Consider the following 57,671-nt stretch of genomic DNA (forward strand, 5'->3'; position numbering starts at 1 on the left):
AACCCCTTAATATAGGATGTGTTTCCTGTCCTTCCTTGACCGTTACATTGGTTACTTGAAACTTGCCATCATCAAAATGGCCATGGTGTGTTATCCATTGTTGGCCAAATACCTTGGCGGGCCATTCCCCGTTAAATACTGTTAGGGAAGAATCTTTCTTATACATAAACGCATGGGTAGCCGTTCTAAATCCCATTATAGGTTTTCCAGATTCTACATAATCAGTAATATAGGTGCGCTCTTCTTTAGGCAGGTTCCTGAATCTTGTAAATATGACCATTAAATCCGCATTTTTCAATGCTTCCAAACCTGCAATATGATCGGTTCTGTTAGGGTCTATAAAACCAAGGCTGTCCAGCGCATATAAAACAGTGACTTTGGCACCTAGCTCACGCTTTGCCAATTTGGCCAGCATTGGCATGGATTCTTCAGAACGGTATTCTTCGTCGCCGGTTACAAAAACAATATGGGGAGGTGGCGCAGTCCCGTCGTCCAATTTTTGTTTCTCTTTCTTGTTCTCTCCACAGGCCAATATGGAGGCAATGGCGACCATTGTAAAAACTATTTTATCAAATATGTGTTTCATAGGTGGTAATTGGTCTATTTTTTATTGCATGGGATGTTCTTTCAATAATTCTTCTGGGGTATAAAAAGCTTCTCGGGTCTTAGTTGCTTCCCTAATTTTTTGTACTTGTTCCTTATTTATGACCGAAGCTTTATTGCCAAATGAATTTCTTACATAGGTCAGTACCGCTGCAATTTCCTCATCGGTCAATAATCCCTTGAACGCCATCATGGGTACTTGCCCGTCATAATGGTTGCCCATAATATCCATTGGTCCATAAAGTCCATGCAGGACAAGTTTAATTAGTCTGTCCTGGTCGCCTAAAACCCATTGTTGGCCAACTAAGGTGGGGTATCCGGCTTTTTGGAGTCCACTGCCGCTTTCTTGATGACAGGTTATGCAATACCCTTCTGTCTCATAAATTTTTTTCCCTTTAATGAATATTTTTAAATCTTCATCCTTTAGGTGTGATGCCAAAATTTTTTCATCTGCTTTCTCCAAAAAGTTTCCGGTCAACCTTGTTTCCGCAAAATTGAAAGAATCCAACATCCACTCGTCCAACGGGTGTTGTCTTGCTATATCAAGTATTTCTATACCTTCTGCTTGTGGCAACCATGATGCCGCGGTAATTGCTTCAAGTCTCACCCTGCCATGAACATCGGAGGCTGCCTGCATCAATATTTCCTGTGAATTTTCCACTTGGTGTCCCATATACCTAACTACCCTGACCACTGCTGCGCGTACCCTATGATCTTTTGATTTGAATAGTTCCAATAGCAGTTCGGCATCTACCTTGTTCATTCCCCATGAAACCCATAACGCCTCTAATCTGTTATGGTCATAATTTGGGTCATCTTCATCTAGGTTTATGACCCACTCTTTGGCAGTTTTAAGGACTTCTTCTGTATTTCTTCCCCTTAGTTCCCTACGGGTACGGTAACGGGTCCTATATTCCGGTAATTTTAAATTTTCAAATAGTTGTGCCAATGATGCACCATTTACCATTGCCGGTTGTACCAATGGTCTAGATGGGTAGGTTATCCTGTATATTCTGCCATGAACATGGTCGCGCAAAGGGTCGCGAGCGTTGTGCTGCATATGGCCTATAAGCACATTGTGCCAATCTACGACATATAATGATCCGTCTGGGGCAAACTCCATTTCCACGGGTCTAAAGTTGGGATCCGTACTTGTAATCAAGTCTTGACGATGTTTGGTTTTGTACCCCGTACCGTCCTCCATCATCTCATGTTGTTTCAGTCCTAAAAATCCTATGGAGTTTGCCAACAGCATATCACCTTGGACATCATCCGGAAAATGTCTGCTTGAAATAAACTCCATACCTGATGTGGGCCTAACCCTATGCTCCTTTTCTATCAATTCTTCTGTCAAGGGCGAAAAGACGCCATATATTGGTTTTAGGGAACTTGGCATCATCCAATTAACTTTTGGGCCCGAAGTATGCAAAAAGAAATCTTGCCCCCATTCATCAAAAGCAATGCCCCAAGGGTTGGGTATGGCTACCTGTAATGTACGTTCCAGTTTTTTACGTTGCGGATTGTATCTGTAAAAACCACCATTGGTGGCGCGTACGGGCCCGTAGGATGTTTCTACATTGGTGTGAAGAAAAATACCTTCAGACATATAGAATGCGCCAGAGGGGTCTGCGCAAAATGCAGAAATGGCATGGTGGGTATCATGATCGTCAAAACCGCTTAAAACAATTTCTATTTTATCTGCTTTATCATCACCATCGGTGTCCGTAAATAACTTGAGGTTGGTGCCTTGACTAACGTATACGCCTTCCGGTGCAAATTCAAAGCCGATCGGCAAATGTAACTGGTCCGCAAATACCGTTTGTTTATCTGCTTTGCCATCCTTATCGGTATCCTCCAGAATTATTATTTTATCATTTGGTTTAAGGTCTCCTGGTTTGTAGTGGGGATAAGAGGGGAGGGTAGCTACCCATAACCTACCTTCGTTATCAAAAGAAATCTGTGCTGGGTTTGCCAAATCTGGAAACTCTTTTTCCGAAGCAAACAGTTCAACTTTGTATCCTTCAGGTACTGTAAGTGTTTCAAGAGCATCCTCACCATACTTGTAATGCACGATATCCTCTTTGTTTCCTAAATTATAATTGGTTTCTACCGGTGGTAGTTTACTTGTTCGTGCATCTGCAGCCTCAATGTCAAAAGATTTATTTTGTACAGAGGACCATATCAAAGTATCCCTTACCGAAGTCAATTCCCTTGTTTTTTGTATTTCAAACGGATAATTGTCCGGACCATATGGGGCATGACGTCTTCCAAAAACGTGAACACCATTGGGAATCTTGAAGTCATTATGCCAATAAAAATTTTTCTCGTTTACTGCTTTATTGACTGCTAACCTATAGTCTTCATTGGTAATCTTTTTGTTTCCAGTGAGTTCATTGGCCAAAAAACAGGCAAACACTTCGTAACCGAATTTATTTAATTGTGATCCATCTATGGTGTAATCTTCTTTTTTTTCCTTAAACCATTTTTTGGACTCCTTAAATACATTGATAAAAGCTACATTCTTCAATGCACAAATTTCTTCCATGGCCTGGGAATATAAATCCAAGTTTTTGTTTTCCTGAATTCCATTGGGTACATCCATATGATCGGAGAGGTCTTCAAAAGCTATAGGGGAAACAATCACCAATTCTGGAGGGGTGGAGCCATTATATGTTTGTTTAAGGGAATGTTCGATAAAAGCATTTAGTTCTGCCTTAAAATTTTCTAAACCTTGGTCCCCCTCAAAAGATTCGTTGAATCCAAAAAAACCTATTACAATATCTGCCTTTAAACGAGCCAGCCATTCATCAGGCGTTTCAAACACGCCTTCGCTTCCAGAATTTTGGGCCAGTTCATTTTGAAATTTATCGGCTCCTGGAAAAGCCCACGGATATACTCTGCCTGAATGGGGCCTAAAGCCCGGGCTATTGCCACCATCGCACATATTTCTTATTAATAAGGAATCCTTAGGATGACGTAAGTGCATTTCTGTTTCAAAACTACCGTAATTCAACATTCGAGAGCCTAAATTATTGCCAATTAAAACGATGGAGGAATGTGGTTCAATTGAAATTAAAGGGTCGTTTTTTTTGGTACAACCTATGGCGAAAAGTAAACAGGAAATGCTAATGGTAAGTTTGAAAAGTTGATCGTATGGTTTGCTTTTCATGGTTTGTTAATTGGTTGAACTAAATTGTTCTTTAAATATAGATATAAAAAAACCACTCGAAAGTGGTTTTTGTAATTTTGAAACTGTTCATTAAAAATTTCTATAATCTCCTTCTAAAAAAGCATTTGCCTCTTCTTCGGCAAATTTTGCCTTTTCACTGTCCCAATGTAATACTTGGTTGGGGAACCTACCCGCAATGACACCTAATAAAATTGTTTCCGTTAAACGTGATGCGTAGGAGAAAGGAGCCGTAGTTTCTCCCGTGCCCAAACAAGCATCAACGAATTGGTGATAATGTTTAGGTCCTTCAGTATCGTAATTACGAATGGGTTTGCCCATATTATTGGCTTTTTCTACTGCTTCTATCTCTGCAGAAATATCCACAAATTTTCCATCCACTATCTTTTTGGGGAGCTGCATGAAATGAGGAAGCAGCAATCTGCCTTTGTCACCTATGAACATAGCTCCTTGATCCGGCAACGTTCCTTCACCGGCGGTTTTGGTTTCCAAAGACATTTTGTCCTCTAAGGTATCATCTCCGCTATCACTATTTTTTGAGACATGTTCAGCGCCTGGCAATAATAAATCTTCATGATCTTCTGGGGCTCCCGGCCCATCATACCAAACCCATGTTAGCGTTTCTGCAGTAAACTTTGTCTGTGGAAACTCATAGGTTACCTTATTTTTTTGAGGGTAGCCAAATCCGTTTGGTTCCCTGCATTCATTCTTTATGGTCCTTGGTACTTGAAGATTCAGGGCATTGTAAGGTGTATCAAAAATATGAACGCCCATATCTCCTAAAGTACCACATCCATAGTCTACCAATTTTCTCCAGTTTCCTGGATGGTAAAAACCTTCTTTATATGGCCTTTGGGCTGAGGTACCCAGCCATAGGTTCCAGTCCAAAGTCTCTGGTACTGGGTCCTCCCCGGTTGGTTCATCGCCATCATACCCCCAATCTTTGGGTGACCATGCTCGTACGGTATGTACTTTTCCGATTATGCCGGACTGAATTAAAAGTGTAGCTAATTTATAATCATAAAATGAGTGTACCTGAATTCCCATTTGGGTTACTAGGCCTTTTTCCGCTGCCAACTTATTCATTGCCCGCGCTTCGGATACGTAATGGGTCAATGGTTTTTGGCAGTAGACCGGTTTGTCCATTTCCATAGCCATCATAGATGCGGGTGCATGGGTGTGATCAGGAGTGGACACTATCACCGCATCTATTTCGTCGCCCATTTCCTTTAACATGATCCTATAGTCAGAATACGTTTTTGCATTGGGGTGCAGCTCCTTAGCAGCAGCCAAGTTGTTGGCATCTACATCGCACAAAGCGGTAACATCTACTTTTTGGTGCGATGATATTGCTTTTAGGTCTTCCGCACCCATATTGCCAACACCTATATGTGCGGTGCGCAAACGTTTTGGTTTGGCCTTTGAGGCTTCATTTTTGCACGACCAAAGTCCTGATGGCAATAATACAAAGGTGGACAATGCAGCTGCATTTTTGATAAAATCTCTTTTGTTCATTGGTAGTTGGTTATAATTTTTTGATTTTAATGTTCCGGAACCAAATTGGACTTGAATGATCCTGTAGTCCTATGAAACCGGTCTTGTATTTTCCGTAATCTTCACTATTTTTCCATTTGTCGGAATGTTTTTTCTCGTACCAAGCATCGTCCCATGGAACAAAAGATACTACTTTTTTGCCGTTCAGCCAGTGTTCTACCTGATTGGGCGTAAAGATTATTTTGGTAGTGTTCCATGTTCCTACTGGGTTAAGGATTTTACCATTTGGATCTGCTGCATGCATGGCATAATCCGACCCTGTTTGTTGTAGAGGTTTCAGCTCCTCTGGTTTGTCCGTATAGCCCAAACTTAGATTGTACGCTGTTAGGTCATGTATGCTTGCATAATTTTCATCATCGATCAATTGGTATTCCGGAGCTACTTCCGGCGGCGAATCATACCCTTCCTTTAAATGGTAAAATATGCCGCTATTTCCTCCTTTTGGAAGTTTCCATTCAAGATAAAGTTCAAAATTATCAAACTCTTCCGCTCCATATATGATATCTGTACCTCCCGTATAATCCTGTTCCTTTCCAAGCTCGATGTCAAAGGTCAATTCTCCGTTCTTAACGATCCACCCCGGTGGCAATTCATCACCATTATAGGCCCGCCAACCTTTTGTAGTCTTACCGTCAAACAAGGGTATCCATTCTTCTTGCGTTTGTTGTACCGTAATTTCTTCTTGACCTTCAGGTTTGTTCTTTTCTGTTTTACAGGATGTGATAAGTAAAATTACAGATAAGATAGTTGGGTACGTTAATTTTTTCATATGTCGCTATTATTTTAACATCGTAGTTGGTAAAAAGCACATTACGGAATGTACAAAAAAAAAGAATGGCGATAAAGGTATTTCCCTATATCGCCATTCTTAAAAGTTGAACAACCTCTATGGGTCGCTGAAAGTTTATCTATGGATCGTCTGTGTCCTATCTGGACCAACGGAGACTATTTTAATGGGTACCTCCAATTCTTTTTCCAAGAACAAAATATAGTCCATTAAATTTTTTGGTAATTGATCCGCAGCGGTCATTTTTGTCAAATCCTCTTTCCAACCATTAACTTCTGTATAAACGGGAGTAACGTTTTCCGCTTCAATATTATATGGAAAATGGTCTATTTGCTCTCCTTTGTAATTGTAGGCGGTACACACTTTAAGTTTATCAAAACCACTAAGCACATCGCCCTTCATCATCATGAGTTCCGTTACGCCATTAATGCGTACCGCATATTTTAGGGCTACTAAGTCTAACCATCCACATCTTCTGGGTCTTCCTGTGGTGGCTCCAAATTCATTTCCTACCCGACCCATGGTCTCACCGTCCTCATCAAACAATTCCGTAGGGAAAGGGCCGCTACCAACCCTAGTAGTATATGCCTTGAAGATTCCTTTTACCTCTCCAATTTGGTTTGGAGCTACGCCCAATCCTGTACATGCTCCGGCAGCCGTTGTATTGGATGAGGTTACAAATGGGTAGGTGCCAAAATCAATATCCAATAAGGATCCCTGTGCACCTTCTGCTAAAATTTTCTTGCCTTGTTTTTGAGCTTGGTACAAATATTCCTCACTATCAATAAAGGTCAAATCCTTTAGCGCTGCTACTGCCTTAAAGAAATCTGCTTCTAATTCTGCTAGGTCATATTGTATATCCACGTCATAGAAGCTAATCATGGCTTCATGTTTATTGGCCAGGTTTCTGTATTTTTCTTTCCAATCATTTAATTCCAAATCACCTACGCGCATACCATTTCTCCCGGTCTTGTCCATATACGTTGGCCCAATACCTTTAAGAGTAGAACCGATTTTTGCCTTACCTTTTGAAGCTTCCGATGCGGCATCCAATAAACGGTGTGTAGGTAGTATTAAATGTGCTTTTCTAGAAATTAGCAACTTGGCATTGATGTCAAGATTGAATTTCTTTAGCGCATCCAATTCCTTTTTAAATATAACAGGGTCAATAACAACCCCGTTTCCTACCACGTTTACTGCATTTTTATGAAAAATTCCAGAGGGTATGGTGTGTAACACGTGCTTTATACCATCAAATTCAAGCGTGTGGCCTGCATTTGGTCCACCTTGAAAACGAGCAATGATATCATAATTTGCGGTTAATACATCTACGATTTTTCCTTTTCCTTCGTCACCCCATTGTAGGCCCAACAATAAATCTACTGCCATTTAATTTTTATATACTAGGTTAGTTATTTTATTTTTTGCCTACCTCTTTGGTGGGCGTATTCTTTGTTCCGTAAAAATATAAGGAGTGTGTGTTGATGGTTATATCAAAAACCTCCTCAATGGTTTTTTTTATAGATTGAATTCTTGGGTCGCAAAATTCCATAACCTCACCGGTATCGGTAAGTATGACATGGTCATGCTGACGGTCAAAATATGATTTTTCATACTGTGCCTGGTTTTTTCCAAATTGGTGTTTGCGTACCAACTTGCAATCTAAGAGAAGTTCAATGGTATTGTATAAAGTAGCCCGGCTAACACGATAGTTCTTGTTCTTCATGTTGATATACAGCGATTCTATATCAAAATGTTCGTCACTTTCATATATTTCCTGAAGTATAGCGTAGCGTTCTGGGGTTTTTCTATGTCCTTTGTCCTCTAAAAAGGTTGTGAAGACATTTTTTACAATTTCTTGATTTTTATCCGAAGACATATTTACTGCATTAATATACAAATGTACAGTTAAATTTTAATTTCCTTTTTCTAAATTCGGGTTACTTTGTCAATACCGTGTATCTCCTTAAGATTATCGGTCAGTTTTTTAAGGATTGACTTGTTCTTGACCACTACGGTAATCTTGCCTTTGAAGGTGCCCCCGTCCGTACTAAAATTAAGGTTTCGCATATTAACATGCATGATATCCGAAATGACTTCCGTAATGTCATTGATAAGGCCTAGGTTATCTATTCCCGTTAATTCAATATCTGCCTGATATTCTTGTTGAGAGGAATCTATCCATTTTGCGGTAATGATCCTATAGGCGTAATTAGACTGAAGCGATATAGCGTTGGGACAGTTCTTTTTGTGTACTTTAATACCTTCGGAAACACTGACAAAACCAAAAACACTATCACCTGGTATAGGATTACAGCACTGGGATAATTTGTATTCCAGTTTTTCCTCTTCCTTGCCAAAAACCAGCATATCATATTTAGACGTAATTTCATCTTTATTGATATCTTCAGGAGCTGGTGTACGTCGCATTCTGTTTTTAAAGAAACTGATAAATGCATTGTTGTAAGAAGATGCAAAATCCTTTAACATGGTGTTGTCTATAGAACCAATACCCACCCTGTAAAATAAATCTAGACTGGTCTTTAATTTGAAATAGGTCACCATTTTGTTGATGGAGTCCTCGTTCAAATTAATTTTTTGGGACTTTAATTTTCTTCTTAATATTTCTTTTCCTTCTTCTGCAACGGATTTTTTCTCTTCCCTTAATACAGATTTTATTTTTGCCCTGGCCCTGGCCGTTGTGGCATAGTCCAACCAGTTTTGGTTGGGCCTGGCCTGTTCTGAAGTTATAATTTCTACTTGGTCGCCACTTTGTAGCGTGGTGTTCAGAGGAACCAATTTTCCGTTAACTTTTGCACCCCTTGTACGCATACCTACCTCGGTATGTATGTTAAAGGAAAAATCTAACGGTGTAGCACCTTTTGGTAAGGATTTTAAATCCCCTTTAGGGGTAAATACAAAAATTTCCTTGGAGTAGAGGTTGAGTTTAAATTCCTCCACAAAATCCACTGCATTTGTATTTGCATTTTCCAAAGCTTCCTGAAGTTTGTTCAACCAGACTTCAATACCTTGTTCTTTTTGGTTGCCATGCTTATATTTAAAATGGGCCGCATATCCTTTTTCTGCAATTTCATGCATGCGCTCACTTCTTATCTGTACTTCAACCCATTTACCCTGAGGTCCCATTACCGTTATATGCAGAGCTTCGTAACCTGTGGACTTTGGAGAGGAAATCCAATCACGAAGACGTACGGGATTAGGTGTAAAGTGGTCCGTAACAATGGAATATATTTTCCAGGCCAAGAATTTTTCATTCTGCGCATCTGACTCATAGATGATTCTTATGGCGAACTTATCATAGATTTCTTCATATGTGACATTTTGCGCCAGCATCTTTCTTCTCATTGAAAAGATAGATTTCATTCTACCTTTTATAATGTAGTTTAAGCCTTCTTTTTTTAATGAGTTGTCTATTGTAGCGGAAAATGCATCTATATACGCCTGTTGTTCCTCCTTGCTTTCCTCAATTTTATCCTTTATGGAATTATATACTTCTGGCTCTGTGTACTTAAGGCTCAGGTCCTCCAGTTCAGTCTTTATATTATAAAGGCCGATCCTGTGGGCCAACGGGGCGTATATGTATAAGGTTTCAGACGCTATTTTAACCTGTTTATGCTCCGGCATGGAGTCCATGGTAAGCATATTATGGTAACGGTCGGCTATCTTAATGATAATAACACGAACATCATCATTTAAGGTCAGCAGCATTTTTCTAAAATTCTCCGCTTGTTGAGAGATGTTCATCTCCTTTTTTAAATGGGCAATTTTAGTAAGCCCATCAACAATACGTGCTACGGTCTCACCGAACATACGGTCTAGGTCGTCCAAAGTATATTCTGTATCCTCAACTACATCGTGTAAAAGGGCAGAGGCAATGGATACGGCATCTAGACCTATCTCGGATGCTACGATCTTAGCAACTGCTATTGGGTGGAAGATATAAGCTTCACCAGATTTTCTTCTTTGGTTTTTGTGCGCGTCAACAGCTACCTCAAAAGCACTTCGTATTAAAGTTTTGTCCTCATCTGTTAAGGTTTGGTAACTAATACGTAAAAGTTCCTTATACTCTTGAGCTATAAGCTTGTTTTCCTTTTCTATCGCTGCCTGTGTCATACTAGATTAAAAATAAGATAATCTTAAATGATGAACAACAAAAATTATGCCTTTAAATTACGTATGCGGTCAATTAACGGTGGGTGGGAATAATGCATAAAAACATAGGCCGGATGAGGGGTCAGGTTGCTCAAACTGTTTTTTGATAATTTCTTTAGGGAAGTTACCAACGGCGTTGCGGCATAAGTGTTCTTTGCATAATCATCTGCTTGGTATTCAAATTTTCGGGAAAAATAATTCATTAACAGCCCCGTAAGTTCTGAAACCGGACTGTATAGTATACCAAAACCAATTAGAGCGGCGTGAAAGCTGGGTCTATCTACACCTATAGCTAAAGATATTTCAGGATTATTAATGAACAATGATAGCAAAAACAGCATTAAGCCGGTAAGTAAAATGGAAGATGCCAAATTGAAAATAATGTGCTTGCGTTTGTAATGGCCCACTTCATGTGCCAAAACGGCAACTATTTCTTCCTCTTCCAAATCATTGATCAATGTGTCATATAGGGTCACTCTTTTTTCCTTGCCAAATCCGGAAAAATAAGCGTTGGCCTTTGTAGACCGTTTTGATCCATTGATAACGAATATGTGCTTAAGGTCAAAACCTACATTGGCCGCATAATGTTCTATTTTCTCTTTAAGGCTACCAGCCTCCAAGGGTTCTTGTTTGTTGAATAAAGGAACAATTAATTTGCTGTAAAATAAATTAACGATTAAGGTAAAAAATGCAATGGCAATCCAGGTGTACCACCAAAAATTTGTGCCTGCGGTCTGAAAAAACCATATAATCAACGCTAAAATACCACCACCAACAATTAAAGTTAGTGCCCATTGCTTTATTTTGTCCAAGATAAAGGTTTTATGTGTTGTTTTGTTGAACCCAAATTTTTCTTCTATGACAAATGTTTGGTAATAGGTAAACGGTATATTGATGATATCACTGCCCAATAAAATAATTCCAAAAAATAGTAAGGCCTGGCCAATAGGGTGGTCTGTACTATTTTGGGCAATTTGGTCTACCCAATTAAATCCTCCAAAAACTATAAACCCAAGTATAAGTGCCAATGAAAAGGTAGAGGTCAAAATTCCAAATCTGTAATTGGTTAGCTTATAAGCTTGGGATTTTTCATATTCCTTAATATTGTAAACATCCTCCAAATCTTTTGGAACAGGGTCTTTGAATTTTTGGGCGTTCAGAAAATTTAATGCAGTGGCCAATAAAAACTCGGCAACCAAAATAATTAGGATACAATAAAAAACGAAGGTGCTATCCATAAAAAATGCTATTGGTTTTTTGTTTAATGGTTAACGGGTTAACGCCCAAGTTTTTGCTGTCTTTTGACCTCAAAGATAAGTATTGCCGCTGATACCGAAACGTTCATGGAGTCTATTTCTCCATCCATTGGTATTATAATATTTTGAGTTGAATTGGAAAGCCATTCCTTGCTAAGTCCATCATGTTCGGTGCCGACCACTATAGCTGTAGGGCCAGTATAGTTTATTGAGGTGTATTCTTTTGATGCGGTCAATGCGGCACAGAAAATGCCAAACCGTTCCTGTTGTAAATAGGAAATAATTTCTTGTGTGCTCCCTGTCTTGATTGTCCTTGAAAATACGCATCCAACGCTTGATCGTATAATGTTGGGATTGTACAGGTCCGTTTTTGGGTTTGCAATAAAAACGGCGTCTAGATTGGCAGCATCTGCCGTTCTTAACAACGCGCCTATATTTCCTGGTTTTTCAGGGGCCTCAGCAACAAGGATAAGCGGATTGGGTTTGTTGAACGCTAAAGTGGACAAAGTATGGTCTTTTCCTTTTGCAATGGCCAAAATACCTTCTGTAGTATCTCTATAAGCTAGTTTTTTATAGATTTCATGACTAACGGAAATTATTTTATTTTCAGGAAAATCTTTTAAAAGGCTATTGCCATCGCTGTTCTCAAAAATATCAGCACAATAAAAAATGGTCGTAATTTCATATTCGGCCTTAATGGCAATGCTCAATTCACGCAGTCCCTCTAATAAAAAGAGTCCTGTCTTTTTGCGTTCCCTAGCCTTATCCTTTAATAAAACAGCCTTTTTGATTAAAGGGTTTTGGGCGCTACTTATATGTTTATGTTCGTGCATTAGGTACAAAAGTAATCTAATCTGTTAAGTAGGCTAAATAATATCGACCAAGAGAATTCAAATTAACCTAAGAAAATATGAAGAAATACATTTTAGGGTGCTTGCTAGTATCATTTGCCTTTTCGTGCAAGGAAGGTCCAAAAAAAGAGGAGATTATAGACACCGCGGCCCAAACAGAAGAACAAATTACCTTAAATACCTATCCGCAAGATTTTTTTAAGGTATTGAATGCACACGGTGGGTTGGATAATTGGAAACAGTATAAAACCTTATATTTTGATTTACCAAAACCCGCTAGTGTAGAAACCCATATAGTTGACCTATACAGAAGGACCGATAAAATCATAGCGGAAACTTACAGTTTAGGTTTTGACGGGAAAGATGTTTGGTTGATGGATGAGGCCGGTTCGTATGAGGGTAAACCTAAGTTTTATCATAATCTAATGTTTTATTTTTATGCCATGCCCTTTGTGCTGGCAGATGAAGGGCTTAATTATGAGGAGATACCTGCATTGGTCGTGGATGGGGTTTCCTATCCGGGATTCCATATTACTTTTAACAACGGTGTGGGTGCCTCATCTAAAGACGAATATTTTCTACACTATGATCCAGAAACTTTTCAAATGAAATGGTTGGGATATACCGTAACCTATTTTAGCGATGCACCATCCAACGAGATCAGCTGGATAGAATATGCAAATTGGAATAAAGTAGGAGAGGTACTTTTACCGAGTGCTATTTCCTGGTATTCTACTGAAAACAATAATGTAAAGGACCGGGTGAATACGGTTAAGTTTGAAAATGCCAAACTGTTAAAAAGCGCTGAGCCAACAACATTTTTTGCCAAACCTTCCAATGCAAAGGTGGTGGATTGATTGTGAATCAAATTATTATTATTATTATTATTATTATTTAGTTAATAAAGGTGTCATTTTTATGGCACCTTAGTTTTTATAACTAACTTGAAATTCTAATAATTTTGAAGCAGATGAACGTATTATTTTTTGGAATAGCCAAGGATATTGTTGGTAGTTCGGAAATCTTGTTTTCTGATGAGGAGGCCAAGCCGGCAACGGTTGCCGCGTTAAAAAAGGATTTGATTAAGAATTATCCGGAGTTTTTAAAATTAAAGACCCTTGCCGTGGCCGTTAATAGTGAATATGCCAATGATGATGTAACTTTGAGCGGCAATGATGAAATTGCAATAATACCACCAGTAAGCGGGGGCTAATGAAAAAAGTAGTAGAAATAGTAGATGTTATAGATACCGCAAAGGTGTATACCGAATTGAACCATGTTGAAAGCGGTGGTATTTGCGTTTTTGTGGGTACGGTTCGTGAATTTACAAACCAAGAACAGGTAATTGCCTTGGAGTTCGAAACCTACAGAGACATGGCCTTAAAGGAAATGGAAAAAATTGCCGATACGGCAATTGAAAAATGGAATCTTAATAAGGTGGTCCTGCGCCATGCAGTGGGGGAGAAAGGAGTGGCAGAGCCTGTAGTAATAGTTGGGGCATCTTCTGCTCATAGGGATGCCTGTTTTGAAGCTTGTAGGTTTTTAATAGATACGCTAAAGGAAACTGTGCCTATTTGGAAAAAGGAGAAATTCAAGAACAAGTCGGTCTGGGTTTCGGCACATCCATAGGTTGTTTTAAAAGGAGTAAGTTTAGAAAGTAGATTAAATGTGTTTGATGTTGAACTTGAATAAGGTAAATGCTAGTAGATAATCATAATAGGACCATTAATTACTTACGATTGGCCGTTACGGACCGATGTAATTTGCGGTGCAATTATTGTATGCCAGAGGAAGGAATCAATTTTGCCAAAAACGACAAATTGTTCACGATAGATGAATTGGTTCGTTTGAGTTCCCTTATGGTTTCACAAGGTATAGACAAGATCCGTATTACCGGGGGAGAGCCTTTTGTACGAAAGGATTTAATGGTTTTGTTACGCAATCTGGCATCCCTTAAAGGTTTAAAAGATATTTCAGTGACCACCAATGCTACCTTAATTGGTCCATATATAGATGAATTGAAAGAATTGGGCATTAAGAATATAAATGTCAGTATGGATGCCATCAATCGCGAAACTTTTGAATGTATTACTCGTCGCAACCATTATGATGTAGTGTATAATAATATGATACGGCTAATTACCGAAGGGTTCAATGTCCGGATAAATTTTATAGCATTGGATGGTCAGAATATAGAGGATATTATTCCTATGTTAGAACTTACCAAACATTATAACGTGTCGGTTCGTTTTTTAGAGGAAATGCCGTTCAATGGTGGTTCCAAGGAATTTCAGTCTATAAAATGGGATTTTAGGGCAATTCTTGCGCATATTAAGGAGGCGCATCCTGGCTATTATAAATTGCAATCCCCTAAAACTTCTACCTCCATTAACTATAAAATCCCCGGTTTTAAGGGAACTTTTGGCGTCATTCCTTCGTTCAGTAGAACGTTTTGTGGCAGTTGTAACAGGTTACGGATTTCCGCTACGGGTGACGTAATCACCTGTCTATATGCAAAAGCAAGTGCCAATTTAAGGGATATCATGCGGGCGGATGATGTTGAAGCGAACATAAAATCCGCAATTTTACAAGCGGTAGGCAGCAGGGCCAAAACAGGTTTTGAGGCGCAAGAAAAGTATAAGGATGTATTCAGTAATTCAATGACTTCTATAGGAGGATGATGGAAAAAAAGTTATCACACATAGACGAATCTGGTAATGCTACCATGGTAGATGTTTCGCTAAAAGATGCATCTGTAAGGCAAGCTGTAGCCTCCGGTACGGTCACATTTCCCCATACAGTGTTCAAATCCTTGACAGACCAGGATTTTGTAGGTAAAAAAGGGAGTATTGTACAAACGGCGGTAATTGCAGGAATTCAAGGGGTAAAAAAAACAGCAGAACTAATTCCGCTATGCCATCAAATAAACCTTTCTAAAATAAATGTGGAAATAGTTCCGGGTGAGCACCAATTTAAAATAACGTGTACCGTAAAATGTAATGAGAAGACCGGTGTGGAAATGGAAGCGTTGACAGGAGTATCCATTGCCGCACTTACCATTTATGATATGTGCAAAGCATTATCACAGGATATCGTCATCGGTACAATTCAACTGGAACAAAAAACTGGAGGTAAGCATGATTTCCAACGTTAAGCTATACGGATTAGTACTTTCTGGGGGTAAAAGTACAAGAATGGGTAATGATAAGGGGTTGATTACATACCACCAGCTCCCACAACGGGAACATTTATATCATTTGTTGAGTAAAGTTTGTGAACGTACCTTTTTAAGTATACGTAGTAATCAGGAAGAAGAAATTTCCCAGCACTTTGAAACGATCATAGATCAAGATGAATATAGGGGCCCTTATAACGGTTTACTGTCTGCCCACGCGGCCTATCCTGAGGTGGCTTGGCTTGTTTTGGCATGTGATCTTCCGTTAATTGATATTAAGGCTCTACAAGAATTGGTTGAAGGTCGCAATACCCAAAAAATAGCAAGTGCATTTGCCAATGTGGATGACCCCTTACCGGAACCATTGTGTGCTATTTGGGAACCGGAATCCTTAGAGCAATCTATTGCCTATCTAAATAATGGAAATGGGTCGTGTCCACGTAAATTTTTAATTAATGCAGATATTCATTTAGTGTTCCCAAGAAATAAGGAAGTGTTGTTAAATGCAAATTCCAAGGAAGATTATTCCCAGGCATTGCAAAAATTGGGATTATGAACGATAATAGATACCTACGACAGACAACTTTAAAAGGTTTTGGTAATGAAGGCCAGCAAAAATTAAGTTCGGCAAAGGTCTTGGTTGTAGGTGCTGGGGGGTTGGGGGTTCCTGTCCTTACCTATTTAAATGCAATGGGCGTTGGTACCTTAGGTATTGTTGATAACGATGTGGTTTCCTTATCAAATTTACACCGTCAAGTCCTATATACGGAAAAAATGGTGGGGCAACCAAAGGTGTTGGCCGCCAAAAACCAATTGCTTGCGCAAAACACCAATACTGAAATCATTGTGCATCAAACTTTTTTAACTGTTTTGAACGCTTTACAAATCATTGGTGATTATGATGTGGTCATTGATGCCACGGATAACTTTCCTACAAGGTACTTAATCAATGATGCATGTGTTATTTTAAACAAACCTTTTGTTTACGGTGCATTACATGGTTTTGAAGGACAGGTAAGTGTATTTAACTATGGGGATGGGCCAACATATCGTTGTTTGTTTCCGGAAATGCCAGGGGCAGATGCCGTACCCAACTGTAATGATTATGGCGTTCTGGGTATAGTACCAGGAATAATTGGTAATCTACAGGCCTTGGAAACCGTTAAGATAATTACTGGAATAGGGGAGGTGCTATCTGGAGTACTATTATTGTTTGACGGATTGTCCCAACGTTTCCAACGTATGAATTTGAGTTTAAACCCCAAGAACAAAAGCCTAATACAGTTGGAAAAAAGTTATGAATTTGAGTGTGAAATTCCTATTGCATCCATAGAGGCCAAGAATTTTCAACAAATATATACGCCTGGCGGTACAGAATTGGTAGATGTAAGAACTATTAAGGAGTTTTCAAGACAATATATAGCTGGGGCAAAACATATTCCTTTGAGTGAGCTTAAGGAAAGGGCAAATGAAATTGATTTGAGAACACCTGTATATATAATATGCCAGTCTGGAGTACGTAGTAAAAAAGCGATCGCTCTACTTCGTGAACTTTTTCCATCCAATGAATTTGTCAATGTTTTGGGTGGAATGAACCATATAGATGTATATGCTCTTACCCATTGATGAATTAGCACTCTTGTGTATCGGGTTTTTTATGATTGCCACATTGTATTCCTCCGTAGGTTTTGGTGGGGGCTCAAGTTATCTAGCATTATTGACCCTTTTCTTATCCAGTTTTTTTGCAATTAGGTCAATAGCCTTGGTGTGTAATTTGGTAGTAGTATCTGGAAGTACCTATTTATATTTTAAAAATGGCCACGCCAAATTAAAGGATTTTCTACCTTTTGTAGTCGCAAGTATACCCTTGGCGTTTTTAGGTGCTTCGTTTCGGTTAAAAGAACATATATTTTTTATCATTTTAGGAAGTGCGCTAATTCTGTCGGCAATTTCTTTGGCGTTACAGACATTTAATTTTAACAATACCGATGAGACCAAGGCATATCCTAATTATCTAAGCTACCTACTTGGATCGGGTATTGGTTTCCTATCTGGATTGGTAGGCATTGGTGGGGGTATTTTCCTGGCCCCGGTACTAAATCATATAAAATGGGACAAAGCCATTAAAATTGCGGCATTGGCCAGTTTTTTCATTCTGGTAAATTCAATTTCCGGTTTGTTTGGGTTAGTGACAAGCAATGCATTATCATTACCTTGGCGCGAGACCATTTGCTTGGTAATAGCTGTTCTTTTAGGGGGGCAGTTGGGTATTCGCATCAGTTTAAAAAAATTATCTGCCAAAGGCATAAAAAGGGTTACGTCATTACTGGTTTTGTTGGTAGGTATTCGTGTGCTATTGGTAAATGGTCTAGGTGTCTTTTAATTTCTTACCTTTTCCTAAGGTAATTTTTATCTTTATGATATGATTTCATTTGATCAGGCCTATACTCATGTATTGGAACATACTTTGGAATTGGGTATTGAAGTGGTTCCACTTATGCAAAGCCTGCAGAGGGTTTTAGCGGAGGATATTTGTGCGGATAGGGATTTTCCACCTTTTGACCGTGCTACAAAGGACGGGATAGCTATTAATTATTCTGACCACATTAATACGGACCATATCTTGCAAATTGAAGGAGTAGCTGCAGCTGGTGCACCACAGCAGGAGTTACGTACTGTGGGTAATTGCGTAGAAGTTATGACCGGAGCGGTGGTGCCCCAAAATACCGATACGGTGATTATGTACGAACACATATCCATAACCGATAACGTAGCGGTAATCAATGAAAAGGTTTCCAAAGGGCAAAATATACATTACAAAGGAAGCGATGAAAAAGCTGGGGCTGTTCTATTGACAATAGGTACTAAGATTACGGCTGCGGAAATAGGGGTAATGGCAACTGTGGGCAAATCATATGTAACGGTAAAGGCAAACCCAAAAATCACTACGATAGCTACAGGTAATGAACTAGTAGAGGTTGATGCCGTACCGTTACCACATCAAATACGGAAATCCAATACCATAACCTTGGAGGCCGCTTTGCAAACAAGGGCTATACCTACTAATTCCCTACATCTTATAGATAATAAGGAGGCACTGTCCAAATCACTTAAAACAGCATTGAAACAAAATGATGTGTTGTTACTGAGTGGGGGTGTTTCTAAAGGAAAATTTGATTTTATCCCTGAGGTAATGGAAACCCTGGGAGTGGAAAAGGTTTTTCATAGGGTTGCTCAAAGACCAGGAAAACCATTTTGGTTCGGTGTGCATAAAGAACTGAAAACGGTCATATTTTCTTTTCCAGGAAACCCGGTTTCCACATTTGCCAATTTTCATGTCTATTTTTTACCTTGGCTTCATAAATGTTGGAATATCCCAGTTGCCAACCAATATATTAAGCTTTCCGGGGAAATACATATTAAGCCACCTTTAACACGTTTTATTCAAGTATGTACAAAAAGAGAAAAAGGGGGTATTTATGCAGTGCCAATTAGTGAAAATGGATCGGGAGATTTGTTAAGCCTATCCAAATCTAACGGATTTATTTGTTTGCAACCAAGAGAGAAAGGGTATGGGTCAGGAGAATTGGTGCCGTTTATTAGTACGAAATAATTAACCATAAATATATACATATGAATACCATCTTAAGAAATATTTTAGCGGTCGTTGCCGGACTTATAGTGGGCAGTATAGTGAATATGGGCATCGTAATGATAAGCGGTTCCGTCATTCCTCCTCCGGAAGGGGGAGATATAACAACAATGGAGGGTTTAAAATCTACCATTCATTTATTTGAACCAAAGCATTTCCTGTTTCCTTTTCTGGCCCATGCGCTAGGTACATTGGTTGGTGCATTTGTTGCGGCCAAACTGGCCGGAAACAGAAAATTGTTGATGGCCTTGATCGTAGGGTTTTGTTTTTTAATTGGAGGAACTATTAATATTTCCATGCTGGGTGGACCTTTGTGGTTTAGTGCTCTGGATTTAATAGTAGCATATATTCCCATGGCTTACCTGGGTTGGATACTCTCGGGAAAAAAATAATGCCGAAGATTTATTTGAGCAATAAAAAAGCCCACATAACATGTGGGCTTTTAATGTTTAAATACTGTCCGTTATTCAGCTTCGTATTTTTCAGAATACCGTTTCCATAGTTTAGTTTGGTGTGTTTCCAGTGAAACCGACCTGCCATCTATGAAGGCGTGGGTAAGTTGGTTACCTGCCATATCCAAGGCATCTCCTTCAGATATGAACAATGTGGCACTTTTGCCATTTTCCAAAGTACCATAAGAAGCATCAATACCTAAAATTTTTGCTGTATTGCCCGTTAATAATTGCACAGCAACTTCTTTATCAAGTCCTTGCTGCACTACCTGGCCTGCATAGAAAGGTAGATTTCTAGTCTGGAAATTTTCCGCATCCGAATTTTGTATGGCCACAAACAGACCCGCATCTACCAACAGTTTTGGAAGTTTATAAGGTAGGTCATAATCATCATCCTCAAATACGGGCAGATTATGAGTGTACTGAACCATGACCGGGATATTATGACTTTTAAGAAAATCGGTAATTTTATAGGCATGGTAACCGCCCATTAATACAATCTCCTTTACTTTATTGTTCTTTAATGTATTGATCGCATCTATAATTTCTTTTTCCCCATCTGCATAGACATATAATTTTTTAGAACCATCAAACGCTCCTTTCATGGCAGCAAATGCCGGATTCATTTCCTTGGCTGTTCCATCTTCATATACAATGGCATTTTGCATGAAGTCCGTTACTTTTTGCACTTGTTTAGGATAGTCCTTGTTAGGTTGGTAACCAGGTTCTTCACCAGCCCACCAGCGTCCTTGTTTAAACGTATTGGGCCAATGTAGATGTATACCGTCATCTACTTTAATAGCGGCATCTTCCCAATTCCAGGCATCAAATTGAACAATGGATGAGGTACCGGATATTAATCCGCCTTCAGGTGCAATCTGTGCCAAAAGTACTCCATTGGGGCGCATACTTTCTACCACTTTAGATTCGGCATTGTACGCAATTAAACTGCGTACATGTGGAATGAGTTCCCCTAACTCGTCCTTGTCATTAGTGGCCCTTACGGCATCAATTTCCACTAACCCCAAGGTTTTTCCAGGAGCAATAAAACCGGGGTAGACGTGTTTTCCGGTTGCATCTATAATTTTTCCTTTACGGGCAATCCTCATCTTGGAGTCGCCTACAAAAGTAATTTTACCATCCTCAAACATGATTAGGGAACTTTCAATGACTTCTCCGTTTCCTAAATGGGCAGTAGCGCCTTCTATAGTTATGGCTTCCGTTTGCTTGGGAGCCGGTGTCTGTTGTGCCGTGGTTTGAAAGAAGATTCCCAAGGCCAGTAGAATATATATATGTTTTTTCATTTTAATGATTTTAAGTTTAGATACTGCTTACTGATGATATGGTTACAGGCTTTCACAGGTAAAATTCTTTTTTATTGATTTTTTTGGACCTTGCATTTTCTTACCGCCCGCTTTTTCCTTGAGCATCATGGTCACCAGTTCATTTCTTTCTTTTTTTATAGCATCTCGCTTTTGCTTGTCCATTTCCAAATCAAAATAAGTAACTCCTTCAATAATCGTTTTTTCTGCTTTGGAATATACGGACAAGGGATTACCGGACCATAGAACCACATCTGCATCCTTGCCTTCTTTAATGCTACCTACGCGATTGTCCAAGTGTAAAAGTTTTGCAGGATTAATGGTTACCATCTTCCAAGCTTCCAATTCTGTCATACCTCCATATTTGATTGTTTTGGCAGCTTCTTGGTTTAATCTTCTCATCATTTCACGATCATCACTATTAATAGCGGTAATTACACCTTGCTTTTGCATAATTGCGGCATTATAGGGAATTGCATCGTTCACCTCATATTTATAAGCCCACCAATCACTAAAGGTACCTGCGCCCACGCCATGTTCGGCCATTTTATCGGCAACTTTATAACCTTCTAGAATATGGGTGAAGGTATTGACCTTGAAACCAAAATGTTCAGCAACCTTCATCATCATATTAATTTCGCTCTGTACATAAGAGTGGCAAGAGATAAAACGTTCCCCATTGATGATTTCTGCCAAGACTTCCATTTCCTCATCATAACGATACGGTACACCGCTTTTCTTTTTTGTATCATATTCCTTGGCACGCTGAAAATAATTCATCAACATTTGTTCTACACCCATACGTGTCTGTGGAAAACGGGAATAACTTTGCCAATTGCTTTGTTTTACGTTTTCACCCAAGGCAAACTTTATAAATTTGGGTGAATTATCATAGATGAGACCGTCTGCCTCTTCACCCCATTTTAATTTTAATATGGCCGATCTGCCACCTATAGGGTTGGCGGAGCCATGAAGTAACTGTAACGAGGTTACACCACCTGCAAGTGAATGATAGATACCCATATGCTCCGGGTCTACTACATCTTCCATTTTAACTTCCGCAGAACTATTTTGACCTGCTTCATTTACTGCCAATGCCGCAATATGGCTATGTTCATCTATTATGCCCGCGGTCAAATGTTTTCCCGTAGCATCAATGACCTTTGCACCACCGGCACTTAAATCTTTCCCAATTTTAGTGATCTTACCATTTTTAATAAGTACATCTGTATTTTCTAGAATGCCTGCATCTTCACTGGTCCAAACCGTTGCGTTCTTGAACAACATTGTTTCCTGTTGAGGTTTAACAGCAAAACCATAACCTACATTGGGAAAAGTTACGGGCATAATTTTTACGGATTCTTCTGCTGGGGAATCTTTATCATTTTTTTCCTCAAAGGATTTTGTCTTGTTGGCCGTAAACTGGGTCTGTGTACCGTTTGGTAATATTAATCTACCGGAAAGATTATCGGTCGTAGGTAGTACGGCACCGGTCATTCTAAACGTATCTTCCTCTTTGGTGGTAAAGGAAACATTTACCCAGTCATTGTCATAGGAAATTTTTGAACTTAACTTTACGGTATCCTGTTTTACTTCAACTTTTGGTTTTGACAGTTCACCCGTAACGGACATAGTATAAGTTTTGCCCTGGACCACCATATCGTAATCTCCACGAATGTCCTTAATATCCATATCATTGATTACATTTTTAGTACCCTGTACCCAATTTTCGTACAATGTGGTGGAAGATTCAAATACATCTCCGGAAGTAATCAAAAAATTGGCCAATGAACCTTTTTTCAAGGATCCTATGATGTTGGATTTCCCTAAGATTTGTGCTGGAACGGTAGTCAGGGCTTCTAATGCCTTTGTTTTTGGCAATCCATATTCAATAGCCTTTGCCAGTTTTTCCTTAAATTTTGCAGGGGACTTTAAATCATGCAATGTTAATGAAAACACAACTCCGTTTTCTGACAGAATTTTGGGGTTGGCAGGTGCTTGGTTCCAATAGCGCATATCACTTAAGGAAACATAGCCTTCTGCATAAGGGTCAGAAACATCATAGGCATCAGGAAAATTTATTGGAATGATATATTTAGCATTGGTCGCCTTTATCTCCGCTATGCGTTCAAATTCGTTTCCACCACCAAGAATGGTGTATTGTATACCATTGGCATCACCAATTTTATCTGCCCGTAAATCATTACCCTTATCCTTTGCCTCAAATATCTGTACCAGACTTTTATTGGCGTTCAATGCTTCTAATGAAAGGTCCGTAGTAGAGGCATTTCCATTGGCATACCAATCGGCATCACTATACATTTGTCGCAATAGGGCCAAGGTTCCCATTAAGGAACCGGGATAAGATTGTCTTTTCAATATACTTTTCTTTAATGAAAAATATTGTGCGGATTCGTCCTCAAGAATTCTGTTGGCATCCGTACCTTCTGAATTAAGTGCAATTAGTACGCCGGTTCCACGTGCTATTCCATCTTGGATATGACTGTTTACCACACCAAAACCAGCTTCACGTAATTCTTTGGCTTTTTTGTCATCATAAGAAAATTTAGCAATTGCCTTATTTTCCGGCATGATATGGTCGTTCCAATAATAACCTTCCCTAGAAGGTTCATATTGGGCAGAGCGACCGCCGCCCGGTTTTCTTTTGGGTTGTTCTACACCAAATTCTGAATATACATCGATAAAAGAAGGGTAAATGGACTTACCCTTGACATCAATGACGACCGTGTTTTTTGGAAGGTTTACGGATGCTGCCGCATTTACAATTTTTCCATGTTGAATAAGTAAGGTTCCTTTTTCGATAATTTCCGTGGGAGAAACATAAATCTTCGCATTCGTAAAAGCAGTGTAATTATTGTTATTTGCTTTTACTCCCGCATTTTCCGGAAAATACTCTTGTGCAAATAAAGATGTGCTACACCAAAAAAGGCATAGGGCCAACGTCAGTTTTTTCATTTTAGTTAGTTTGAATTAGTTGTTTAAAAATACTGGGATTCAATAGCATATGCCGTATTTTTCACTTTTGTTTAACAGTTGTCCAAGCCAAAATTGGAAATCTGTATTTTAATCTTAAATTATTGAACGATGGCTTGGTTTTTATGATTGTAATTACGGATTTTACAACGTGCGAAAATTTATAAAGGATGCTCTTTATGATACGCAATCAATAAAGCTACCACAGCATTGTAACTCTTTATGCCTTGTGCCTGATTATTGGCTTTTAGAAATGTGTTGAATACAGATTTAAACATTGGCTCCAGCGGGTTTTCATAGGAGTTCCAAAAAACCGCCATCTCTTGAAAATTAGTTTTTACGCCTGGGTTTAGTCCTAACAGTAATTCATTGAACACTTCAATGTCACCGTGCCTAACATCGTTTAAACAATATCCTAGTGCATATGCATAAGCGGCATATTGAAAATAGGGGTCTTTATTTTTGGCCGTGACCAAGTATCCTATAAAATTGGTCTCGTTTTCAGCAGAGTATCCCAATTGATGTCCTATTTCGTGACCGGCAACAATAGGAAACCTAAAATTGGGCAGAAGGCGGTTAACTTGTGCCTCATTGGTGAAAGGGTTTAGGTATCCTGCATAACCCATATAGGTCAGCCCGGTACTGAACAAGGATGTTTTAATGCTGGGCGTCGTATAATTTAAGATAGGGTGAAGGGTTGCCAAATTTTCATAACCTTCCAAGGTTTTTTCAAACATTTGCTGATGGGTATAGAGTACATTGACCGCTATTGTTGAGTCTTTGGTAATGTTGATCTGTGCTTGGTTGGTTTTTTCTACTAATTGCTGGGTAAAAGTGACCAACTGTTGGTAATCCTTGGTTTCGGTCAAATTTAAGGATGTAGACAAGGGTTCCCTGTAATAATTTAGTCCCCACATTAAATGAAAGGTAAAATACGCAATTGAAAGTACCATGGCTACATCTCTTAAAAATGCAAGTTTGTGTGTTTTGATATGGGAAAAGTATCGGATTAAATAATAGAGGGCACTAAAAATTAAGGCAAAATATATAATGTCGCCAACGGAAAAAGGTATCCAACCAAATAGGGTCCTGAAGATTTTGGAAACAAACGGATATATACCTTTACTGTAATACATCTCTATCCATTGTGTGTGTTTCCCTAACCATTTTATAATGATTATTTGGGGAATAAGCGAAATGGCTACGGCATCTTTAAACGATATCTTCATTGATTCAAAAATAGCGAAATCCTTTTTCTATCAGTATTTTTGCCATCACTAACTATGAACAAATAATATGAATATTGATCAATTGGAACCAAAATCCGTCTGGAGAAATTTTGCAAATCTGAATGCGGTGCCCAGAGCTTCCAAGAAAGAGGAACAGGTCATTGCCTTTATGATAGATTTTGGCAAACAATTGGGGCTGGAAACCTTCTCGGATGAAATTGGTAACGTGATCATTAGAAAACCCGCTACTTTGGGGTTTGAGAATAGGAAAATGGTTACCCTACAAAGCCATTTGGATATGGTGCATCAGAAAAATACCGATACCCAATTTAATTTTGAAACCCAAGGTATAGAAATGTTCATTGACCAAGAATGGGTAAAAGCCAAGGGAACCACACTAGGAGCGGATAATGGAATGGGCGTTGCCGCTATAATGGCCTTACTGGAGAGCAATACTATTGAACATCCGCCTCTGGAAGCCTTATTTACCATAGATGAGGAAACGGGAATGACCGGAGCGTTTGGATTAAAAGGTGGTGTCCTAAAAGGTGAAATTCTATTAAACCTTGATACGGAAGAAGATGATGAGATAGATATTGGTTGTGCCGGAGGTATAGATGTTACGGCAACCAGAAACTACAATCAAAAATCTAGTGTGCACGGAGATATTGGCTATCAAATTTCTGTTAAAGGTCTTAAGGGTGGACATAGTGGAATGGATATAGTAAAGGGGTTGGGCAACGCCAATAAAATTATGAACCGCCTATTGTACGTAGTTTTGCCTTATAATATGCGTATTGCATATTTAGAAGGAGGAAGTTTACGTAATGCAATACCAAGGGAAAGTACGTGTATTTTAAATATTGGTAAAAAGCCCGTTGGCGACTTTACTGCAAAATTCAATGAAATTTCAAAAGCAATCAAAAACGAGTTACTTGCCCAGGAACCTGAATTGGAAATATCCCTTGCGGAAGTTAAGCCGGCCAAAATGGTCATGGGCCTTGGTGCGCAGGGAAAATTGATAAAAGCATTATATGGAGCAACCAATGGAGTTTACGCCATGAGTGCCACAATAGAAGGATTGGTGGAAACTTCCAATAACATAGCCAAGGTAATGGTCAAGGATGGTGAAATCTTGGTGGGCTGTTTAACGCGTTCATCTGTGGATTCCGCTAAATTGGATTTGGCAAATTCCTTGCGTTCGGTTTTTGAATTGGCTGGATTTGAAGTAGCCTACAGTGGTTCCTACCCTGGTTGGAACCCTAATCCAAATTCACGCATATTGGCTATAGCAAAAGAGACATATACCAATTTATTTCAGCATGAGCCTAGGGTGGTAGCCTGCCATGCAGGTTTGGAATGTGGTATTTTAGGACAGAATTACCCAGAGATTGATATGATTAGTTTTGGGCCTACCATTTTAGGGGCGCATTCCCCAGATGAACGTGTTCATATTGGTTCGGTTCAGAAGTTTTGGAAATTTTTACAGGAAATCTTACGGCGTACCCCATAGATCATAGATAAACCAAAAGAAAATCTTTTAAAGGGTTATTGAAACTTAGGATTTTTATTTCTTAATTCTTCACGTACTAACCGGCCACTTTGGGTAATTGCACTATCTGGCCATTGACCACTGGTACTTGCATTTGGCTGTAATGCTGCAGAATTTTCGTTTTTATCCGCTATAGACCAATTGCACCAGGAAATAGCATTGTCATCTAAAAACTTCCACCAGGTATTGGTTTCTTGTACATCAATAAATCCATCACCCGAATAATCCGTAGTGCCGAACTCCGTAACAAATAAGGCAATATCATTGTCCAGCGCGCTTTGGGCTATATCACGTAAGTCCTGTTTATGCGATGAGGCATAGTAGTGCAATGTGTAGGCTACATTATCATCTTCAATTTCATTGCCTATGACTTCATTTACCTGTTGTGACCAATTTCTGGTACCGCAGATGACAATATTATCCGGATCATATTTTCTTATTTCCGTTATGACCGCTTCATGATATGGCTTAAGAACATTAATCCAAGAAACGTCCAAGGGTTCATTGTACAGTTCATAAATTATATTTGGGCGGGCTCCATATTTCTGTGCTATTTCGGTAAAAAATAGTTTGGCCTCATCTTCATAATCCTCTGCATGATGACTATGCCAATCTACAATAACATAGATTCCATTGGCTATTGCTGCATCTATAATGGTAAAAATTTTGTCTTTTTCGGCTTGTGGATTGGTTATATAGCCTTCAGAATCTTCAATGCCCATTGCAGCCCTTACCACGGTACATTGCCAATCTTCCTTTAACCATGAAACAGTTTCGGGAGTATAGTATTTGCCCATCCATTGACTCCAGAAAAAAGACATGCCTCTTAATTGTACGGCATTTCCATACTCATCCACAATTTTATTACCTTCTACGCGCAATTGTCCATGAAGGGATACAAAAGACTCTTTTTCATTCACCTCATTGGTGCCGGTAGGTGTGGAGGTGGATTGTTCTTGGTTGGAATTTGGCGCGGCTCCAATTTCATTTTTAGAGGCGCATGATAAATTGATGCTTAAAAAAAGAACCAATACAATCGGTAAATGAATTGCTCTATACATATCTGTATAAAGTTACCGATTATATTGGTCTTTGTAAATTTTTATTCTACTACTCCTGTAATCTCAACATCGAACACCAAATCTGCATTTGCAGGGATGGGACCACCACCTTGAGCTCCGTAGCCCAAATGTGAAGGTATGAACAAACGTACTTTATCACCTACGTTCATGGTCAATAAGCCTTCCCTGAAACCAGCAATCAAACGGGATTCCGGTGAATAATCCATAGGAATTGGCATGTAACCACCAGCTTGTTCCCTGTTCCAATCAAAGGTGCCGTATTTTTTGGCAATTTCCACATAATTACTATCAAACAAGGTACCGTCCATTAAGTAACCTGCATACATTACATTTACTTTTTGGCCAACTTTTGGTTTATCTCCAGAACCTTCGTTCAATGTCAAAACCTTTAGACCAGATGCCAATGCCGTTGCTTTTGCTTTTTGTGCTTCTATTTGAGAGGCAAATTCAGCTTTTATTTTTTGTACTTCCGCCAATTTTTCAGCTTTTTCCTTTTCTATGGCCGCTAGTCTTTCCTCTTCGTTGTCAAAATAGTTGGTCATGACCTCTACGGCATCGAACTTACGTGCTTCCTTACCATTTCTGATAATCTCTATAGTATTCATTGTTACGGGTTCTATGGGTTTGTTCCCTGCTCCTACAGGAACATTGGCAATAGAGTCAACAATGTTCAAACCTTCCACCACTTCGCCAAAAACGGAATGCTTGTTGTTCAGCCAAGGTGTTGCCTTATGGGTTATAAAAAATTGACTGCCATTGGTAGAAGGGCCAGAATTGGCCATGGAGAGTATTCCTTTTTTATCATGAACCAGTGAGTCATTGAACTCATCAATAAAACGGTATCCAGGATTGCCTTGCCCGTTTCCTAATGGGTCCCCTCCCTGGATCATAAAATCTTTCATTACTCTATGGAATGTTAAACTGTCATAGAATTTTTTGTTTTTGTACTGCTCACTGACAAACGGATTTTTACCTTCTGCAAGGGAAACAAAATTGGCTACCGTTATAGGTGTTTTTTCCTGCTCTAACCTAACAATGATATCTCCTTTATTGGTTTTTATATCAGCAAAAAGACCATCGCCCAAATCTGCTCTTTTACTAGTATTGCAGCTGGCCATAACTAGCCCAACAACTGCAATTATATACATGTTCTTAATCATAATATTCATTTTAATTTTCCTGTTGTTTTTCTATTTGTAAAATTGTTATTGTAGATTTTATGGGAACATTGCTGCCAATCTTGTTTTCGTCACCATGATAACCAAATGCCAAGGATGATGGAAAAAGAAATGTGGCACGCTCATTTTCCTTTAATAGCTTGACGGCATCCCTAAGGCCTTGAAAAAGTTCCTGTTTATCTACTTTGTAGGTAACTACACCGATGTCTTTTTTAGAATAAATAGTGTCATTGTCCAAGGTTAATACATCATAATTGAAGACTACGATATCATCTGTTTGTGGGGTATAGTCCGTGGTATCGTTAACGGCCAAGTAGGTATACCAAGATCCAGATGAACTATGGGTATAATGTTTTAATGAATCCGCTTTAATAAGTTGCTGGATCTTTATTTCTTCTTTTTCCAATAATTTTCTGCTTCTTTCTATTGAAGCCTTAAAAAAACTGCCGCTTTTTGTCTGTACAGGTTTTCTTGGCTCGGGCCCATTGCAGCTATATACAAGTATTAAAAGTAATGCTAAAAAAACTACTCTCATGACTGTAATTGATTCTGGTATTGTGGTAATAACGAAGTAAAATATTTGATAGTATCTTCAATGGAATCTTCACTCTTTCCTCCAGCGGCATTGGTATGGCCGCCTCCATTAAAGTGTTTTCTTGCAAAATCGTTCACGGAAAAATCACCTACCGACCTAAAAGATATTTTCAATATGCCTTCCTCCTTGTTTTCAATAAAAATTACGGCAAAATTAATGCCGTCCAAGGTTAACCCATAGTTTACAAAACCTTCGGTGTCTCCTTTTTGATAGTTGTACTTATCCAACTCTTCTTGGCTTAAGGTGATATAAGCGGTATGGTACTCTTCCAAAATCACCATGTTTTTCAAGGCACATCCTAGTAAATGTAATCTACTGGGTGAATTGGTGTCGTAAATGCGATGGTGAATTTCTGTGCCTTCTGCACCTCTGTCCATTAAATCCGCGACCACTCTATGCGTATTACTTGTTGTTGCAGCAAATTTAAACGACCCGGTATCGGTCATGATACCGGTATAGATGCAATTGGCCATTTCTGTAGTAATTTGGTCTACGTCGCCCAAAAGTCCTATAAGATGATATACCATTTCACAAGTGGAGCTCATGGTTACATCGGAATACATGATTTTGGCATAATCCGATGGTTCTTGATGGTGGTCAACCATTACGAATGTAGCGGATGATTCTTCCAATAGTTCGCTCATTTGCCCAACACGTCCCAAGTGGTTGAAATCCAATGTGAAGATTACGTCTGCCGCTCCAATACATGATTTGGCTTGGGTATTCTTTTTTTCAAAATTTAGGATTTTATCCGCTCCGGGCATCCATTTTAAAAATTTTGGAGCATCGTTGGGTGAAACGATACTGGCATTATGACCTTTATTAATTACATAATGCCAGAGCGCCAAGGTTGAACCTATGGCATCACCATCCGGATTTTTATGGGGTATAATCGCAATTTTCCTTGGTGTGGAAAGTAACTGTTTAAGGGCGTTTAGGTGCTCTAAATTCATGGCGGCAAAGATACAATTTAATAATATAGGCTTTAAATGGAATCGTTTAATTTTACTTATCCATAAATTTATGACATGAAAAAAACGCTAAGTTATTTAATAGCGGTCTTGATTCTATCTTGCTCTGCACCTAAGCATGGGGTGGTAGACTCCGCACATGAGGTAGATTTCACTTTGGCCTTTGGTTCCTGCAATAAGACAGAACTACCCAATTTATTATGGGACGATATAGTTGATTCTAAGCCTAATGTTTGGATTTGGGGTGGAGATAATATTTATGCGGATACAGATGATATGTCCTTATTGCGTGCAATGTATGATGCCCAACAAGCCGTACCTGGTTATAGCAAACTGGTCAATGTCACAGAGGTTTTGGGCACATGGGACGACCATGATTACGGTTTAAACGATGGGGGCTTAGAATATACCTCTAAAGATAAAAGTCAACAAGAATTTTGGAACTTTATGCGTGTTCCTATGCAAAGTCCGTTAAGAACCCAAAAAGGGGTCTTCCGTACCAAGGATTTTAATATGGATCAGGGCAGCATTAAGATCATTATTTTGGATACCCGATACTTTAGAACCCCTTTGACCCCTGACCATGAAACGAAGAAACGTATTAAACCTAATGAATATGGTATCGGGACTATTTTGGGAGAAGGGCAATGGGTGTGGTTAGAAAATGAACTGCTCCATTCCAAAGCCGATTTTAATATTATCGTAAGCAGTATTCAATTTCTCTCACGGGAGCATGGTTTTGAAACTTGGGGGAACTTTCCCCATGAAGTAGACCGTTTGGAGCAAACTATCGTTAAGTCCAAGGCCAAAGGGGTTGTCCTATTGTCCGGTGATAGACACATATCTGAATTTTCAAGAAAAAGCCTTGACGGAATGGAGTATCCGCTTATAGATTTTACAAGTAGTGGTCTTACCCATACTTATAGAGGTTTTACGGGAGAACCAAACCCTTATAGGGTAGGCAAGGTTATTTTTACGGAAAGTTTTGGTCTTTTAAATTTCAATTTTAAAGCAAAAAAGATTGATTTTCAGATTGTTGGTGACGGTGGAGTGGTGCTCGAGAAAATGGAACAAGTCTTTTGAATAGTTGTCAGTTATGGGGAAAAATGTATTTTTGCGCAAAAATTAAGATATGAGTACGAATAGAACATTTACTATGATTAAGCCAGATGCCGTTGAAAATGGACATATAGGGGCTATATTGGAAAAGATTACCGCTTCTGGATTTAAAATAGTGGCCATGAAATATACGCAACTTAGCTTAAGGGATGCGCAAGAATTTTATGGTATACATAGAGAGCGTCCTTTCTTTGGTGAATTGGTTGAATTTATGACCAGAGGACCAATTGTTGCCGCCATTTTGGAGAAAGAAAATGCAGTGGAAGATTTTAGGGCATTGATAGGTGCAACCAATCCTGCGGAGGCAGCAGAGGGTACCATTCGTAAATTGTTCGCTACGGATATTGCAGAAAATGCGGTCCATGGTTCTGATAGTGATGAGAATGCAGCAATAGAAGGTGCATTTCACTTTTCAGGAAGGGAAATTTACTAAGTATATAAATTGGTTATAAACAAAAGAACCGGCCTATTAGGCCGGTTCTTTTGTTTTAATAAGATTTGATAATGGTTTAAGGTCAAACAATCTTTTACCGTAAGATCAATTTTTTTATAAGTTCTTTTCCCAATTCCTCGTTCATCATGGTAATGATTTTGGATTTTCCCAAACTTAGTTCTTCACGCAGAACGGAAGAGGAGAGCGATATATAAAGTGTTTCGTTCCTGAGTTCAACAGCGGTAGTGTAATTATTTACCCCGTTACCCATTAACCTCACCCATGCATCCTTTGCATTCACCTTATCCATTCCTTTTTCCAATTTGTTTTTCTGGATAAAAGCGGAAAGGGCCTCTTTCATTGATAGGTTATCGTTTTGTCTTTTTGACATTATGGTGTAATGTTTATTGGTTCAAATCTTTGATAATGATAAATAATGCCTTCTTCGTTCCTAACGGAAAAAAAATCTTGGCTAATTGAAAGTAAAGCTTCTCGCCAATGGGTAAGGTCATTATTGTATTCCATAAAAATGGAATCGTTCTGTATAAGGATCTTGAACGCCTCTGCATCATTGGAGGTTACAAAAGAACCATCAAATTTTGGCTGTACTTTTTTACGAAAACCGTTTAAGCTATCTAGCGTAATATAATCTACCATACTGTTAACCTTATATTCCTTTTTTGTGCCATCGGTAAAGCGTACTTCCTTAATTTCCCAATAACCATTTAAGTTTGGAAGGTCCTTGGTATCCACGGCGGTGCTGCAGGAAGTTGCTAGAAACAATGTTAGTAACGCTATATACCGCATGTTTATAATTTAAAGATTTTATAGGACTGATGAATTTTTTTTACCACATCCTCCGTTCGATCAGCATGGGTGTCGCTTATAAAAATCTGGCCAAAATTTTCATTGTTAACCAAAGATATAATATGTGCAACACGATGCTCGTCCAATTTATCGAAAATATCATCCAAAATTAAGATCGGGGCAGTATTACTTTGCGATTTCATAAAATGAAATTGGGCAAATTTAAGGGCGATCAAATATGATTTTTGTTGTCCTTGGCTCCCAAATTTCTTAATAGGATATTCGTTGATCTCAAAGTTAAGGTCGTCCTTGTGTATACCTACGCTCGTATATTGTAGCGCTCTGTCCTTATCCAGGTTTTTTTCCAATAGATCAATTAGTCCATTATCCAAAAGCTTACTGTTATAGGTGAGCCTTACATGTTCGTTGCCACCGGTAATTGCCCTATACTGCTCCTGAAAGATGGGAATAAAAGTTTCTATAAACGCTGTTCTCTTTTCAAAGATAGCGGTACCATACGCGGCAAGTTGCTCGTTATATACTGCTAATGTGTCCTTATTGAAGGTTCTGTTGGCCGCAAAATACTTTAGGAGTGCATTGCGCTGGGACAATATCTTATTATAATTGATCAAGTGTTGAAGATATCCCTTGTCAGATTGTGATATGACCCCGTCCATAAATTTCCTGCGCGTATCACTTCCCTCAACAATGAGGTCACGGTCTGCCGGGGAAATTATGACCAAAGGCAAAAAACCAATATGGTCGGAAAAACGGTCATAGGCTTTGCCATTACGTTTAATTATTTTTTTATTGTTCTTCTTTAAGCTGCAAACGATCTTTTCTTCACGGTCGTCTTTTTCAAATAATCCGTCAATGACGAAAAAATCGGTGCCATGTTTTATATTTTGGGAGGAAACAGGGTTAAAATAACTTTTACCAAAGGATAAATGATAAATGGCATCCAGAATATTGGTTTTGCCAACCCCATTATCACCCACAAAACAATTAATCTTAGCATCGAACACTAATTCTTTTGATTCGAAATTTTTATAATTGATTAATGATAATTGTCTCAGTAACATTAAAATTCTTGAATTTGGGATTTATTAGGCGATAACTACCCTATAATATCCAAAAATAACGAATAAATACACCATTGGATTTCAATAAAAACTTTATTTTTGCGCGACCAATAAAATTAGAGATGGCTACATATAAGAAAAGAGGATACAAACCTGAAACAAAGGCTGAAAAGCAAGAATTCGATGAGCAAGAAAGTACTACCGCAGAAGTATTTAGTTCCTTGGACGAAGGGGCTTCAAGGTCAGAGGAGTGGGTTTCTAGAAACCAAAATTATATATTGGGTGCTATAGGGGTTATTGCAATTAGTGTTTTGGGATATTTGGCCTACAGTCAATTTGTGGTAAAACCAAAGGAGACCAGTGCAGCTAACGAAATGTATTATCCCCAGCAATACTTTGATCAGGCGTTGACCAGTACAACTGCCAAAGATTCATTGTTTACATTGGCTTTGGAAGGTGCAGAAGGTAAGTACGGCTTTAAGGATATTATAGAGGAATATAGTGGTACCCAAGCTGCAAACTTGGCAAACTACGGTGCCGGTATGTCCTATTTGAATATGAACAAATACCAAGAGGCAATCAATTATTTGGAAAACTTCAGTTCCGATGATGCCATATTGGGGGCACTTGCCAAAGGCGGATTGGGTGATGCCTTTATGCAATTGGATCAGCCGGAAGATGCCTTGGGATATTATGAAGCCGCAGTGGCCCATAGTACCAATGATTATACTACCCCAAAATTTCTTTACAAGGCAGGTGTTACCGCTCTTGAAATGGGTGATAAGGACAAAGCTTTGGGCTTTTTCCAAAGAATAAAGGACGAGTATCCAAAATCTGAAAATGCCGGTAGTATCGATGCATTTATAGGAATGGCTAAAAGTGGTGCATAATGGCTACGATCAATAAAAATTTATCAGTTTACGATAAAGCAACAATCCCAAACGCGAAAGGACTTCGGTTTGGGATTGTTGTTTCTGAATGGAATTCCCAAATTACGGAAGGACTTTTTTCGGGTGCCATGGAGGCGTTGTTAGATTGTGGGGCAATGAAAACGGATATTTTACGGTGGAATGTTCCAGGTAGTTTTGAACTTACCTTTGGTGCAAAAAAAATGATCCAAACACAAAAAGTAGACGTGGTTATTGCCATAGGCAGCGTAATACAGGGTGAGACCAAACATTTTGATTTCGTATGTGATGCAACCGCCCAAGGAATTAAGGACCTGAATGTTTTAATGGATGTACCCGTTATTTTCTGTGTACTTACGGATAATAACATACAACAATCCATTGATCGCAGTGGTGGAAAACATGGCAATAAAGGTACTGAGGCTGCCATAGCCGCCATTAAAATGGCTGTTCTAGGAAACTAGGGTTTTTCTGTTTATTTACCTCATTGATTATAGATTAGTCAACAGTCCGTATAGCTGTTAACAAATTTTGGCATTCCTTTAGGGTGCTATTTTTCTATTTTAAGTAACTTTGGTATTATGGGGATGTTGAGTAAAATAACGAGGTTACGAAAAAACAGGCAGTTTGAATATAATCCTAGGTATTACGATAACAAGGATAAAGCCAACCCCTACAAAATAGAACCAAAGTTCGATCAGTTTAGAAGTACCTTACAAACTTCTAGGGGACTTAAAAATAAAATCAATAGTGCACTTGAAGATACCAAAAGAAAGGGTGATCGGAACATTAAAATAAGAATGGCCGTAATTTTGGCGGTTCTCATACTTATTTTTCTCTATATTATTGATTTTGAACTCTCAATTTTCTTTTCTTAATAATGGCCGATATTATTAGATTATTACCAGACCATGTAGCGAACCAAATTGCTGCAGGAGAAGTGGTTCAGCGCCCATCATCCGTAGTCAAGGAGTTGTTGGAGAATGCCATAGATGCAGGCGCCACTGAAATAAAACTTATTATTAAGGATGGGGGTAAGACTTTGATTCAGGTAGTTGATAATGGTAAAGGTATGAGCGGTACGGATGCCAGGTTGAGTTTTGAACGCCATGCCACATCTAAAATCCAGAAGGCAGAGGACTTATTTAATTTGCACACAAAAGGTTTTAGGGGAGAAGCACTCGCTTCTATTGCGGCAATCGCACATGTAGAGATGCTTACCAAGACTGAAGATGATGAAATAGGCACCAAAATTAAAATAGAGGGTTCCAAGGTCGTAGCTCAGGAAGTGGTGGTGGCCCCTAGGGGTACCTCCATGTTGGTTAAAAACTTGTTTTTCAATATTCCCGCCAGACGTAATTTCCTTAAATCCGATCAGGTAGAGTATAGGCATATTACAGACGAGTTTCATAGAATTTCATTGGCGCATCCTCAAGTTGCATTCAGTTTTTACAATAATGGCAGTGATGTTTTTCAATTGCCCGGCAATGATTTTAGAAAGCGTATTGTCCATATATTCGGCAGGAAAACAGACGAAAAGTTAGTGCCTGTAGAAGAGGATACACAGGTGGTAAAAATATCGGGTTATATTCAGAAACCTGAATTTGCCAAAAAGAGTAGGGGAGAACAGTTCTTTTTTGCCAATAATCGCTTTATAAAAAGTCCGTATCTGCACCATGCCATTTTAGGTGCGTTTGAAGGGTTGATACGACCGGGTACGCATCCTGGTTATTTTTTAAATTTAGAGGTTGATCCCGGTACCATAGATATTAATATTCATCCTACTAAAACCGAAGTGAAGTTTGACGATGAGCACACTCTTTACGCTATGCTAAAATCTGCGGTGAAACATAGTTTGGGCCAATTTAACGTTATACCTGCACTTGATTTTGAGCAGGACCAGAATTTGGAAACTCCATATGCATACAAAGGTAAAAAAGTTGGTATTCCACAAGTTGTCGTAGATGCTTCGTTTAATCCGTTTGAAGAGGTCAAAAAATCTAAAGGCAGTACTTCTGGAAATTACACTAAAACAAGTGCCAAGGGTTGGGAAAACCTGTACGCCGGTCTAGAGGTCGCCGTAAATCATCCTAGCAGTAATAATAGTACTTTGGAATTTGAATCTGAAGTTGTGAACAGTAGTATTTTTGAATCTGATAATGAAGTGGCGGACCATGTGACCCACACGTTTCAGTTACGGAAAAAGTATATTATTACCACTATCAAATCCGGTATGGTGGTCATCAACCAAAGCAGGGCTCACCAGCGGGTATTATATGAGAATTTTTTAAAGAACATTACCATAAAGGAAGCGGTAAGCCAACAGTTGTTGTTTCCCTTGACCTTGTCGTTTACACCAAGTGAAATAGAAATATTAGATGAGATAAAGGATAACCTTTGTACAGTTGGTTTTGTATTTGGAGAGGTGTCCAATGAAGGTGTGGAAATTAAGGGTGTTCCTGTACTGGTAGCAGAAAGCGAGGTGCAGATGATCATGGAGCAGCTTATGTCAGATTTTCAGCAGGAAGTTCCAGGAGATAGTTTTTCACAAAGTGATATGTTGGCAAAAACATTGGCCAAAACGCTATCCGTAAAAACGGGAGAAACCTTGGATGAATTTTCACAGCAAAAACTGGTCAATGACTTGTTCGCCTGTAAGGAATCTACCTTGAGCCCGTTTAATAAGAAAGTATATATAATGATTACAGAGAACGATATAGAACGAAAATTTATATAAATGGGTAGATTAACCGAGACCATTAAACATTTGCTAATAATAAACGTACTGTTTTTTATTGCAACGAATATGTACGGAGACCAAATGTACGAGTGGTTTTCGCTGTATTTTCCTAAGAACGACCATTTTCAATTATGGCAAATTGTTACCCACATGTTTATGCATGGTGGGTTTATGCATATTTTATTCAACATCTATGCATTGTATGCATTTGGTTCACCTTTGGAGCGTATGTGGGGTAGAAACAAGTTTTTGTTCTTTTATATCTCAGCAGGACTTGGAGCGGCCTTGATTCATATAGGTGTCAATTATTATTATTACAATGCGGGTATGAACGCCCTTTTGAGTGCAGGGTTGACTGAAAGTAATATTCTGGAAATTATCAATAGTGGGCAGTATAGTACGCAATGGTATGAGATTGCAGGTAAATCTACCATAGATAACTTTTTGGGAGCCTTTAATACTCCAGTAGTCGGAGCTTCTGGGGCCATCTATGGAGTTTTGGTGGCCTTTGGTATGTCTTACCCTAACAGTGAACTATTTTTATTGTTTTTACCAGTACCAATTAAGGCCAAGTTCTTTATTCCGGTTTTAATAGCTTTAGATTTATTTTCTGGGGTAACGGGCTATAGTTTGTTTGGTCAAGGTATTGCACATTTTGCCCACGTAGGTGGGGCATTGTTCGGCTTCCTAATGATGTGGTACTGGAAAAAAAATCAATTTAATAACAATAGGTGGAATTAAATTATGGCACAACCGGATATAAGATATCAATGGAGTAGATTAAACGTAGCTGAAAAGCTTATTGCCATAAATGTACTGGTCTTTGTCGTCAACGGACTTGTACCTTTTTTATTGGGGATTTCTAAAAATAGCATTGTACAATGGTTTGAGCTACCCAATAACTTGATGGATATTGTTTACCAGCCATGGTCCATCATTACCTATTCATTTTTTCATGGAGGCATTGGCCATCTGTTCTGGAACATGTTGCTCATATATTTTGTTGGTAGAATATTCCTTAACCTTTTTGATGCCAAGCGTTTTTTAACGGTATACCTGTTGGGGGTCATTCTAGGAGGGCTTACTTTTGTACTTGGTTACAATATATTTCCTGCTTTTTTTAATACCAATGCATATTTGATAGGGGCTTCTGCGGGGGCCAGTGCGGTTCTTATTTTTATTTGCACCTATTTGCCAAATCAAGAAGTTAGACTCATTTTTTTTAACGTAAAGCTTTGGATGGTAGGTGCCGGAGTGGTTCTCTTGGACCTGATTCAGTTGCCCATAAGTAATTCCGGTGGACATTTAGCACATTTGGGAGGTGCATTTCTAGGATATTTTTATGCCAGTCAGTTATTGAAAGGTACGGATATAGGTTCCGGTTTTTCAAAATTAATGGACAATGTGGTCAACGTGTTCAAGACCACAGGTAAAAAAGCCCCTATGAAAACGGTTTATAAAAACAAGAAGAGAACTTCTAACTTTGGGTCTTCTCAGGATTATGACAAAAAAACGCATCAGAAAAAAATAGATGCCATTTTGGATAAAATCAGTAAGTCCGGATATGAGAGCCTTTCCAAAGCAGAAAAGGATTTTTTATTTAAAGCGGGCAAAGAAAATTAGTATATGCGAATATCTTCAATTTTCGCTAAGATCATGTTTGCTTTAAACATGATTTTTTTCCTCATTCTATTGCTGGCATGTATTGTACCATATACAGCATCAGCAAGTTTGGCTTTTGTAAGTTTGGCCGTACCGGTTTTGGTATTCGTGAATATGCTGTTTTTTCTTTATTGGCTTTTTAAGTTCAATATTAGAATGCTATTATCGCTCTCGGTCCTGATTTATGGATATTTTGCTTTGGATACTTTTGTAGTATTCAATAGCATTGAGGAAGTGGAAGATACTTCTAATACCCTATCCATTATGAGTTTTAATAGTTTAGGGTTTAGGGGAAAGGAAGATGAGTGGAAGAGTACGGCTGGGGATACCATAGTAAAATTTATACAACGAGAGAATCCGGATATTGTTTGTTTTCAAGAGTTCGATTATAGAAAAATACGGTCGCACTTTTTTGAAGAATACCCGTATAAATATGTTGATTTTAATTTTGATGTTGACGAGGATAAGGTAATTCAGGCAATTTATTCAAAACACAAGATCATCAATAAGGAAATAATAGAGTTTCCCGAGTCGTCTAACAGTGCGGTTTATGCAGATGTTATAGTTCAAAAAGATACTATTAGGGTCTATAATTTACATTTAGAATCCTTAAACATAAGACCTTCCAATATTAAGAGGGAACGATCGGATAAATTGTTCGTAAGACTACGAAACTCTTTCTCCAAGCAACAACAGCAATCTACTATTGTGCGCGGCCTTATCAATAAAAGTCCATATCCTATAATTGTCTGCGGAGATTTTAATAATACGCAATTTTCCAATTCGTATTTTACCATAAAGGGTAGTTTAAACGATACTTTTTTGAAAAAGGGAAATGGATATGGCAAAACCATTAATTTTTGGAAATTTCCTTTTAGGATAGATTTTATTCTCGTAGACCCCGTCTATGAAGTACTGTCTCATCATAATTATGAAATAAATCTCTCTGATCATGAGCCTATTATGGCTACGATTAAAATTGGTCACGAATAAAAAGGCAATCTACCGTATCTGCCAGAATATGCAGTAGAAGCGCCAGACCGTAAATTCTAGTTTTTTTAAACGTAAATAACAATATATAAATAGCAATGGCAATATAACTGTGCAACGGATGAAAATCTATACTGCATCTATTTGCCTGAAACATTGGGGTGGCCAAAACGTGATCAAGATCAATAAGTATTCCTGATAAAAGAACAAGCGTAGCCAGTAATCTATTTTCCTTATAAAAATAAAAGGCGATAACTAAGGGTACTATAAAATGTATGCCGTAGTGGGCAATAAATCTAACCATGTGTTTTAGGCAAAATACCTTGCTTCAAATAACTCAGTGCATTTGGACCCAAATTAAATAAGAGGTCCAATATGCTTAAATTAGGGATAAACCCATGCCGATCGCCAAAAACCTGGGTGTAAGGTTCAAAATGTAGATCATGGTCTAATTTGGCATTTACCAAAAACCTAAAGTCTTCGTATAAAGCAGGTTTGTCTTCGTAAGAGCTGGTTGTTTCTGAGGGCATTTGTAATTGAAGGCAATCTAATATTACTTCTATAGTCTTTAAGTTAAAATCCATCAACAAATCAAAAGGCTGGGTGTATAGCGGTCTTATCTCATCTTCATAGAATTCAAAAAAAGGAGAGGTTCTATAAGCTGTTTCCAATGTTCTCCAATGTTGGCGTTGCCAAGGATAGGTGTGGTCCAATGCCACGGACTTATAGCGTTGTCTTCCAAATTCTTTCCCTACATGAACAATTGGTATGCTTAAAATATGTTTTCCGCGATCCGTAGAAATATATGTCCTGTTCCTAAAAGTCTGCTTTTGGTAATTATCCTCTAGTTCCCAGCAGATACTTTCATTTGCGATAAAACTAAATGTATGGATATTGGGAAAATATGTAGGATGAATTAGTTTCATCTTCATTATATATTTTTAATTACGTCAAAGTATATTTATAATGATCAAGTAGTTACTTTACAGTCGCCTAAACTACTTATTTATACCTATTTTGATTTTTTTCGTTTCCAGAACCAATTTCCAACAAAATAAACGCCTAAAAGAATCAAGAAATATTTGAAATAGGATTGTGGTTGTCCTTCACCGTTAACGGTGGTGAATATGCGGTCCCATCTAGGTTTCCATTTCCATATTTTATTCGGGTTTCCATTTGCATCGACAAAATTATCAAAGCTCATCCAAATGAAGATAGGGGTGCCTACAATATGGTTTTCAGGTACATAGCCCCAAGCCCTACTGTCTTCTGAATGGTCCCTATTATCACCCATCATCCAATAATAATCTTGCTGAAAGGTATAGGTGTCTGTTGGTGTGCCGTTAATACTAATCTGATTTCCTGCAACGGATATTTCGTTGCCTTCATACTCCCTTATTATTTTTTTATAGAGCGGTAATACTTTTAAATTTAAATCTACAGTAGCACCTTTTTTAGGAATATAAATTGGTCCCATTTGACTATAGTTCCAGGGATAGTCCGTACTCTGTGGAAATAAATTGGTTCCTCTTTTACCTTTTGGCTGGACATTTTGAACCACAGAATCTATGCTAGAATCTGACTTAAGTGCCCTTACCATATCAGCGGTCAAGGGGATGGTTCGTTCCCGATCCGTTACTTCTTTCAAGGATAGTCTATAATTGGAAATTACATTGGCCGGTATCCCTGAACTACCGGTATATAATTCTATTTGCCCATTGGCGGATTGATTAAAGCCTACCACATAACCTTGTAACCCATTGACCTGCTCTTGATTTATGGGTCCTGAAATGTACTTACGGGTAAAACTGGTTATACCTTTTTGCAACAGTAATCTGGAAGAAACTCCTTTAGCACTATAAATGGTATAATCAAACTGTGGTTTGGCACTTCCAGGTAATTCCAATTGTTTGCCATCTATAAATACATAGCCATTACGTACTTCCAACGAATCCCCTGGGAGTCCTACACAACGTTTTACATAATTTGATTTTTTATCAATTGGTTTTTTTACCCCTTTTTCTTTTTTAAAGAATACACGGACCGTATCTGCCGGCCAACTGAATACTACAATATCATTACGGTCTACCTTGGTAAAACCGGGCAGCCTAAAATAGGGTAGTTGTGGTTTTTTTAAATATGAAGGTGTTCCCAATATGGGCAAGGTGTCATGCACCATAGGTGCTGCAACCGTTGTCATTGGTGTTCTTGCCCCATAATGAAACTTACTTACAAAAAGGAAATCACCAATGCGCAATGTACGCTCCAACGAGCCCGTAGGTATTACGTAGGGCTGTATAAAATAAGTGTGAACCAATGTAGCGGCCACAATAGCAAATAGTATGGAACTTATCCATTCTCCCGTTGCTGTCTTAGGTTGTAAGCTGCGATCTTGAATATAGGATACTTCCAAGGAATAGTTTACGTAATAAATATAGAAACCAAGGGTACCTATTACTATCCATGTCTCCAACGTACTGTTTCTTCCAAAACTTCTAATGGTCTCCACCCAAATTACCGGGAACATCAATAGATTGATAATAGGTATGAAAAGCAAAATAACCCACCACTTAGGTCTTTTGATAATTTGCATCAACACTATTGCATTATATACGGGAACTGCTGCCTCCCAAGCTTTTCTTCCTGCTTTGACGTAAAGTTTCCAAGTGCCTAAAAAATGTATGACTTGAACAATTAAAATAAAAATTATCCACTGGGTTGCATTCATATGTTTTGTTTTTATGATCAAGACCCACTGCTAACCACAGTGTAAGGCATCAATGATCCATCAGTCTTTACAACTATCTATTGTTACGTTTTTTAACCAAGGTTTAACACATCGCGCATGGAAAATACACCTTTTTTGCCAACAATCCATTCCGCAGCGGTTACTGCACCAAGCGCAAATCCTTCCCTGTTATGGGCAGTATGCTTTATCTCAATGCTATCTATGTTATTAGTATAATCTATAGTATGTGTACCCGGTGTTTGGCCAATTCTTTTTGCCGTTATCGGTATTGTACCTTGGGTATCCTCGTCTAACTTCCATTGCCCATAGTCAGAATTTTCAATAATACCTTCTGCCAAAGTTATGGCTGTACCACTTGGGGCATCTAATTTTTGAGTGTGATGGATTTCCTCAATGGAAACTTTATACTCGGGGAGGTTTTGCATCATTTTTGCCAAATAGTTATTCAGTTCAAAAAAAATGTTCACCCCTAAACTAAAGTTAGATGCATAAATGAATGCACCATTGTTCTTATTGCAAAGTGACACTGCATCATCATAGCGATCCAACCATCCTGTAGTACCGGATATGACTGGGATATTATTGTTCAAACAGGTGCTAATATTGTTATAGGCGGCATTGGGCATGCTAAAATCTATTGCCACATCCATGGCGCCAAAATCAATTTGACCTGTATTTTCATCAATTCTTGCCGCAATTTCATGACCACGAGATAAAGCTATCTGCTCTATCATCTTGCCCATTTTCCCATATCCAAAAAGTGCGATTCTCATTCTTAAAATTTTATAATTAGGGCCATACCGTAATTTGGGCTGTTGGTCACCTGATTTAAGTCAAAGTAAGGTTCAAAATCTATACTTAAATCATCGTCAATATTAAATTGTTTTAAATGTGCATCTACATTGGCATCCACAATATTCAACGCATACATGCCAATGGCAACTACCAACCACAGGTCGCGGTCACTTTGAAACCGTTCCTGTTGATATTCCAGGTCATCTTGATCTAAATCTGGTGGATCACCCGGTAAATTATCATTGTTGATATCATAATATTCATCGTCCGTAAAACCGGCCAACCTTCTTTTAAATGCAGTTCTAAAGCTTTGATAATTGTCATTGTTCCAAGTGTAAGCATATATACTTCCACCTATGGCACCATAAACTAGAGGTACTTTCCAATATTTTTTATTGTAGACTTGACCTAGTCCGGGAACCAATGCGGAATAAAAAGCGGCTTTACTTGGCGCTAAGGGCTTAAATTCCCGTTCTGTTTTTTTTAATGCAACAGAATCATTGATCACCACAACTTCATTCTCACGTATTTCTGGTACGCTATCCGTTACCACTGTAGGTACGGTTGGTTCCTCTTCTTGCGCATAGCAAAAACCTGATACTATAAATAGAAAAGTTAAAAGGGATAGCTTGCTACGCACCTGTAATCAATTTTTTGATACGGTCAAATTCTTCTTGTGATTTAAAAGGAATAGTAATTTTTCCCTGTGCCTTATCCGAAGCTTTGATGTCCACTTTCACGGAAAGGGCATCGGTAAGTTCCTTGATTCCTTTACGTACAAAAACTGCGGGGTCCTTTTTTTCCGTTTTCTTTACTTCTTTTGAAGATTTATCAGAAGCGTCCGTATGGTAGGATTTAACTGCACTTTCAGTATCCCTAACAGAAAGGTTGTTGGTAATGATTTTTTCATAAAGTGCCAACTGATCTTGTTTCTTGTCAATATTGACCAAGGCCCTGCCATGTCCCATGCTCAAAAAACCATCACGCATACCTGTCTGGATAATTGGATCCAATTTCAACAACCTTAAATAGTTTGCTATGGTTGACCTTTTTTTACCAACACGGTCACTTAATTTTTCTTGGGTAAGGTTAATCTCATCTATCAATCTCTGATATGAGAGTGCTATTTCAATAGGGTCTAAATCCTGGCGCTGAATATTTTCGACCAATGCCATTTCCAAAGACTCCTGGTCATTTGCAATACGTATGTAAGCGGGTATGGTTTCCAGTCCCAACAGTTTGGATGCACGAAACCTTCTTTCACCAGAAACCAACTGGTATTCGTTAAAACCTAGTTTGCGAACCGTTATGGGTTGAATAACACCCAATTCTTTTATAGAAGTAGCCAATTCCTTAATGGATTCGTCATTGAAGTTGGAGCGTGGTTGAAAAGGATTTACCTCTATATGCTCCAAATCCAGCTCAATAATATTGCCTACTACCTTATCTGCATTTTTATCGGTTGCCGTATTAATATCATTTTCCGGATCTTTTAAAAGAGCCGAAAGTCCTCTACCTAAAGCTTGTTTTTTTGTCGCTTTTGCCATATTAAACCGTCTGCTTATTTTTTTTGACTATCTCATCTGCCAAATTCAGATAGTTGGTCGCTCCCTTGCTAGAAGCATCATATTTAATAATACTCTCCCCATAACTTGGTGCTTCGCTCAATCGTACATTACGCTGTATAACCGTATCGAATACCATATCGCCAAAATGTTTTCTTACTTCATCTACCACTTGGTTGGACAATCGTAACCTAGAATCATACATGGTCAATAACATTCCTTCAATATCCAATTCCGCATTATGCAATCGTTGAACGCTTTTTATGGTATTCAAAAGTTTTCCCAATCCTTCAAGGGCAAAATATTCACATTGTATAGGAATTATTACCGAATCTGCTGCAGTAATTGCATTCAAGGTCAAAAGACCCAAGGAAGGGGCACAGTCTATAAGAATAAAGTCATAATCGTTCTTAAGGTCCAAAATGGCCTTTTTCATCATATATTCCCGCTCATCCTTATCCACTAGTTCTATTTCAATGGCCACCAAATCTATATGTGCCGGGATAAGGTCTACATTTGGGGAAGTGGTTGGTATAATCGTCTCCTTTGCACTCTTAGTATGTTCCAATAATTGGTAAGAGCCCAATTCCACTCCATCTACATCTATTCCAAGGCCAGATGTGGCATTGGCCTGCGGGTCAGCATCGATCAACAACACTTTTTTTTCCAATACACCTAGCGAGGCGGCTAAGTTCACTGTAGTGGTAGTTTTACCTACCCCACCTTTCTGATTGGCTATAGCAATAATCTTGCCCATATTTAAAGTAAGTTAGGCCGTAAAAATACAATTATTTACGGGGCTTATGAAAGGATTTTGTTAACACTAAGTGAATAATGAAATTGAATTCATTAAAAAAGCGTTAATTTATTTAAAATGAACGGCTTATGTTTTGTAGTATACGGCCTTTAAATTTCTTTCAACAACTTATTAAGCATGCAATTGTCTACTCCTTTTCCTTTAGTTTTAGACTATCCTCATATTCAATTAGATAGATTTCCTCATTCTTTTTTTTAAGGTAGTACTCTTCTCTGGCAAATTTTTCCAATTCCCCTTCACTTGAGAGTTTTTCTATAATCTTTTTATCCTTTGCAATTTCCTTTTTTAAAAAATCCTGGGTTTTTTCCAATTTCTTGATTTCTTTCCTCAACTCTAAATGGATCATTAAGGAGTTGGTGTCAAAAAAAAGCATCCAAATAACAAAAGCGGAAAGTACCAATACATACATATTGGTCACTACCTTAAACCACTTCTTTTGCTTTAGACCTTTGAACAACATTAGGACTGCATTAATTTTTCGTTGATTATACTCTTTACGATTTCAACGGCAACCGTATTGTATTTATTATTTGGTATTATAATATCCGAATATTCCTTGGTTGGCTCAATAAATTGCTCGTGCATAGGCTTTATTATGGCCTGATACTTCTCTAGGGTCTCATCTAAATTCCAACCTCGTTCGTTTACATCTCTTTTTAATCTGCGAATTAGTCGCTCATCCGTATCTGCATGTACAAAAATTTTAATGTCGAACATCTTTCTGATTGCAGGGTTCGTCATGATCAAAATACCTTCTACAATAATTACCTTGGTAGGGTGGGTAAGAATTGTTTTGGCCGTTCTATTACACTCTAAAAATGAATACACGGGCTGTTCAATGGAATTGCCGTTTCGCAATGCATTTAAATGCTCTTCCAAAAGTGCAAAGTCAATAGAATTTGGGTGGTCAAAGTTGGTTTTTCTTCTTTCTTCAAGTGATAGATGTGAGAGATCATTGTAATAGGAATCTTGGGAAATTACGCCCACTTCCTCATTAGGTAATTCATTTATAATTTGATTTACTACCGTTGTTTTTCCACACCCGGTCCCTCCGGCTATCCCAATAATCAACATACCAATTGCTTTGATGCAAAAATACATATTTGAATATCAAAAATGCATAAAACTTAAAATTCAACTTTTATTAACACCCCTTGAGTTGGTAAGCCTTATTTTTGCATGATGCAACAAGAACATACAAAACCAAATTTTGAATTTGTGGCATTAATGGCTTCGTTAATGTCCATTGTGGCACTCACCATAGATGCAATTTTACCGGCAATGGCAGATATTGGTATCGCAATAAACAGTTTGGACCCTACGCAAAATCAACTGTTGGTCACCATGATTTTTCTTGGACTGGGTGTAGGGCAGTTGTTTTTTGGACCGTTGTCAGATAGTTTAGGGAGAAAACCAATTGTCTATTTTGGATTTATCATCTTTTTTATTGCCAGTATCATTTGTTTGGTGGCACCAAACCTTGAAATTATGCTGGTAGGCAGAATTTTACAGGGTGTTGGACTTTCTGCGCCCAGGACAATAAGTATATCCATTATTAGGGATACTTATCGTGGAGACTATATGGCCAAGATCATGTCCTTTGTAACCGCATTTTTTATTTTGGTACCTGTTGTGGCACCGGCCATAGGAAAAGCGGTAATGGGGTATACAGGTTGGCAGGGCATTTTTTATATGCAACTGTTCTTTGCCCTAGTCGTAGGCATTTGGTTTTTTAAGAGACAACAAGAAACATTGAGTCCGGCTTACAAAGTTCCATTTTCCTTCAATGTGTTCATCAAAGGGACCAAGGAAATATTCAAGTATAAGGAAACTGTTTCCTGTACAATTATTTCCGGACTTATAACTGGGTCTTTTTTGGTGTATTTAAGTTCTGCACAACATGTATTTGAAGACCTTTATGGCCTAACGGATACTTTTCCTTACGTGTTTGCCGGTCTGGCATTGTCCGTAGGACTTTCCACATTAATGAACGGCACTTTGGTACTACGTTTTGGCATGCGCAACCTTTCGTTTATGGCTTTGGTAGCATTTACGACAATAGCGTTGACCTATAGCATTTTGTTCGTAAATTCCCATGACCCTAATATTACCATACTTTTGGTTTTTCTATCGCTCTTGTTTTTGTGTCTTGGTTTTATTTGGGGCAATATGCGCTCCATTGCCATGGAACCAATAGGCCATATAGCAGGTATAGGAGCGGCAATAACCGGTTTTGTATCCACTATTCTGTCCATACCTATTTCTATCTTTGTGGGTAGTTTTATAAAGGATTCCGTTTGGGCCTTGTTTGCAGGCTTAGGTATTTGCGGACTACTTTCCGTAGTGTTGTTCATGACCTTTAAGACTAGGCCATTATTTGCCAACAACCATGCGTTTTCCAAATAACTATATACATAATGTTTAGTGGCCTCCGGCTGTGCCGGAATGCTAACGAATTGTAAGTTATACGTTTTTCATTGCTATTTGTACGTTAAGTTGTTGGTATTTAATTTGATGAACATATATTGTCAACATCATTGTTTAAAAAGCCATAGTGTTGAGAATTGTAAAAAACACCACCGTTTATTTTTTAGTACTGTTTCTTGTTATCATGGCTTGTAAGAATAAGCGTGATGTAGAACATATTTCTAATAGACCTTTTATAGCTTGTGCACCTATTACCAGTGATTTAACCTGGTATCAATCTAATAACAAAGCTCCTATAATTGACGGTTTAGATGTACTTAATTTTCCGGTGACTACTACAAATAGCTTAGCTCAAAAATATGTGAACCAAGGATTGGTTTTGGCATATGGTTTTAATCATGCAGAGGCTGCTCGTTCTTTTTTTTATGCTTCAAAATTGGACCCAAAATGTGCAATGGCCTATTGGGGCTTTGCTTATGTGCTAGGTCCAAATTATAACGCGGGCATGGAGCCAAATAATTATAAAAGAGCATATGATGCAGTCCAAACAGCAAAAAAATTGGCTGAACAAAATGCTTCTAAAAAGGAAAAGGATTTAATCAACGCTCTGGCAAAAAGATATGTTCAATTTCCATTGAAGGATAGAAGTAATTTGGATTTGTTATACTCAAATGCCTTAAGGGAAGTGTATCAAGATTACCCTAATGATGCTGACATTGCAGTTTTGTTTGCGGAATCAATACTGGATTTGCATCCATGGGATTTATGGAGTAAAAATGGGGAAGCCAAAGAGTGGACCTCAGAAATTATTTCAGTATTAAAGAAAGCGTTCACTATTGAACCTAAACATGCCGGAGCACATCATTTTTATATTCATGTTGTAGAAACATCGTTAAATCCGGAAGATGGACTTAAAAGTGCTAAGCTATTCGATGCTGATTTGGTACCTGGTGCGGGTCATTTGGTTCACATGCCATCCCATATTTATATTCGTACAGGCGATTATCATAAAGGCACTTTAGCAAATATGAGAGCAATCACTGTAGACAGTAGTTATGTTTCCGCATGTAATGCTCAAGGGGCTTATCCGTTAGCATACTTTCCGCACAACTATCATTTTATGGCCGCAACAGCCACTTTAGAAGGAAACGGTAAATTGGCACTAGAAGCAGCAAATAAAGTTGCAGAACATTCCAATACCTTATTAATGAAAGAGCCGGGTTGGGGAACACTCCAACATTATTATACTATACCATATTATGTATATGTAAAGTTTGGCAAATGGGATGAAATTCTTAAAAAAGAAAACAATGACTCTTCGTTGATATATCCTGCAGCGGTAAGGAATTATGCTAGAGGCATGGCGTTTATTGGAAATGGAGACCTAGAAAGTGCTAAAATGGAATTGAAATTATTGGATAGTCTTGCGAAGGAAGACAGCCTTAGTGCTATTACAATTTGGGACATAAATTCGGTAAAAGTTTTATTAAACATTGCACAGCATATTCTTAAAGCAGAAATACTGGCAGAAGAATCAAGGTATCAAGAAAGTATTCCACTATTATTAAAGGCTGTTCAACTTGAAGATGATTTGAATTATAACGAACCACCAGATTGGTTTTTTTCGGTAAGGCATCACCTAGGAGCTATTCAAATAGAAGCTGGATTATACCAAGATGCAATAAAGACGTACAAAGAAGACTTAGTTAGATTTCCTAAAAACGGATGGGCGTTACATGGATTAAAACTGGCTTATCAAAATCTAAATAATGTTCAAAGGGTAAAAGAAATTGAGGGGCAAATAATTCAAAGCTGGGAGAATGCTGATATTGCTATATTAACTTCCCGTATAAAATAAAATTCGCCAGACCCAATTTCTTAAATCTGGCTGGCGAAATTTATACTTAAAACTTTTTCTATTATTTGAAATTATAGGGCATTATCCATAATTTCTTGAACAACTTCTGGATTTAGAAGTGTACTTGTGTCTCCAAGGTTGCTGTTGTCGTTACTTGCAATCTTACGTAAAATGCGGCGCATAATTTTACCACTACGCGTTTTTGGCAAACCAGGAACAAACTGGATTTTATCCAATTTTGCAATTGGCCCTATCTGTTCTGTAATCTGTTGATTAATTTCTTTTCTTAAATTATCCCTATCCCTACTTTCTCCCGTCTCTTTTAGAATAACATAACCATATAGGGCGTTACCCTTGACATCATGTGGAAAACCTACAATTGCGGACTCTGCTACGGCAGGGTGCTCATTAATGGAATCCTCTATTGGTGCTGTTCCAAGGTTATGACCGGATACAATGATAACATCATCGACTCTACCAGTAATTCTATAATATCCTACAGCATCCCTTAGGGCTCCATCACCCGTAAAATACATGTCTTCATAAGCGCTAAAATAGGTGTCTCTATAACGGTCATGATTGCCCCAAATAGTACGGGCAATTGAAGGCCATGGAAATTTAATACAAAGTCGGCCATCTACTTGGTTCCCTTTGATTTCTTTCGCATTTTCATCCATTAAAGCAGGTTGAATACCAATAAATGGAAGCGTTGCATACGTTGGGGCCGTTGGTGTTACATATGGTATTGGGGTAATCATAATACCACCGGTTTCTGTTTGCCACCAGGTATCAACAATAGGACTGTTTTTCTTCCCCACATTATTATTGTACCAATGCCATGCCTCTTCATTGATGGGTTCGCCTACAGATCCTAAAACCTTTAGGCTAGAAAGGTCATGTTTTTCTACATAATCCAGATTTTCTTTGGCCAATGCTCTAATAGCGGTAGGTGCTGTATAGAACTGATTGACTTTATGCTTTTCTACAACTTCCCAAAAACGACCATAATCCGGGTAGGAGGGAACCCCTTCAAACATTAAGGTGGTTGCACCATTGGCCAATGGTCCGTACACTATATAAGAATGTCCGGTTATCCATCCAATATCCGCAGTACACCAGTACACATCATGTTCTCGATATTGAAAAACATTTTTAAAAGTATAGGCCGTATAGACCATATATCCTGCGGTAGTATGTACCATACCTTTTGGAGTGCCGGTTGAACCAGAAGTGTATAAGATAAATAGTGGGTCTTCTGCATCCATGATTTCCGCTACGCAATCCGCATATGCTTCATCTAACAAGGGCTGTAACCATTTATCCCTTCCTTTTTCCATATGTATATCCGTGCCTGTACGTTTTGCTACCAATACATGTTCTACACCTGGGCAGTCTTCCAAGGCCTTGTCAACTATACCTTTTAGGTCAATGGACTTGGAGCCCCTAAAGGATCCATCAGAGGTGAGTACCATCTTACAGTCACTGTCATTAATTCTGGTAGATAGCGCATTTGCGGAAAAACCTGCAAATACTACAGAGTGGATAGCGCCAATTCTAGCACATGCCAACAAAGCTACGGCCAGTTCGGGAATCATGGGTAAATAGATGCAAACCCTATCTCCTTTTTTAACACCGTGGTCTAAAAGTACATTAGCCATGCGGCATACCTGTTCATGTAATTGTCTATAGGTAATATGGGTTGCTTCTTCCTTGGGGTCGTTAGGTTCAAAAATTATGGCCGTTTTATCTCCCCTTGTGGGTAGGTGACGGTCCAAACAATTTTCCGTTATGTTCAGCTTTGCCCCTTCAAACCATTTAATCTCCGGTTTTTTAAAATCCCAGCTCAACACATTGTCCCAGCGCTTGCGCCAAACAAAATGCTCTTCTGCAATTTCCTCCCAAAAGGCTTCAGGGTTTCGAATGGATTTTCTATAAACCTGAAAATATTCCTCTAAATGCTTAATGTGATAATTACTCATTGTATGCGTTAATTATATTATTCAAGGATTTTACATCCCTATGGTTGTTGATAAAAGTTGTTTTCAAATCAGTGACCGGTTGCTTCTCCTGCTCCGCTTGGAATTCTAATATTCTCCACAATTTCTTGGACATCTTCCGGCGGTTCAGGTGTAAATTGTAAAACAATGATCGATACTATAAAGTTAGCGATCATGGCAATACTACCAAATCCTTCCGGTGAAATACCAAACCACCAGTCGTCTTGTGTTCCTCCACCAAACCAACCGAATTTAAATTTAGTCATATAAAAAAGCATAAGTAGAATTCCTACTACCATACCGCTAATAGCTCCTTCCTTATTCATTTTTTTATAAAAAATACCTAGTACAATGGCCGGAAAAAATGAAGCCGCTGCCAGCCCAAATGCCAAAGCCACTACGGCAGCTACAAAACCAGGCGGATTAATGCCAAAGTAACCTGCTATTGCGACTGCAACAGTTGCAGAACCTCTTGCCACCCATAATTCTGCCTTGTCCGATATGTTGGGGTTAAATACCTTTTTTACCAAATCATGGGAAACGGAAGCTGATATCACCAACAATAAACCTGCGGCGGTTGAAAGTGCGGCGGCAAGACCACCTGCTGCTACCAGGGCAATTACCCAAGCAGGTAAGTTTGCAATTTCAGGATTTGCCAATACCATAATGTCATTGTCGATCTTAAGTTCATTTTTTTCTATATCCGCTACATATTGAATTTTTCCATCTTCATTTTTATCGTCAAAAGAAAGTAGGCCGGTTTCCTCCCAGTTTTTAAACCAAACGGGCATACTGGAATATTCTTGGTTGCTTACCGTATCAATTAAATTTGTTTTTGCAAAAACGGCTACCGCTGGTGCCGTTGTGTATAGTATAGCAATCAGCAAAAGCGCCAGCCCTGCAGACTTACGTGCATCCTTTACTTTTTTTACGGTGAAAAAACGAACGATAACATGGGGCAAACCTGCGGTTCCGACCATTAAGGCTAGTGTTATTGCAAATATATCTGTGATGGATTTTGACCCATTGGTATATTCATTAAAACCAAGTTCAGTGGAGAGGCCATTCAACTTTTCCAGTAAATAAGTACCGGAACCATCATTGAGGGTAGCCCCCATGCCCAATTGTGGAATTGGGTTGCCTGTCATTTGTATGGATATGAATATGGCTGGAACCATAAAGGCAAATATCAATACGCAATACTGGGCAACCTGTGTATAGGTTATGCCTTTCATTCCACCAAGAACCGCGTAAAATAGGACAATCACCATACCTATAATTACACCTGTATTGATGTCTACTTGTAAAAACCTGGAGAAAACGACACCTACACCACGCATTTGACCAGCCACATAAGTGAAGGATACGATAAGTGCGCAGATGACCGCCACAATGCGAGCTGTTTTTGAATAATAGCGGTCGCCTATGAAATCAGGCACCGTAAACTTTCCAAATTTACGTAGGTAAGGAGCCAATAAAAGTGCCAACAGTACATACCCGCCGGTCCAGCCCATTAGGTAAACGGAACCGTCATAGCCTGCAAATGAAATTATTCCGGCCATTGAAATAAATGATGCAGCTGACATCCAATCCGCTGCGGTTGCCATACCATTGGCAAGGGGAGATACGCCCCCACCGGCTACATAAAAATCTTTTGTTGAACCGGCCCTTGACCAAATAGCTATGCCGATATAAAGGGCAAAGGTAAGCCCCACTAAAATATACGTCCAGGTTTGAACACTCATATTGTTGGTAATTTTGGTTGGTTAGAGAATGGTCTAGTCGTTGTATTGGTACTTTTTATCCAATTTGTTCATGAGCCTTACATATACAAATATGAGGATAACAAACACATAGATGGCACCCTGTTGTGCAAACCAAAACCCTAGCTTAAATCCACCTATGGTTATGGAATCCAAGGCATCTTTAAATAAAATTCCCGCACCGAACGAAACCAGGAACCAAATAGTCAATAAAATGAAAAGATATTTTACGTTCTCTTTCCAGTAAGCAGTTGCTTTCTTTTGTTTTTCTGACATCTTTAAGTTGATTTACAATCCAGTAAATTAGGTAAAAAAGTTTAATTTGGTATGAACAATACTCCACTAGAGGAATCTTTTTTGGCTCCTGTAACAGAAGACAGGACATTTGTTTGTTGTTCTACCCTTAAGACCCCCATTAATGCAAATACAAGTGCTTCCTTGAATTCAATGATTATTTTTTCTGGTATAACGACCTCTGTGCCCCGACCTAGCTTTTGCTGTAATATCCTTATAAGGAAAGAGTTTAATGCACCGCCGCCAGTTACCAATAATCGTTGCGTTTTTTTCTTTGTGTTCAATTTTACCTGTTGTGCTATTTTATCGCACACATGGTGAATGCTGGTGTGGAGTAAATTTTCTATGGTGTCTTCCGTTTCTTCAACGATTGGAACGACTTCTTCCAAAAACCATTCATAACCAATTGATTTTGGGTGGGGCAAAAGGTAGTACTGTAAATCGTTCAGTCGTTTTAACATCGTTTTATTTATGGCCCCGCTGCTTGCTAATCTTCCATCTTCATCATATTCCAAATCAATTTTTCTGGTGATATAGTTCAATATCATATTTGCCAAACCTATATCATAGGCAATACGTTTGTTCTTTACCTCAAAGGATATATTGCTAATGCCCCCAAGATTTAGACAGAAGTCATACTCGTCAAAGAAAAGTCGGTCGCCAATGGGGACTAAAGGAGCTCCCTGACCGCCAAGGGCCATGTCATTGGTCCTAAAATCCGCAATGACCTTAATTCCGCTGACATTGGCCAAATGTTGACCTGATCCAATTTGGAAAGTAAGTCCCATCTCCGGACGGTGGTGCGTGGTATGGCCATGACTGGCTATATACTCAACTTCTAAATGATGATCTTTAATAAATTGTAAGGATTGTTCCCCAAGCCATGTGCCATATGTATTATGAAGTTCAATCAGTTTTTCGGCGGATAAACCAATAGCATCTTTAAGTTCAACTAACATTTCCTTGGAATACGATATACTTTTGGAGGCCTTAATTTCAAATTTCCAAGACCCTTTATTTTCCCAAATGTGACAGTATGCCAAGTCCAGTCCATCTAAAGATGTGCCGGACATAAGACCAAGAATTTTATAAACTTTCATTTGAATGATATTTAAATGATCTAATTAATTTAATGCCACCGGAAGTCTTCCATGAGCTTCAATTGTTCCTAAAAAATGAGCTGTGGCCACTTCTTGAAATTCCTTAAAATTTTGATAGACAATTACCGTAGCTTTTGTCTTGTCTATATCAAAAAATTTAAGGGCATAGGGATTGCCAAAATGATACAGCACTACGTTTTTTGTTTCTATAAGATGATTTATGAACTCAATTTCTTCCTTCAGGAATCCAAAATTGTTCGTGGGTTTTATTTGTGGTGGGGTCAGTAGTATCAACGCATCTGTCTCATCTGCAACATCATTCTGCATTTCTTTCAAGGATGCTAATATTTCTTTTTCGGATTGATCAGCACTATAGCGTTTTATTGTAATAGTGCAGTGATTTGTTTGTCTGAAATTTTCAATTGCCTTTGTAGTACCAACCTGTAACGTGAGCGATCGCTCTGCAATCTTTCGGTTTAAAGAACTAGGGTTGGTGAGCTCAATATTTGGGTCTGTATTTTGAAAAGCTTTTGTTTTAAGCTTCCAAATTCGTTCTAGACTTTTGTTAATTTGGGCAATTGATGCGTTTTTTAGTATCATTTCGATACCTTCTTTTATATGCTCCGCAAAACACAAAACGTCATTTCCGGCATTAAATGCCAGCCATTCCAATTGCCCTGGTGTAGGATAGTTTTTTGATACGGCATGCATGTTCAGCGCATCGGATATGACTACTCCGTCAAAACCCATTTCGTTTCTTAATATTCCCGTAATAATATCTTTATTGATACTAGAGGGTAAACTTCTGTCCGCTGTCAGTGCAGGTACTGATAAATGGCCTACCATTATGGAATTTACCCCATTTTTAATGAGCTGTTGAAAAGGATATAGTTCATTTTCCAAAAGCTCGGCCTTGGTTTTGTCTATTACAGGTAATCCTAAATGTGAATCTGTAGCAGTATCACCATGTCCTGGAAAATGTTTAATACTCGTAAGGATGCCTTCGCTCTGCGTTCCATTTACATATGCGGTTGCCAATGAGGTTACATGGTCTTTGTTTTCACCAAAGGAACGATAACCAATTACTGGATTATTGGGGTTGGTATTTATGTCCACTACCGGAGAGAGATTCCAATGTATACCAGCCGCTTTACAGTCTTTTGCAATTTGTTTTCCAACTTCAAACACCAAATCCAAATTGTCGGTATTAGCCCCTAAGGTTATGGCATAAGGGTATTGTGGTGTATTTTCAATACGCATTGCCAACCCCCATTCCGCATCAATTGCTATTAAAAGAGGGTATTTAGCTGCTTGTTGGTAACGGTTAATCAGTTGTTTAAGCACCTCAAAACTGTGCGTATTGTGAGCTATCTTTTTCTTTCCTTCAAAATTTGTAGCTGCACTTGCCCTGGAATGAAAAAAACACAATCCTCCAATATGGTAATTGGCTATTAAATTTTCTAGATCCCGTATCTCATCTTCGGTATCATTGATAAAAGCGGCAGGCATAAATAATTGACCTACTTTTTCCGTAGTTGTAAGTTGGTCTAGTGTCTCTTGGGTTAGCATAATCTTATTCATTGGGAACTGCTGTTTTTTTACCGAAATCTGCTGGATAGGTTATAAACTTTAATAGTAAAAGGGCTGGGAGGGCCGCAATGACCACCCAGATAAAAAAGCCGTCATAACCTAACCACTGTTGCATATAACCGCTGATCATGCCAGGCAGCATCATTCCTAAGGCCATAAAACCAGTAGCAATTGCATAATGTGATGTTTTTGATTTGCCATCCGCTATATAGATTAAATACATCAAGAAGGCTGCAAAACCAAACCCATAGCCAAATTTTTCAAATATAACCGTTGCGGTCACTGCATATATGTTGGTGGTATTCGTGAATGCCAACACCGCATATAAAATATTTGGAAGGTTTAACGAAAGGACCATAGGT

General features: G+C 38.6%; 57 protein-coding genes (2 of these 57 cut by a window edge). 22 read left to right on the top strand and 35 right to left on the bottom strand.

The annotated features are described in order from the left end of the window. From Q2T41_RS16245 to Q2T41_RS16285, 9 genes are all read right to left on the bottom strand, one after another. Positions 1-586: the 5' portion of a ThuA domain-containing protein gene (locus Q2T41_RS16245; RefSeq protein ID WP_304436932.1), read on the bottom strand. Its footprint begins 410 nt before the window's first position; the window shows 586 of its 996 coding nt (coding positions 1-586); it begins with the start codon at positions 584-586; its stop codon lies off the left edge, out of view. Between the two features lie 21 nt (positions 587-607). Beyond that, positions 608-3,772, bottom strand: coding sequence for a PVC-type heme-binding CxxCH protein (locus Q2T41_RS16250; protein WP_304436933.1), 3,165 nt, complete (start codon positions 3,770-3,772; stop codon positions 608-610). A gap of 90 nt (positions 3,773-3,862) precedes the next feature. Continuing rightward, complete coding sequence (locus tag Q2T41_RS16255; RefSeq protein WP_304436934.1) at positions 3,863-5,305, bottom strand: Gfo/Idh/MocA family protein; 1,443 nt, start codon at positions 5,303-5,305, stop codon at positions 3,863-3,865. Positions 5,306-5,315: 10 nt separating this feature from the next. Further along, positions 5,316-6,113, bottom strand: a complete 798-nt coding sequence (locus tag Q2T41_RS16260; RefSeq protein ID WP_304436935.1) for a 3-keto-disaccharide hydrolase — start codon at positions 6,111-6,113, stop codon at positions 5,316-5,318. Positions 6,114-6,248: 135 nt separating this feature from the next. Continuing rightward, positions 6,249-7,520, bottom strand: coding sequence for an adenylosuccinate synthase (locus Q2T41_RS16265; protein WP_304436936.1), 1,272 nt, complete (start codon positions 7,518-7,520; stop codon positions 6,249-6,251). Positions 7,521-7,548: 28 nt separating this feature from the next. After that, positions 7,549-8,010 carry a Fur family transcriptional regulator gene (locus Q2T41_RS16270; protein ID WP_089261842.1) on the bottom strand — a complete coding sequence of 154 codons (462 nt, stop codon included), beginning with the start codon at positions 8,008-8,010 and terminating at the stop codon, positions 7,549-7,551. Positions 8,011-8,060: 50 nt separating this feature from the next. After that, positions 8,061-10,265 (bottom strand): RelA/SpoT family protein, encoded by a 2,205-nt coding sequence (locus Q2T41_RS16275; RefSeq protein ID WP_144805446.1) that lies wholly within the window; start codon positions 10,263-10,265, stop codon positions 8,061-8,063. A 44-nt stretch (positions 10,266-10,309) separates the two neighbouring features. Next, positions 10,310-11,542 carry a M48 family metallopeptidase gene (locus Q2T41_RS16280; protein WP_304436937.1) on the bottom strand — a complete coding sequence of 411 codons (1,233 nt, stop codon included), beginning with the start codon at positions 11,540-11,542 and terminating at the stop codon, positions 10,310-10,312. A gap of 38 nt (positions 11,543-11,580) precedes the next feature. Further along, the gene (locus Q2T41_RS16285) at positions 11,581-12,393 is read right to left on the bottom strand and encodes a TrmH family RNA methyltransferase (RefSeq protein WP_304436938.1); all 813 of its coding nucleotides are present in this window, start codon (positions 12,391-12,393) and stop codon (positions 11,581-11,583) included. Between the two features lie 77 nt (positions 12,394-12,470). Between Q2T41_RS16285 and Q2T41_RS16290 the strand changes: the two genes are divergently transcribed. From Q2T41_RS16290 to Q2T41_RS16335, 10 genes are all read left to right on the top strand, one after another. After that, complete coding sequence (locus tag Q2T41_RS16290) at positions 12,471-13,268, top strand: DUF6503 family protein (protein ID WP_304436939.1); 798 nt, start codon at positions 12,471-12,473, stop codon at positions 13,266-13,268. A gap of 113 nt (positions 13,269-13,381) precedes the next feature. Next, positions 13,382-13,624 carry a MoaD/ThiS family protein gene (locus Q2T41_RS16295; RefSeq protein WP_089261832.1) on the top strand — a complete coding sequence of 81 codons (243 nt, stop codon included), beginning with the start codon at positions 13,382-13,384 and terminating at the stop codon, positions 13,622-13,624. Then, positions 13,624-14,040 (top strand): molybdenum cofactor biosynthesis protein MoaE, encoded by a 417-nt coding sequence (locus Q2T41_RS16300; RefSeq protein WP_304436940.1) that lies wholly within the window; start codon positions 13,624-13,626, stop codon positions 14,038-14,040. The genes Q2T41_RS16295 and Q2T41_RS16300 overlap by 1 nt, the downstream gene beginning before the upstream one ends. A gap of 68 nt (positions 14,041-14,108) precedes the next feature. Beyond that, positions 14,109-15,092, top strand: coding sequence for a GTP 3',8-cyclase MoaA (gene moaA, locus Q2T41_RS16305; protein ID WP_304436941.1), 984 nt, complete (start codon positions 14,109-14,111; stop codon positions 15,090-15,092). Beyond that, positions 15,092-15,565 (top strand): cyclic pyranopterin monophosphate synthase MoaC, encoded by a 474-nt coding sequence (gene moaC, locus Q2T41_RS16310; protein WP_304436942.1) that lies wholly within the window; start codon positions 15,092-15,094, stop codon positions 15,563-15,565. Before moaA ends, moaC begins: the two co-directional genes overlap by 1 nt. Beyond that, a complete protein-coding gene (locus Q2T41_RS16315) occupies positions 15,549-16,142 on the top strand; it encodes an NTP transferase domain-containing protein (protein WP_304436943.1) in 594 nt (197 codons plus the stop codon). The genes moaC and Q2T41_RS16315 overlap by 17 nt, the downstream gene beginning before the upstream one ends. After that, entirely contained in the window at positions 16,139-17,212 is a 1,074-nt protein-coding gene (locus Q2T41_RS16320; protein ID WP_304436944.1) for a HesA/MoeB/ThiF family protein, read from the top strand. Before Q2T41_RS16315 ends, Q2T41_RS16320 begins: the two co-directional genes overlap by 4 nt. Further along, positions 17,196-17,969 (top strand): sulfite exporter TauE/SafE family protein, encoded by a 774-nt coding sequence (locus tag Q2T41_RS16325; RefSeq protein ID WP_304436945.1) that lies wholly within the window; start codon positions 17,196-17,198, stop codon positions 17,967-17,969. Before Q2T41_RS16320 ends, Q2T41_RS16325 begins: the two co-directional genes overlap by 17 nt. A gap of 39 nt (positions 17,970-18,008) precedes the next feature. Further along, complete coding sequence (locus Q2T41_RS16330; protein WP_304436946.1) at positions 18,009-19,199, top strand: molybdopterin molybdotransferase MoeA; 1,191 nt, start codon at positions 18,009-18,011, stop codon at positions 19,197-19,199. Between the two features lie 20 nt (positions 19,200-19,219). Further along, entirely contained in the window at positions 19,220-19,630 is a 411-nt protein-coding gene (locus tag Q2T41_RS16335; protein ID WP_304436947.1) for a hypothetical protein, read from the top strand. A 71-nt stretch (positions 19,631-19,701) separates the two neighbouring features. Here Q2T41_RS16335 and Q2T41_RS16340 read toward each other — a convergent pair whose 3' ends face one another. The 3 genes from Q2T41_RS16340 to Q2T41_RS16350 form a co-directional block, all read right to left on the bottom strand. Beyond that, a complete protein-coding gene (locus Q2T41_RS16340) occupies positions 19,702-20,994 on the bottom strand; it encodes an amidohydrolase family protein (protein ID WP_304436948.1) in 1,293 nt (430 codons plus the stop codon). A gap of 42 nt (positions 20,995-21,036) precedes the next feature. After that, complete coding sequence (locus tag Q2T41_RS16345; RefSeq protein WP_304436949.1) at positions 21,037-23,988, bottom strand: amidohydrolase family protein; 2,952 nt, start codon at positions 23,986-23,988, stop codon at positions 21,037-21,039. Between the two features lie 179 nt (positions 23,989-24,167). Further along, positions 24,168-25,235, bottom strand: a complete 1,068-nt coding sequence (locus Q2T41_RS16350; RefSeq protein ID WP_304436950.1) for a DUF3810 domain-containing protein — start codon at positions 25,233-25,235, stop codon at positions 24,168-24,170. 67 nt (positions 25,236-25,302) lie between these two features. Between Q2T41_RS16350 and Q2T41_RS16355 the strand changes: the two genes are divergently transcribed. Further along, positions 25,303-26,748 carry an aminoacyl-histidine dipeptidase gene (locus Q2T41_RS16355; RefSeq protein ID WP_304436951.1) on the top strand — a complete coding sequence of 482 codons (1,446 nt, stop codon included), beginning with the start codon at positions 25,303-25,305 and terminating at the stop codon, positions 26,746-26,748. Between the two features lie 35 nt (positions 26,749-26,783). Here Q2T41_RS16355 and Q2T41_RS16360 read toward each other — a convergent pair whose 3' ends face one another. From Q2T41_RS16360 to Q2T41_RS16375, 4 genes are read right to left on the bottom strand one after another with little or no spacing between them, the layout of a single operon-like run. Beyond that, a complete protein-coding gene (locus Q2T41_RS16360; protein ID WP_304436952.1) occupies positions 26,784-27,848 on the bottom strand; it encodes a glycoside hydrolase family 5 protein in 1,065 nt (354 codons plus the stop codon). A gap of 41 nt (positions 27,849-27,889) precedes the next feature. Beyond that, positions 27,890-29,029, bottom strand: coding sequence for a peptidylprolyl isomerase (locus Q2T41_RS16365; RefSeq protein WP_304436953.1), 1,140 nt, complete (start codon positions 29,027-29,029; stop codon positions 27,890-27,892). Positions 29,030-29,039: 10 nt separating this feature from the next. Further along, positions 29,040-29,582, bottom strand: coding sequence for a gliding motility-associated peptidyl-prolyl isomerase GldI (gldI, locus tag Q2T41_RS16370; protein ID WP_304436954.1), 543 nt, complete (start codon positions 29,580-29,582; stop codon positions 29,040-29,042). Then, on the bottom strand, positions 29,579-30,595 hold the full coding sequence (locus Q2T41_RS16375) for a DHH family phosphoesterase (protein ID WP_304436955.1): 1,017 nt from the start codon (positions 30,593-30,595) through the stop codon (positions 29,579-29,581). Before Q2T41_RS16375 ends, gldI begins: the two co-directional genes overlap by 4 nt. A gap of 75 nt (positions 30,596-30,670) precedes the next feature. Between Q2T41_RS16375 and Q2T41_RS16380 the strand changes: the two genes are divergently transcribed. Next, the gene (locus Q2T41_RS16380; protein WP_304436956.1) at positions 30,671-31,696 is read left to right on the top strand and encodes an alkaline phosphatase D family protein; all 1,026 of its coding nucleotides are present in this window, start codon (positions 30,671-30,673) and stop codon (positions 31,694-31,696) included. 49 nt (positions 31,697-31,745) lie between these two features. Then, the gene (locus Q2T41_RS16385) at positions 31,746-32,165 is read left to right on the top strand and encodes a nucleoside-diphosphate kinase (protein WP_089261802.1); all 420 of its coding nucleotides are present in this window, start codon (positions 31,746-31,748) and stop codon (positions 32,163-32,165) included. Positions 32,166-32,259: 94 nt separating this feature from the next. On the opposite strand, the gene Q2T41_RS16390 is transcribed toward Q2T41_RS16385, so the two are convergent. The 3 genes from Q2T41_RS16390 to recF are packed head-to-tail and all read right to left on the bottom strand — an operon-like array spanning position 32,260 to position 34,054. Beyond that, positions 32,260-32,556 carry a DciA family protein gene (locus Q2T41_RS16390; protein WP_089261800.1) on the bottom strand — a complete coding sequence of 99 codons (297 nt, stop codon included), beginning with the start codon at positions 32,554-32,556 and terminating at the stop codon, positions 32,260-32,262. After that, entirely contained in the window at positions 32,556-32,972 is a 417-nt protein-coding gene (locus tag Q2T41_RS16395; protein ID WP_304436957.1) for a lipocalin family protein, read from the bottom strand. Before Q2T41_RS16395 ends, Q2T41_RS16390 begins: the two co-directional genes overlap by 1 nt. Before the next feature lie 2 nt (positions 32,973-32,974). Continuing rightward, the gene (gene recF / locus Q2T41_RS16400; RefSeq protein WP_304436958.1) at positions 32,975-34,054 is read right to left on the bottom strand and encodes a DNA replication/repair protein RecF; all 1,080 of its coding nucleotides are present in this window, start codon (positions 34,052-34,054) and stop codon (positions 32,975-32,977) included. Between the two features lie 122 nt (positions 34,055-34,176). Here recF and Q2T41_RS16405 point away from each other — a divergent pair, with 122 nt between their 5' ends. The 7 genes from Q2T41_RS16405 to Q2T41_RS16435 all read left to right on the top strand — a co-directional run bounded on the left by Q2T41_RS16405 (position 34,177) and on the right by Q2T41_RS16435 (position 40,357). Continuing rightward, the gene (locus tag Q2T41_RS16405) at positions 34,177-34,944 is read left to right on the top strand and encodes a tetratricopeptide repeat protein (protein WP_089261794.1); all 768 of its coding nucleotides are present in this window, start codon (positions 34,177-34,179) and stop codon (positions 34,942-34,944) included. Then, the gene (ribH, locus tag Q2T41_RS16410; protein WP_304436959.1) at positions 34,944-35,426 is read left to right on the top strand and encodes a 6,7-dimethyl-8-ribityllumazine synthase; all 483 of its coding nucleotides are present in this window, start codon (positions 34,944-34,946) and stop codon (positions 35,424-35,426) included. The genes Q2T41_RS16405 and ribH overlap by 1 nt, the downstream gene beginning before the upstream one ends. 117 nt (positions 35,427-35,543) lie before the next feature. Then, on the top strand, positions 35,544-35,840 hold the full coding sequence (locus Q2T41_RS16415; protein WP_304436960.1) for a riboflavin synthase subunit beta: 297 nt from the start codon (positions 35,544-35,546) through the stop codon (positions 35,838-35,840). A gap of 2 nt (positions 35,841-35,842) precedes the next feature. Further along, the gene (mutL, locus tag Q2T41_RS16420; protein ID WP_304436961.1) at positions 35,843-37,699 is read left to right on the top strand and encodes a DNA mismatch repair endonuclease MutL; all 1,857 of its coding nucleotides are present in this window, start codon (positions 35,843-35,845) and stop codon (positions 37,697-37,699) included. After that, positions 37,700-38,443 (top strand): rhomboid family intramembrane serine protease, encoded by a 744-nt coding sequence (locus Q2T41_RS16425; RefSeq protein WP_304436962.1) that lies wholly within the window; start codon positions 37,700-37,702, stop codon positions 38,441-38,443. Positions 38,444-38,446: 3 nt separating this feature from the next. Next, complete coding sequence (locus Q2T41_RS16430; RefSeq protein ID WP_304436963.1) at positions 38,447-39,325, top strand: rhomboid family intramembrane serine protease; 879 nt, start codon at positions 38,447-38,449, stop codon at positions 39,323-39,325. 33 nt (positions 39,326-39,358) lie between these two features. Beyond that, a complete protein-coding gene (locus Q2T41_RS16435) occupies positions 39,359-40,357 on the top strand; it encodes an endonuclease/exonuclease/phosphatase family protein (RefSeq protein WP_495660026.1) in 999 nt (332 codons plus the stop codon). Here Q2T41_RS16435 and Q2T41_RS16440 read toward each other — a convergent pair. The 9 genes from Q2T41_RS16440 to udk all read right to left on the bottom strand — a co-directional run bounded on the left by Q2T41_RS16440 (position 40,338) and on the right by udk (position 47,354). Further along, positions 40,338-40,658, bottom strand: a complete 321-nt coding sequence (locus Q2T41_RS16440) for a DUF6122 family protein (RefSeq protein ID WP_304436965.1) — start codon at positions 40,656-40,658, stop codon at positions 40,338-40,340. The genes Q2T41_RS16435 and Q2T41_RS16440 overlap by 20 nt on opposite strands. Next, a complete protein-coding gene (locus Q2T41_RS16445; RefSeq protein ID WP_367186890.1) occupies positions 40,651-41,286 on the bottom strand; it encodes a WbqC family protein in 636 nt (211 codons plus the stop codon). The genes Q2T41_RS16440 and Q2T41_RS16445 overlap by 8 nt, the downstream gene beginning before the upstream one ends. 80 nt (positions 41,287-41,366) lie before the next feature. Continuing rightward, positions 41,367-43,082 (bottom strand): signal peptidase I, encoded by a 1,716-nt coding sequence (gene lepB / locus Q2T41_RS16450; protein WP_089261776.1) that lies wholly within the window; start codon positions 43,080-43,082, stop codon positions 41,367-41,369. A 92-nt stretch (positions 43,083-43,174) separates the two neighbouring features. Continuing rightward, positions 43,175-43,876: a 4-hydroxy-tetrahydrodipicolinate reductase gene (gene dapB / locus Q2T41_RS16455; protein WP_089261774.1), complete on the bottom strand. Its 702-nt coding sequence runs from the start codon at positions 43,874-43,876 to the stop codon at positions 43,175-43,177. Positions 43,877-43,878: 2 nt separating this feature from the next. Then, positions 43,879-44,538: a DUF5683 domain-containing protein gene (locus Q2T41_RS16460; RefSeq protein ID WP_304436966.1), complete on the bottom strand. Its 660-nt coding sequence runs from the start codon at positions 44,536-44,538 to the stop codon at positions 43,879-43,881. Beyond that, positions 44,531-45,445: a ParB/RepB/Spo0J family partition protein gene (locus Q2T41_RS16465; protein WP_144805502.1), complete on the bottom strand. Its 915-nt coding sequence runs from the start codon at positions 45,443-45,445 to the stop codon at positions 44,531-44,533. The genes Q2T41_RS16460 and Q2T41_RS16465 overlap by 8 nt, the downstream gene beginning before the upstream one ends. 1 nt (position 45,446) lies before the next feature. Then, positions 45,447-46,220, bottom strand: coding sequence for a ParA family protein (locus Q2T41_RS16470; RefSeq protein ID WP_304436967.1), 774 nt, complete (start codon positions 46,218-46,220; stop codon positions 45,447-45,449). 187 nt (positions 46,221-46,407) lie between these two features. After that, entirely contained in the window at positions 46,408-46,740 is a 333-nt protein-coding gene (locus Q2T41_RS16475; protein WP_304436968.1) for an FtsB family cell division protein, read from the bottom strand. Next, entirely contained in the window at positions 46,740-47,354 is a 615-nt protein-coding gene (gene udk / locus Q2T41_RS16480) for a uridine kinase (protein ID WP_304436969.1), read from the bottom strand. The genes Q2T41_RS16475 and udk overlap by 1 nt, the downstream gene beginning before the upstream one ends. Before the next feature lie 108 nt (positions 47,355-47,462). On the opposite strand from udk, the gene Q2T41_RS16485 reads away from it, so the two are divergent. After that, positions 47,463-48,686: an MFS transporter gene (locus Q2T41_RS16485; RefSeq protein ID WP_304437468.1), complete on the top strand. Its 1,224-nt coding sequence runs from the start codon at positions 47,463-47,465 to the stop codon at positions 48,684-48,686. Between the two features lie 151 nt (positions 48,687-48,837). Next, the gene (locus tag Q2T41_RS16490; RefSeq protein WP_304436970.1) at positions 48,838-50,565 is read left to right on the top strand and encodes a tetratricopeptide repeat protein; all 1,728 of its coding nucleotides are present in this window, start codon (positions 48,838-48,840) and stop codon (positions 50,563-50,565) included. Between the two features lie 71 nt (positions 50,566-50,636). On the opposite strand, the gene acs is transcribed toward Q2T41_RS16490, so the two are convergent. The 7 genes in view from acs to Q2T41_RS16525 are tightly spaced (at most 41 nt apart) and all read right to left on the bottom strand, a layout consistent with a single transcriptional unit that may run on beyond the window. Next, positions 50,637-52,544 carry an acetate--CoA ligase gene (acs, locus tag Q2T41_RS16495; RefSeq protein ID WP_304436971.1) on the bottom strand — a complete coding sequence of 636 codons (1,908 nt, stop codon included), beginning with the start codon at positions 52,542-52,544 and terminating at the stop codon, positions 50,637-50,639. Continuing rightward, positions 52,537-52,677: a hypothetical protein gene (locus Q2T41_RS16500; protein WP_304437486.1), complete on the bottom strand. Its 141-nt coding sequence runs from the start codon at positions 52,675-52,677 to the stop codon at positions 52,537-52,539. The genes acs and Q2T41_RS16500 overlap by 8 nt, the downstream gene beginning before the upstream one ends. After that, complete coding sequence (locus Q2T41_RS16505) at positions 52,613-54,307, bottom strand: sodium:solute symporter family protein (protein ID WP_304436972.1); 1,695 nt, start codon at positions 54,305-54,307, stop codon at positions 52,613-52,615. Before Q2T41_RS16505 ends, Q2T41_RS16500 begins: the two co-directional genes overlap by 65 nt. Before the next feature lie 33 nt (positions 54,308-54,340). Then, entirely contained in the window at positions 54,341-54,601 is a 261-nt protein-coding gene (locus tag Q2T41_RS16510) for a DUF4212 domain-containing protein (RefSeq protein WP_144805508.1), read from the bottom strand. 41 nt (positions 54,602-54,642) lie between these two features. Further along, positions 54,643-55,719, bottom strand: coding sequence for an anhydro-N-acetylmuramic acid kinase (locus Q2T41_RS16515; RefSeq protein WP_304436973.1), 1,077 nt, complete (start codon positions 55,717-55,719; stop codon positions 54,643-54,645). Between the two features lie 24 nt (positions 55,720-55,743). Beyond that, a complete protein-coding gene (locus Q2T41_RS16520; protein WP_304436974.1) occupies positions 55,744-57,300 on the bottom strand; it encodes a glycoside hydrolase family 3 protein in 1,557 nt (518 codons plus the stop codon). Beyond that, positions 57,293-57,671, bottom strand: the end of a protein-coding gene (locus Q2T41_RS16525; RefSeq protein WP_304436975.1) for an MFS transporter. 896 nt of this gene lie beyond the right edge of the window; 379 of the gene's 1,275 nt are visible here — the last part of the coding sequence; the start codon falls outside the window, past its right edge; its stop codon occupies positions 57,293-57,295. The genes Q2T41_RS16520 and Q2T41_RS16525 overlap by 8 nt, the downstream gene beginning before the upstream one ends.

The sequence above is a fragment of the Maribacter confluentis genome (genome assembly GCF_030505015.1).
Lineage (GTDB): Bacteria > Bacteroidota > Bacteroidia > Flavobacteriales > Flavobacteriaceae > Maribacter > Maribacter sedimenticola.

Coding starts and splice junctions, on each gene's coding strand:
- Q2T41_RS16255 (WP_304436934.1), bottom strand. CDS start 5,305: ATGAACAAAAGAGATTTTATCAAAAATGCAGCTGCATTGTCCACCTTT.
- Q2T41_RS16315 (WP_304436943.1), top strand. CDS start 15,549: ATGATTTCCAACGTTAAGCTATACGGATTAGTACTTTCTGGGGGTAAA.
- Q2T41_RS16360 (WP_304436952.1), bottom strand. CDS start 27,848: ATGTATAGAGCAATTCATTTACCGATTGTATTGGTTCTTTTTTTAAGC.
- Q2T41_RS16335 (WP_304436947.1), top strand. CDS start 19,220: ATGAATACCATCTTAAGAAATATTTTAGCGGTCGTTGCCGGACTTATA.
- Q2T41_RS16500 (WP_304437486.1), bottom strand. CDS start 52,677: ATGTCCAAGAAATTGTGGAGAATATTAGAATTCCAAGCGGAGCAGGAG.
- Q2T41_RS16365 (WP_304436953.1), bottom strand. CDS start 29,029: ATGATTAAGAACATGTATATAATTGCAGTTGTTGGGCTAGTTATGGCC.
- Q2T41_RS16510 (WP_144805508.1), bottom strand. CDS start 54,601: ATGTCAGAAAAACAAAAGAAAGCAACTGCTTACTGGAAAGAGAACGTA.
- Q2T41_RS16280 (WP_304436937.1), bottom strand. CDS start 11,542: ATGGATAGCACCTTCGTTTTTTATTGTATCCTAATTATTTTGGTTGCC.
- Q2T41_RS16515 (WP_304436973.1), bottom strand. CDS start 55,719: ATGAAAGTTTATAAAATTCTTGGTCTTATGTCCGGCACATCTTTAGAT.
- Q2T41_RS16520 (WP_304436974.1), bottom strand. CDS start 57,300: ATGAATAAGATTATGCTAACCCAAGAGACACTAGACCAACTTACAACT.
- Q2T41_RS16485 (WP_304437468.1), top strand. CDS start 47,463: ATGCAACAAGAACATACAAAACCAAATTTTGAATTTGTGGCATTAATG.
- mutL (WP_304436961.1), top strand. CDS start 35,843: ATGGCCGATATTATTAGATTATTACCAGACCATGTAGCGAACCAAATT.
- moaA (WP_304436941.1), top strand. CDS start 14,109: ATGCTAGTAGATAATCATAATAGGACCATTAATTACTTACGATTGGCC.
- Q2T41_RS16355 (WP_304436951.1), top strand. CDS start 25,303: ATGAATATTGATCAATTGGAACCAAAATCCGTCTGGAGAAATTTTGCA.
- Q2T41_RS16250 (WP_304436933.1), bottom strand. CDS start 3,772: ATGAAAAGCAAACCATACGATCAACTTTTCAAACTTACCATTAGCATT.
- udk (WP_304436969.1), bottom strand. CDS start 47,354: ATGTTGATTATTGGGATAGCCGGAGGGACCGGGTGTGGAAAAACAACG.
- moaC (WP_304436942.1), top strand. CDS start 15,092: ATGGAAAAAAAGTTATCACACATAGACGAATCTGGTAATGCTACCATG.
- Q2T41_RS16405 (WP_089261794.1), top strand. CDS start 34,177: ATGGCTACATATAAGAAAAGAGGATACAAACCTGAAACAAAGGCTGAA.
- Q2T41_RS16325 (WP_304436945.1), top strand. CDS start 17,196: ATGCTCTTACCCATTGATGAATTAGCACTCTTGTGTATCGGGTTTTTT.
- recF (WP_304436958.1), bottom strand. CDS start 34,054: ATGTTACTGAGACAATTATCATTAATCAATTATAAAAATTTCGAATCA.
- Q2T41_RS16345 (WP_304436949.1), bottom strand. CDS start 23,988: ATGAAAAAACTGACGTTGGCCCTATGCCTTTTTTGGTGTAGCACATCT.
- Q2T41_RS16505 (WP_304436972.1), bottom strand. CDS start 54,307: ATGAGTGTTCAAACCTGGACGTATATTTTAGTGGGGCTTACCTTTGCC.
- Q2T41_RS16425 (WP_304436962.1), top strand. CDS start 37,700: ATGGGTAGATTAACCGAGACCATTAAACATTTGCTAATAATAAACGTA.
- Q2T41_RS16375 (WP_304436955.1), bottom strand. CDS start 30,595: ATGAATTTAGAGCACCTAAACGCCCTTAAACAGTTACTTTCCACACCA.
- lepB (WP_089261776.1), bottom strand. CDS start 43,082: ATGAATGCAACCCAGTGGATAATTTTTATTTTAATTGTTCAAGTCATA.
- Q2T41_RS16340 (WP_304436948.1), bottom strand. CDS start 20,994: ATGAAAAAACATATATATATTCTACTGGCCTTGGGAATCTTCTTTCAA.
- Q2T41_RS16290 (WP_304436939.1), top strand. CDS start 12,471: ATGAAGAAATACATTTTAGGGTGCTTGCTAGTATCATTTGCCTTTTCG.
- Q2T41_RS16265 (WP_304436936.1), bottom strand. CDS start 7,520: ATGGCAGTAGATTTATTGTTGGGCCTACAATGGGGTGACGAAGGAAAA.
- Q2T41_RS16275 (WP_144805446.1), bottom strand. CDS start 10,265: ATGACACAGGCAGCGATAGAAAAGGAAAACAAGCTTATAGCTCAAGAG.
- Q2T41_RS16445 (WP_367186890.1), bottom strand. CDS start 41,286: ATGAAGATGAAACTAATTCATCCTACATATTTTCCCAATATCCATACA.
- Q2T41_RS16285 (WP_304436938.1), bottom strand. CDS start 12,393: ATGCACGAACATAAACATATAAGTAGCGCCCAAAACCCTTTAATCAAA.
- acs (WP_304436971.1), bottom strand. CDS start 52,544: ATGAGTAATTATCACATTAAGCATTTAGAGGAATATTTTCAGGTTTAT.
- Q2T41_RS16270 (WP_089261842.1), bottom strand. CDS start 8,010: ATGTCTTCGGATAAAAATCAAGAAATTGTAAAAAATGTCTTCACAACC.
- Q2T41_RS16430 (WP_304436963.1), top strand. CDS start 38,447: ATGGCACAACCGGATATAAGATATCAATGGAGTAGATTAAACGTAGCT.
- Q2T41_RS16475 (WP_304436968.1), bottom strand. CDS start 46,740: ATGTTGTTCAAAGGTCTAAAGCAAAAGAAGTGGTTTAAGGTAGTGACC.
- Q2T41_RS16300 (WP_304436940.1), top strand. CDS start 13,624: ATGAAAAAAGTAGTAGAAATAGTAGATGTTATAGATACCGCAAAGGTG.
- Q2T41_RS16295 (WP_089261832.1), top strand. CDS start 13,382: ATGAACGTATTATTTTTTGGAATAGCCAAGGATATTGTTGGTAGTTCG.
- dapB (WP_089261774.1), bottom strand. CDS start 43,876: ATGAGAATCGCACTTTTTGGATATGGGAAAATGGGCAAGATGATAGAG.
- Q2T41_RS16390 (WP_089261800.1), bottom strand. CDS start 32,556: ATGTCAAAAAGACAAAACGATAACCTATCAATGAAAGAGGCCCTTTCC.
- Q2T41_RS16385 (WP_089261802.1), top strand. CDS start 31,746: ATGAGTACGAATAGAACATTTACTATGATTAAGCCAGATGCCGTTGAA.
- Q2T41_RS16260 (WP_304436935.1), bottom strand. CDS start 6,113: ATGAAAAAATTAACGTACCCAACTATCTTATCTGTAATTTTACTTATC.
- Q2T41_RS16380 (WP_304436956.1), top strand. CDS start 30,671: ATGAAAAAAACGCTAAGTTATTTAATAGCGGTCTTGATTCTATCTTGC.
- ribH (WP_304436959.1), top strand. CDS start 34,944: ATGGCTACGATCAATAAAAATTTATCAGTTTACGATAAAGCAACAATC.
- Q2T41_RS16465 (WP_144805502.1), bottom strand. CDS start 45,445: ATGGCAAAAGCGACAAAAAAACAAGCTTTAGGTAGAGGACTTTCGGCT.
- Q2T41_RS16350 (WP_304436950.1), bottom strand. CDS start 25,235: ATGAAGATATCGTTTAAAGATGCCGTAGCCATTTCGCTTATTCCCCAA.
- Q2T41_RS16415 (WP_304436960.1), top strand. CDS start 35,544: ATGGGGATGTTGAGTAAAATAACGAGGTTACGAAAAAACAGGCAGTTT.
- Q2T41_RS16330 (WP_304436946.1), top strand. CDS start 18,009: ATGATTTCATTTGATCAGGCCTATACTCATGTATTGGAACATACTTTG.
- Q2T41_RS16395 (WP_304436957.1), bottom strand. CDS start 32,972: ATGCGGTATATAGCGTTACTAACATTGTTTCTAGCAACTTCCTGCAGC.
- Q2T41_RS16320 (WP_304436944.1), top strand. CDS start 16,139: ATGAACGATAATAGATACCTACGACAGACAACTTTAAAAGGTTTTGGT.
- gldI (WP_304436954.1), bottom strand. CDS start 29,582: ATGAGAGTAGTTTTTTTAGCATTACTTTTAATACTTGTATATAGCTGC.
- Q2T41_RS16470 (WP_304436967.1), bottom strand. CDS start 46,220: ATGGGCAAGATTATTGCTATAGCCAATCAGAAAGGTGGGGTAGGTAAA.
- Q2T41_RS16440 (WP_304436965.1), bottom strand. CDS start 40,658: ATGGTTAGATTTATTGCCCACTACGGCATACATTTTATAGTACCCTTA.
- Q2T41_RS16435 (WP_495660026.1), top strand. CDS start 39,359: ATGTTTGCTTTAAACATGATTTTTTTCCTCATTCTATTGCTGGCATGT.